We start from the raw sequence: 43,745 nt of genomic DNA, 5'->3' as shown, positions 1-43,745 counted from the left end.
CCCCAGCTGCCCCGCCTACGAGAGGCGTCAGCGGTGCTTCAACGAGAGGTTTGCGTATCTAGGATCTGGGAGTGGGGGAACATGATGGGGGAACCGGGTAGTCTCAGGGGCTCTTCCCGTTTCTTCCCTTCGCTTCCATTACTTATCCCTCTGCCCCACTATACTCAGGCACAACGTCAGCGGTCTCTCCAACTTGGGGAGGCCAGCTCTGCAGGGGGGCAAGTACATCACCCAGAGCCTCGTCAGCGCCACCCAGACGACCCAAAACACTGGGGCCGAAATCCGGGGCGATTGGGGCCGGTTCGGGCTTCGTAGCTCTTACGTCTATGGCTGGAAAGTACTGGCTGGGGTGGTAGGAAACCTAGCCTTTCGATTCCGATCATCGGCTTGGTCGACGGGTTGACGGTTCTGGGGCCGTTGCAGGGGCAGAACTGGGGCCGTTGGAGCGTCAGCGTAGGGCTGCTGGAGAGCTCTGGCGGGTGGTGGAGCGCGATGGAGGCTGGTGGTGGGGGCTTACTGAATTCCAAAGAAATCCGGGGCGATTGGGGCCGGTTCGGGCTTCGTAGCTCTTACGTCTATGGCTGGAAAGTACTGGCTGGGGTGGTAGGATTCGAACCTACGATCTTCAGTACCAAAAACTGTTGCCTTACCACTTGGCCACACCCCATCAGTGAGCGGCGTTCTAGTGCGAGTTTGGGGGGGGCGCAAGGGGATTTGAAGAAAAAAACAAAACTTTTTCTCCCCACCCTCATTCGCCCCCCGAAAACAGGCGTAAACGCCCTAGCTATCGTTGAGGCGGATCAGGACAGCGCCCTCGCGCGCGCCAGCCTCTACCGCCTGATGTGCAGCGCAAACCTCTGAAATATCGTAGACCTTTTGGATATCAAACTTCAGCGCCTCGGCCTCTAGCGCATCATTGAGACGTCGGATCGCCCTGTCGCGTTCAGCTGTGCTCAGCAGGTAAACCAAAATGATATCCACCGTCACAGCCTTGAAGAGCAGCGGCATGAAGGGCAGCTTGGGCGACATCTCGCGGGCCGATCCATAGGCGGCGATGCGACCGTTTTCTGCGATCACCTGGGCATCCGTGTCGATGTTGCAGCCGAGCTCGACTTCGACAATCAAATCGACGGGGTTGCCATCATTTGCAGTCAGAACCTGATCCCCGAGGTCCTCGGCGCGGTAGTCCAGCACCGTATCGGCGCCCGCGCGCCGCGCGCGGTCGCTGCCCTGGGCACCACAGGTCGCAATGACCCGTGCGCCGCCCCATTTGGCAAGCTGGACGGCCAGAATACCTACGGTCCCCGCCCCGCCCTGTACCAGCACTGTTTTACCCGTGACATCGCCCTGACCAAAAACTGCGTGACAGGCGGTCAGCCCCGGAATGCCAAGCACTGCGCCTGCTTCCAAGCTGACATTATCGGGCAGCGGCACGGCCTGCGCGGCTGGCAGGGTGATTTGTTGCGCCGCAGTGCCACAGGCGCGGCGGAACTGGCCGTTCCAGATCCAGACGCGCTCTCCGATACGACTGCTAGGCACACCGTCGCCCACAGCCGAGATCACCCCGGAACCGTCACTATGTGGAATGATATATTCCCAGGGAAAGCCAGTGAGACCGGGCTGACCACGCGTGCGGGTTTTCACATCCGAAGGGTTCACCCCGGTAAAGGAAACCTCGACCAGAACCTCGCCGTGATCAGGGCTCGGGGTGGGCAGTTCTTCCAACTGCAAAACCTCGGCGGCGGGCCCAAAGGCGCGGTAGGTGATAGCTTTCATAGTGGTAATTTCCTTGTGTTTTGTCTTGTCTGCCCCGTTCAAAAGCGGACCGCAGGTCGCAGCGACAGGCAATCCGCTATTTGCAGGATTGGGCGCAGAATACAGGGCGACAGCCGGAAAGACAGGGCCAAGATGGGGATTTCACCCGGTCCCCTGCCCCGCATCGAGACTGCGCCGCGGCGACGATCACAAGAGGTCGCGAAAGATCAGGCCGGAACGCCCGCTTGTTTGAGCGCATCTGCCCAGGCGCCCCCCCCCTGCGCAGCCGCACCGGGGTGTTCACTACTATACTGCGTCAGGTTAAAACTGGGAGAGGCCGCCAAGAGGTTTTGCACTGCGGCGCGCGCCTCGCCAGATCGACCGGCCAGTTGCAACGCAATCACCTTGGTACGCAGGCTGGCGGGATAGGCCGCATTGGCCTGCAACGAACGATCAGCCAAAGCCAGCGCGCGGTCGTAGTTATGCGCCGAAAGATTGGCAAATGCCGATACCGAGTCGAAATAATACTTCTGCGGCCCAAGTGGCGATAGGCGGCGCGCCGCATCGGTCAGTTCCACCGCCTCAATCGGGTGCCCCTGATAGGCCCAGGTGGCACCTTTCAGCAAAATCGCCAGTGCCTCGTTCGGGTTATCCTTCAGGGCCAGATCGTAGGATTCTTGTGCCTGCTCAAAATCAAACAGAAGATGGCTGGAAATCGCGCCTTTCAAGGTATGGGCGAGCGAAAAAGAAGGATCGGATTCCAGGGCAGCACCGGCGAATTGATTGGCAAGCCCCGCATCCATTTGACGGTCGCTGGAGAAGCCTTTTTGCACCCGCAACACATGCCAGAACCCAATCCAGGTCAGAACCAGCGGGTGTTTTGGGTCACGCTCCAGCAGAACCTTCAGCACCTCACGCGCGCGGCTGAAACGTTCCGGCGTCATTTCTTGCATCATCGAAATTGCCGCCATCAAAAGCATATGCCCTTCCAGACTGGGAAGCGGCTTGAACCCCGCAATGCGCACGGCCTCCCCGATCAGCGTCTGGCCAATCTGCCGCGTCGCCTCGCAGAGTGCCTCGCTGCGGCCCGTCATCAAATCCGGCAAGGGGCCCTCAAAATGGCGCGACCAGATCACCTGCTCACGCTCTGCGTCATGCAATTCGATCTCGGCGGCCACCACTTGGCCATTGGCCCGCACCGACCCCGATACCAAATATTTCACTCCGGCAACGGCAGAGACCTCAGAGGGGCGCACCCGGGTCGCATCAAACTGCCGCGAGGCCAGATAAGAGGTCACGGTAAAGGCCTGGCTGCGCGCCAGACTGCGCGACAATTCCTCTGCTATGAGAGAGCCCAGCGGCGAGGTGTCCTCTCCAGGTGCCAATTGCACAAAGGGCAAGACAGCGATCAGCGGCAACAGTGGTTCGGGCCGCAGGCGCCGTTCCTGCAGCGGCACCTGGCCCCGGCGCGCCTGGCTGCGCAGCGTATCATGCCGGATCTGCTGCAACCAGCGGGCAAAATTCGCCTCATGGGGCAGTTCAAATCCCTCCATGAATTCGGCATCGCCAGTGCCATCCTCAAAGGCAACACCATTCAAATCCAGGATGACCCTTTCGCGGTTCGCGCTAAGCAGGGCTGCGGCCTCTGCGCCGAGGTGGCGGCGCAGTGTCGACAAAGCGGTGCGCAGGCTGGCCTTGGCCTGCTCTGGCTGCGCCAGACTCCACAGGGCTTGCTCCAGAAAGGCCCGGGTGCGTACCCCGGTATCCGCAGTACAGAGCAAAGCCAGAAGTGCCTGATGTTTAGCACCCAAAGGGATTGGTGTTCCGTCGCCCAGAGCGACACTAAAGGCACCAAATTGACCGACACGCAGCAAAACACTCATGAAACACCCACCAGACAACACTAAAGTATAATTAAAGTACAGCAATTCTCCCTTAAATTGTAAATAGTAATCACCATCAAATGAATTGAGAGAGACGTTCTCAGACCAAAACGGGAACACGTAACAGTGCAATCGATGATGCTAAATTATGCATATTCAATGACCTACGTCAGTCCCTCCCACTATTGGAAAAAATTCACTTTGATGAGGTGTTTTCTGCGCCAAACAGCCCTTTCAATCAAAAAACGACACGTGCGTATTGCGACCAGGTGAGTCGAATGACACCGTTGCCGCCCTGTCCCCCATGCAAAGTGGCATGATTCCCTCATGAAATATGGCGCTATGGTTGACCTTTTTCTGCATGCAAGCAGGCGCAGTCTGCGAGACACAGTAGCGCAAGTTTCGACCAAAGGCCTGTGAACGCGGCTGTTCCCACGCCTGCCTTTGGTAAATCGACGGCCAGAAATACTGCCGCGGCCTGCTGCTACATCCCATTTTTCTGGAAAAAATGCCTCACCCCAATTCGCCAGAAAATTAAAGATAAAAGGCAAAAATCAGGATCAAAACACTAAATTAATTAATTCATTTAGATATACAGGTCAGAGACAACAGATCCCCCAGGAACATCCGGTGATAGCCCAATCAATTCACCGCATCGGGAATGAATTGAAAGCCGCTGCCCAGCAGTTCAACCCGGCCAATACCACCCTGCGGCAGATGGGCTCCAATCAAGCGCATTTGGTCATGTGCTAGCATATCCAACAGCCTTAAACGCGACTTTGCCGCCTGCTCTGTGTCTTGGTCGGTGCCGATGGGCCAGCCCGGTTCAGCAAAGCTGACGTGGTGGTTGCCGATGGCATCCCCTCCAATCAGCAGGCTCTCTCCTGATGAGCGCAGAGCGAAGCACATATGCCCAGGTGTGTGGCCATAGCTGGCCTGGGCTTCGATACCTGGCAAGATCTCTTGGCCATCTTCAAACCGGGTGGTGCGTTCTGCCACGATCTGCATCCGGCGGCGCGCCCCTACCGCCATTGAGGCCCGCTCCTCGGAAATGGTCGACGCAGTATTGGGGTCAAACCAATAATCCCATTCAACCCTGCCCATCAGATATTCGGCATTGGAAAACAATGGATCGTCAAAATCATCCAGCACCCCCCAAAGATGATCCGGGTGGCAATGGGTAAAGACAACATGGGTCACCTCTTCGGGGGACAGACCTGCGGTTTCCAGCGCCGCGAGCAGACGCCCGGCAGACGCCTGGAAACTGGGGCCAGCCCCGGTATCAAACAGCACCACCCGGTTGGCATCCCGCAGCAGGGTGACATTGATCGGCGGCTCAATGGGACCTGCCCCGATCCCCTTGGCCTGCAGGATCTGGTCCACTGCGGCGGGTTCCAGCCCGGCAAACAGCATCGCACGCGGCAGCACCAGATGGCCATCCGACAGGGTCTGCACCTGCATGTCCCCAATGGTAAGATCCGCTGCCCCTGCTGTTGCCCAACCCTGCGCGGGCAACAGGAGCCCCGTGGCCAAACCCGTCGCCAAACCAGTCATGACGTCGCGCCGGTTCACTGTCATATCTTTTCCCATTTGGTTTTCCGCGCCTTCCAACGTTAAAATACATTCTTACATGCGAATTTATATGAGATTGCATCTTATTTCAACGCAACATCAACACGCCCAAGCCGAACCTGCTGCGCAATAGCACATAAAAAAAGCCCGGCGTGCCTGTGGCAAACCGGGCCTTGTCTTATGTCAGCCCCGCAATCTAGCGCGGGGAACGGCTAGCTGGTACGCGCCTTACTCGCGGCTCAGCTCTTTCCACTTGCCGCCTTCGACAACCGAAATCACGATGTCATCAGCACCACGGTGATCATCGGCACTGTAGGAGATCGCAGTATCGGTCAGCTCGTCGAAATACTCGAGCGTTTCCATACCCTTGATAAAGGCTTCCTGCGTCAGATCGGGACCTGCCGCTTCCAGCGCGCGCACCACGGTATCCGCAGCCGAATAGCCAAGCATGGCAAAGCCGCTTGCTGGCTGGCCAAACATCGCATCATAATCCGCGATGAACTTGGCAGGGGCCTCGTCTTCCGCGCGCGCGATCAGGTCAACCCAGCCCGCCGCAGCATAGAGCCCCTCTGTCACGCCACCAGGAACGGCGGCGACAACATCCAGGAAACCTGCAGATGTGTTGAGGAATTTGACGTCGGTCCAGCCCAGCTTTTTGGCGGTGCCAACAACAGTGATACCCTGACGCACACCCAGCGCCATGGCAATGACGTCACAGCCCGCGGCCTTCAGCTTGGTCAGCGAGCCGACAAAATCCAGTTCATCCGGTTTATGGCTGGTTTCAGCAGCATAGTTCAGGCCCAGCTTTTCAGTCGTGGCCTTGGCGCTTTCCTGAATTTCCTTGCCAAAATCCGATGGAATATACATCGAACAGATTTCCTTGGCGTCGAATTCGCCAGCCAGATAGGTCACCCCGGCATCCACCTGATCATAGTAGCTGGAAAAGCCGATGAATTTGTTATCGACAGGGTCCTGCAGCATCTGACGCGCCGCAGACAGGGGCCCGATGTTGGGAATACCCTTTGGATCCAGCAATTTAAAACCGGCAGTATTCATTGGCGTGCCCAACGACAGCAACATGCCAAAGACCTTGTCGCGGTTCAAAAGCTTGTTGTAACCCTGCATCGCGCGCGGGATCTGATAGCCGTTGTCTTCAACCACAAAGCGGATCTGGCGCCCATGCACACCGCCTGCGGCATTGACCTCGGCAAAGCGCATATTGGCACCATTGGTGGCGGGAACCCCGACCGCCGCAAAGATGCCGCTGAGGTCATTGACCGAGCCGAACACCACCTCGCTGTCGCTGACGCCCTGGCTTTCGGCCTGAACAGCAGAGCCCGCGCCAAGCGCCAGAGCGCCCGCCATCAAGGTCCCCGCCATCACTTTGGATGTTAGTGTCTTCATTTCCATTTCCTCCCTGGATTGATTCGCGGCGCGTTTGCTTCGCACCGTCAATACATGTCGTCGATCAGTGCCTTATGCTTCTTCTCCACAAAACTGCGTTTCAATTTCATTGTCGCCGTCAACTCGTCATCCTCTGCGGTCAACAGAACATTGATCAGGCGGAAATCCTTGATCTGTTCCACTCGGGCAAAATCCCGATTGACCGCCTCCACCTCTTGGCCGATCTGCTGCACCACTTCAGGGGCGGCACAGAGCGACGCAAAGTCACTAAAGGGTATCTTCCGGTCTTGGGCAAATTTTTCAACGTTTTCCTGATCGATCATGATCAGACAGGTCAGGTATTTGCGCTTGTCCCCGATCACAACCGCATCCGAAATATAGTGGCTGAACTTCAACCGGCTCTCGATTTCGGCCGGGGTGATGTTCTTGCCGCCCGCCGTGATGATGATATCCTTGATCCGGCCGGTGATGGTCAGGTAACCCGCATCATCAATCCGGCCAACATCGCCCGTGCGTAACCAGCCGTCGGCAGTGAAGGTTTCGGCGGTCTTTTCGTTATTGCGCCAGTAGCCCTGAAAATTGTTCAACCCAAGGGTCTGAATTTCACCATCCTCGGCGATCCGCAGCTCAATCCCCGGCAGGGCGCAGCCAACGGTGCCGGGGAGGTTTTTCTCCAGCGTGTTGATGGTGGCAATCCCGGCGTTTTCGGTCATGCCGTAACCTTCGATCAGTGGCACCCCAATCGACCAGTACCAGTTCAGCAACTCGGGCGAGATTGGTGCCGCCCCTGTGCCGCCCCGCCGCATCCGGTCCATGCCCAGCATCCGGCGCAGGTTGCGCAGCACCATGAAATCCCAAAAGGCATAGCGCGCCGCCACCCCAGCCGGGGGTTGTTTGCCATACATCACATATTTGGCCCGCGCCTGCCCTGCCTTGATGGCGCGCTGGAACGCCCAGCGCCCCATCGGCGTTGCCTCTTGCGCCATAACCAGAACGCGGGAATAGATCTTTTCCCAGACCCGTGGCACCGCAAAAAACGTCGCGGGAGAGACCTCTTGCATATTGTCAAAAACCGTCTCTGGGCTTTCAGCAAAATTCACGGTGCTAGAGGCCGCAAGCGGAAAATAGACCGAGACATTGCGCTCCAGAATATGGCACAGCGGCAAAAAACACAGCTGTTCATCATCCGGGTTCACAGCCAGGCCGCGCGCGCCAGATTCCATCGAGGCCAGCACGTTTTCATGCCCCAGCATCGCGCCCTTGGGCATGCCCGTGGTGCCAGAGGTATAGATCAGCATGGCAGTGTCTTCGGGTTTGGATTCGGCAATTCCTGCCTCAAAGGCACCTGGATGCTGGGCTTCATAGGCCTGCCCCAATGCGCAGAGATCTTCGAGAAACAGGCATTTATCCCGGTCCAGACCATGCAGACCGTCGCGATCATAGATAATCACCTTGAGCAGGCTGGGCATCTCTGCGGCAACTTCGAGGTATTTATCCAACTGTTCGTCATTTTCGACAAACAGGAACCGGCTTTCGCTGTCATTGACCAGATAGGACAGCTGCGATGCGGAATCGGTGGTATAGACGCCCGAGGCAATGCCGCCGACCCCCTGCACCCCCATGTCGGTATACAGCCATTCACGGCGATCTTCGCTAAGGATCGACACCACTTCGCCGCGTTTCAGCCCCAGAGAGACCAGCCCAAGGCCAATCCATTTCGCCTGCTGCCAATAGGTGGACCAGGAATAGGATTTCCAGATCCCCATGTCTTTTTCACGGTGGGCCGTGCGCTCTTGCAGCGCCATGCAGCGGGCCTGGAACAGTTTTGGCACCGTATCGCAGCCATCCACCAGAACCGGGCGTTGCCCCGGTTCCGCGTTGTAAGAGACGCCATTGATTTCAATCTGGGCAGGTCCGGTCTGTTTGACGACTTGCATATTCATCTCTCCGCCTCCTAGCGCCATGTCTTCTTGCGTTTCCAGCGCTTTTCACCGCGCTGGCCCTCTTCTTGGTGGCCAAGGTAGAAGGATTTGATGTCCTCGCTTTCCATCAACCGGTCCGCCGATCCATCCATCACGATCCGGCCGATTTCCATCACATAGCCCACGTCCGCCAGATCCAGCGCGATACGCGCGTTTTGCTCCACCAGCATCATGGTCACATGTGCTTCGGCATTCAGACGGCGCAGGATGGCAAAGATTTCCTGCACCAACAGCGGCGACAGCCCCAGGCTCGGCTCATCCAGCAGCATGATCTGCGGCCGTAGCATCAGCCCGCGTCCGATGGCCAACATCTGCTGCTGACCGCCCGACAGCGTGCCTGCCTCCTGGTTGCGCCGTTCCGCGAGGATCGGGAAATACTCAAAGACCATCTCACGATCGCGCTCTATCTCGGCCTTGTCAGAACGGGTATAGGCGCCCAGGCTCAGGTTTTCATCCACGGTAAGCAGTGGAAAAACCTCACGCCCTTCTGGCACATGCACGATGCCATGTTCGACGATGCGATGCGGCTCTTGCCCCTGAATGGGCTTGCCGTTGAACAGCACCTGCCCCTTTTCGGGATCCATGATGCCCGAGATGGTTTTCAACAGCGTCGATTTTCCCGCGCCATTGGCCCCTAAAACAGTGACGATCTGGCCCTTGTCCACTTTCAGCGAAACGCCGCGAATGGCCATGATGGGGCCATAAAAACTCTCGAGGTTTTTGATTTCCAGCAAAGGTTCACTCATCACACAGCCCCCGCACCCAGATAGGCCTCGATGACCGCCGGGTCGGCCTGCACTTCTGCTGGGGTGCCCTCGGCCAGTTTGGCGCCATCCGCCAGGGCCAGCACCCGGTCAGACACGCCCGAAACCAGCCCCATGTCATGTTCCACCATCAAAACGGTGATCCCCATCTGTTTGCGAATATCATCAATCCACCAGCGCATATCCTGGGTTTCCTCGACTGACAGGCCCGAAGCGGGCTCATCCAGCAAAAGCAGGCGCGGTTTTGAGGCAAGCGCACGCCCCAGCTCAACCACCTTGCGGACCCCATATGGCAGCCCGGCAATCATTTTGTTGCGATAGGGTTGCAGATCAAGAAAATCGATCACCTCTTCCACCGCCTCGCGGTGGCGCTCTTCTTCACGCCGCACGCGGGGGGTAAAGAACATCTCTTCCAGCAGCGTGGTCTTGCGATGGCGGTGCCGCCCGACCAGCAGGTTTTGCAACACGGTGGCATGTTCAAACAGCTCGATATTCTGAAAGGTCCGGGCAATTCCCAGGTCAGCCACCTGATCGGCCTCGCGGTCGAGCAGGTTGTTGCCGTCAAAGGTGAATGTGCCGGCAAAAGGCTCATAGAAGCGCGAGATCAGGTTAAAGGCTGTGGATTTCCCCGCCCCGTTTGGCCCGACGATGGCGTAGACTTCCCCCTCTTCAACAGAGAAGCTGAGATCGTTGACCGCAACCACACCGCCAAACTTGAGCGTGGCATTTTTGATTTCCAATAGGCTCATCTCAGGCGCTCCGTCTTCAGGTAGGATTTCTGGCGGCGGAACATGTCCTTGCGCGCAAATGGGAACAGCTCAAACCAGGTGCGGATTTTCAGCCACCGCCCGTAGATCCCCATCGGTTCAAACAGGATGAACAGGATCAGGATCATACCAAATACACCGGTTTCCAGCCCAGGAATGGCGACACCACTGCCCACAACGTTGTCCTTCAGGATCGACAGCGCCTGCGGCAGAAAGGCGACAACCACGGCGCCAAAGAACGCCCCGTGGATAGAGCCAAGCCCGCCAATCACGATCATCATCAACAGGGTGATGGAAATCACCAGGCTGAAGGTCTCGTTGTTGAAGGTGCCCGCGTAATAGCCCATCAAGGCGCCGGCCCAGCCGGTGATCATGCAGGAGAGACCAAAGGCCTTGCCCTTGGTGCGGGCAATATGCACGCCCATGGCAGTGGCCGAAACCTCGCTGTCACGCACCGCCGCAAAGGCACGCCCCAGGGGGGAGCGCAGCAAGTTGCGGTAAAACAGGGTGCAGATGATGGTGACAACCAGAACAAGGTAGTAGAACCGTGATGGCATCGACCAGCGCTCGATCTCAAAGCCAAAGATGGTGATCATTTCCGGGAACTTGCCAGAAACACCGCCGCTCCAATGTTCGGTCAGCACGATGATGTCATCAGCCAGAACCGACAAGGCAATGGTGGCAATTGCCAGATAGATCCCGTGCAACCGCAGTACCGGAATAGCAATGATCACGCCGATCAGCCCGGTTAGGATCCCCGCCAGCGGAAAGGCAATAATGAAGGGCACGCCCTGCTCGATCAGGATGGTATTGGCGTAGCAGCCGATTGCCAGAAAGGCCGCGTGACCCAGGCTGGCCTGTCCGGTCTGCCCCGTAAGCAGCATCAGCCCCAGGCCTGCGATGGCCCATATCAACACATTGGTGACCTCGCCCAGAAAGAACTCGTCCAGCAGGTAGGGCAGCGCAAAGGCCAGCACCAGCAGTGAGCCATAAATCGATAGGGTCCAGCGATCAGGAAACAGTCGGATGTCATGCGCATAGGATGTTTTGAAATGAATCCGCATTGGCTTACACCTTCTTCACGCGGACCTGGCTGAACAGACCATGAGGCCTGAAGACCAGCACGGCCAGCAACAGCGCATAGGGCGCAATTTGTGAATATCCTGCAGCAAGATAGCGTGCAGCAAAGGGTTCAATGACCCCGACGATAAGGCCACCGGCTAGGGCACCGGGAAGCGAGCCAAAGCCGCCAATCACTGCCGCGGCAAAGGCCTTAATCCCCAAAAGCCCGGCATTGGGATCAATCGCCCCCTTGGAAGCAAACAGAATGCCCGCAACCGCAGCCGTGGCGCCGGACAGCCCCCAGACCAGCCCCTGCACCCGTTTCACCGGGATGCCCATGAAATAGGCCGCCATCTGATTCTGACTTGCAGCCTGCATCGCCAAGCCCAGCTTGGTACGCTGAAAGAACTGATACAGGAAAAAGGTCATCAGGAAGGTGACGATAATAATGGCCACATCCGCCATGCCCAGCACCACACCGCCAAGTTGCAAATCCCCCAGCGCCAGCGGACTTTCCAGCGTCTGCGGCTCATGCCCCCAGATCAACCCGGCAACAAAACGCAACACGAAGCCCATGGCAATTGTCAGGATAACCACCGCCGTCTGGCTCTGGCCAAAGAGATGGCGCAGGACAAACAGGTCCAGCAGGTAGCCAAAAACCGCCATGATCGAAATCGCCAGCGGCGCGGCAATCCAGAACGGCAGATCCATATATTCCGCATTGGTCAGACCAAGGCTGACAAAGGCCCCGATCATCATGAAATCACCCTGGGCGAAATTCACCGCTTCGGTGGCTTTGTAGATCAGCACGAATCCAAGCGCGATCAGGCCGTAGACACAGCCATTCGCAAGCCCACTGACCAAGAGCTGCAATACTTCCAAATTTTCCTCCCCCCGTTCCTAAAGAACGGTTCCTCGCCCGGTCATATCCGGGCCTTAGCGCCTTCTTTTGTGGGTTTGCGCGCTGCCTCCTCAAGCCGCGGAATCCCAAGCGTCTAAAAACAGACTACTGAGTATGTTTTTCACCTGTCAATCGGCGAGACCCTGCGTCAAATGCTGAAAAACCGCCTATTTTTGATGCCAGACACCCCTTAGGCTGATTCTCAAACTGGCCTGCCAAGCACCCTCTGGCCGCGCCTATAGGTGATCGTTTCTATCAGGTCTTTGGCACTGCTTCGCCAGGGCGCGGAGTGGCTTCTGGCTACGCATATCCGCCCCCTGGCCCGTCCGCCTGGGCTATGGTATTTTAGCACCACTGCCGGGATTGCCTCTCGCCAAGCGGGTCTGATAAAGCCCCGCCTAGGCAGAGCTGTATTCCAGCAGTGTCCCACCCCGAACGGCAGGCAGAGGCCATGTTAGAACAGATCAGCACCTCCAAGAGCGAGATTCTGGATGCAGCTGCCCAATGTTTCATGACGCTGGGCACCGACCGGGCCTCGGTGGATGATATTGCAGCCCAGCTGGGATCGACCAAGGGGCGGATCTATCACCACTTCCCGTCAAAAGGTGCCCTGCTTGCGGCGGTGCAGCTGCGGGCGGCGCGCTTCACCCATCGTGCAGTGGCACAGGTGATCGACCCAAGCCTGCCTGCCGCAACCCTGCTGGAACAGATGGCACGGTGTCACGTCTACGAGGTGTTGAACTCGCTGCCCTATCACAAGGTCATCCTGCAAACCTATGCCGGAACAAGCCCCAAAGCCGTAAGCGAGGTCGAGCGCGACCTGCAAGAAAAGCTGCGCTGCGGGCAACGCCAATATGAGATGCTGTTTCGCAACGAGCTGGCCCGTGGGATCCGCGAGGGCAGCTTTGAACCGCGCAACCTGACAGTGGCGGTGGCCGGGTTATTGCTGATCCTCAATTCTCCGGTGTTTTGGTTCCGCCCCGAACGCGGTGCCTCACAGCAATTCATTGACACCATTGCCCGCGATGTCAGCAGCATGGCCCTGGCCAGCCTGCGCGCCTAGGGTCAGGTCCCGGCTCAGATCTCGGCTCAGATCCCTGTCTGTGGCTGCGCCAACCCAGAACACAACCGCCGCAAACTGGCGCAAAACTGCGCCCCCAGACCCGACAGTTGATGCTCGCTGCGAATACACAGGCCCACCGGCCCCTGGGTGATGGCGGTATCAATCGGCAGCTCTTGCATCACCCCGGCGGCCAGATCACTGCGCACCACCCCCTGGCTGATGATCCAGATGGCCCCGTGTTCCAGTACAAAGCGGCGGCCAAAGCTGGGTGAGACCGTCTCGATAGGGGCCTGCGGCATCAGCAACCCCTGTTCCAGAAACATATGGTCCACCAGCGAGCGAATGATCGCCCCCGGCGGCGGCATCAAAACCGGATGCGTCTGCAAGGCCCCCAGCGGCAGCTGCGCCCGGCCAGCCAGCGGGTGACCTGCAGCCACCACCACCGCCACGGGTTCGTGAAACAAAGGTTCGAAATCAATACCCATCATACGGTCAGGTGCCGGCAAACGACCCACAACCAGATCCAGATCCCCCCGGCGTAGCTGATCCAGCAGCGTGTGATTGTCACCAGTTGCAACCGAAAACCGGCTTCGCCCGCTGCCCGCCCCCAGCTGTGCCAGGGCGTCCGGCACCAGGCTGGCACAGGCCGTGGGCAGCGCCCCGATGGACAGCCGCGCCCCCTCTGCCGCCTCTAATCCCTGCAACATGGCGACCCCATCGCGGGCCAGTGCCAGGCTGCGCCCAGCGTGATGGCGAAACATGTCGCCATAGGGCGACAAGCGAATGCCGCGCCCGTGCCGCTCCACCAGCGGCTTGCCGCAGACCGCCTCCAGTTCACGCAGGGCACGGGTCACAGCGGGCTGGGTCAGGCCCAGGGCCTCTGCCGCCTGGGTCACGCTGGCCTGGCGGGCCACTTCGACAAAGACTTCCAGGTGGCGCAGTTTAAGCTGAGAAGAAAGACGCATATCACCCTCGGAATGCAACCATGCTAAATTTCGCATTATACCGTTCATTTTTGATATGCGATACTGCCATAGCCCCGCAACAGCAGATGAGACCGTAAATGAGCAGCACACGATATGATCAGGGCATGGCCACCCGCCGCGCAGTTCTGGGCACGGCCCATGTGGATCGCGCCGAGGCCGCCAAAACGGAGATGGACACCGCCTTTCAGGCGCTCATCACCGAGAGCGCCTGGGGCACTGTCTGGGCCTCGCAAGGCATTGCCCAACGCGAACGTTCCATGCTGACACTGGCACTCTTGGCGGCGCTGGGGAATTTTGATGAAATCCCCATGCACATTCGTGCTACCGCCCGCACCGGGGCCAGCCGCACCGATGTGATCGAGGCCTTTCAGCATGTGGCGATCTATGCGGGTGTCCCCCGCGCCAACCATGCCCTGAAACTGGCGAAACAGACCTATGCGGAAATGGAGGCTGAAGCCGCCGCCCAAAGCCCTGAGGAGGAGACCCCAACATGACCAAAGCCCCCCAAAAACAGGGTGAGTTCTACCAACGCGACCGGCGCTGGCACCCGCCCGCCTATGCCACGGATTATAAAACCTCGGTGGCACGTTCCCCCAAGCTGGCGCTGATCAGTCTGGAAAACACCGCCAGCGAAATCACCGGGCCGCGCTTTGGCCATTCGGATATCACGCCGATCGACAATGATCTGCTGTCCAACTACGCCCAGCCCGACCAGAGCCCGATTGGCGAACGCATCATCGTGCATGGCCGTGTGCTGGATGAAAACGCCCGCCCCGTTCCCAATACCCTAGTCGAGATCTGGCAGGCCAATGCCAGTGGCCGCTATCGCCACAAAAAGGACGCCTATCTGGGCGCGATTGACCCCAATTTTGGCGGCTGTGGCCGGACCATGACGGATGAGAACGGCTACTATTATTTTCGCACCGTAAAACCCGGAGCCTATCCCTGGCGCAACTGGGTCAATGACTGGCGCCCCGCGCATATCCATGTCTCGATCTTTGGTTCTGGCTTTGCCCAGCGCCTGATTACCCAGCTCTATTTTGAAGGCGATCCGCTGATCAAGACCTGCCCGATTGTGGCTACCATCCCCGATCCGGCGGCCATTGATCAATTGATTGCGCGGCTGGATATGAATGCCACCATTCCGCTGGATACCATCGCCTATAAATTCGACATCGTGCTGCGCGGCCGCCGCTCGACCCTGTTTGAAAACCGCCTGGAGGGGAACTGATGCCACAGCAAAGCGATTACCTGAAAGAGACCCCATCGCAAACTGCCGGTCCATATGTGCATATCGGCCTGGCCCCGGGTGCCGCCGGATTTGAAATCTACGACCAGGAATTGGGCCAGGACATCGCCGGCCCCAATGCCAAGGGCGAACGTATCCGGGTGGAAGGTCTGGTCATTGATGGCATCGGCTCGCCCGTCAAGGATGTGCTGCTAGAGGTTTGGCAGGCCAATGCCGATGGCATTTACCCGCACCCAGAACATGCCGGGCACGAAACGGTCGAGACAGGCTTTCGCGGCTGGGGACGTGTCATCACCGATTTTGAAACCGGTGAATGGGCATTTGACACCGTGAAACCCGGCGCGCTGATGGGGCGCAATGGCCAGATGATGGCCCCGCATATCAACCTGTGGATCGTGGCGCGCGGCATCAATGTCGGGCTCAACACCCGACTATATTTCGACGACGAGGCCGAGGCAAACGCCGCCGACCCGGTGATCAATCTGGTTGAGTGGGAAAAACGCCGCAAAACCCTGGTCGCAAAACGCAGCGAGCGCAACGGCCAGACCGTATACCGTTTTGACATCTGCCTGCAGGGCGATGACGAAACCGTCTTTTTTGATATCTAACGGAGAGAGCAAGCATGACCACCTCCCCCCAGGGCAAGCCCTGTATCATCTGCGTTGCCATCACCGGGTCCGTTCCGCGCAAGGAACACAACCCGGCAGTGCCCGTGACCATTGCGGAACAGATCGAAAGCACCCAGGAAGCTTTTGAGGCCGGGGCCTCCATTGCCCATTGCCATGTGCGTAACGACGACCAAAGTCCAACCTCGGACCCCGAGAAATTTGGCCTGCTGCTGGAAGGGCTTAACAAGCACTGCCCCGGCATGATCGTGCAACTTTCAACCGGTGGGCGCTCGGGCGCGGGCCAGGAACGTGGTGGCATGCTGTCGCTGCGCCCCGATATGGCCTCGCTTTCGGTCGGATCCAACAACTTCCCCACCCGCGTCTATGAAAACCCGCCAGAGCTGGTGGACTGGCTGGCCAGTGAGATGCGCAACTATGACGTCAAACCCGAGATCGAAGCCTTTGATCTGTCCCACATTCACCAGGCCGTGAAGATGAACGCTGACGGGCGGATCAATGGCAATCTCTATGTTCAGTTTGTCATGGGCGTGAAAAATGCGATGCCGGTCGACAAAGAAACCTTTGATTTTTATATAAAAACAGTAGAACGCCTAGCACCCGATGCCCAGTGGTGCGGCGCTGGCATCGGCCCCGGCCAGATCCAGATCAATGAATGGGCCATCGCGGCGGGTGGTCATACCCGCACCGGGCTGGAAGATAACCTGCGCCTGAACCGCGAAACCCTGGCACCGTCGAATGCCGCGCTGGTGCAGCGCGCGGCAGAGCTTTGCGACAAGTACGAACGCCCCGTCGCCAGCTGGCAGCAAGCCCGTGACATTCTGGGGCTGCGCCCCGCCTAATTCCGAGCACTCGGAATAAAACAGGCAGGTCCCGAACGGGCCTGCCTGTTTCTTCATGTGCGACCACTGCACGCATATCTGCACCAATGGGAGCGCCTAGGCCTTTACCCCCTGTTCGGGTAGGTCTGTCTGGCCTGCCAGATCTTTCAGGATTGGACAATCCGGGCGGTTGTCGCCGGCGCAGCACTGGACCAGTTCGGTCAGGGTTTCCCGCATCGCCTGCAAATCGGCGATCTTGGTTTCGATCTTGCGCAGATGTTCCAACGCCAACTGCTTGACGTCACCGCTGGCACGGCTCTCATCTTCATAGAGCGCCATCAACAGGCGGCATTCTTCGATGGTGAAGCCCAGCGCCCGAGCCCGCCCCAGAAAGGCCAGCTTATGCAGGTCTGCCTCGACAAAGCATCGATAACCATTCTCACTGCGGTGCGGCTTGATCAGACCGATGTCTTCATAATAGCGAATGGTCTTGGCCGGCAGGCCCGAACGGGTTGAAACGTCACCGATATTCATGCTGACCTCCTGTTGTCGCAGCCTGTTGCGCCGGGCGAGACGTGGCATCACCCACGCCGGGCCGCCCTGCCTCTTCATCTAAGCTGGATTTCAGCCGATGCAAGCGCAGCGCATTGGTCAGCACAAAGACGCTGGACAGCGCCATGGCCCCCGCCGCAAGACCAGGTGACAGCAGCCAGCCGCCAAAGGGATAAAGCGCCCCGGCCGCTACCGGCACCAGCAGGATGTTGTATCCAAAGGCCCAGACCAGGTTCTGGCGGATATTGCGCAGGGTGGCACGGCTCACCGTCATCGCGTTCACCACACCGCGCAGATCCCCCGAGACCAGCACCACATCTGCGGCCTCGATCGCCACATCGGTGCCAGTGCCGATGGCAAGCCCCACATCTGCTGCAGCCAGCGCGGGGGCATCGTTCAACCCATCCCCGACAAAGGCCAGGGTACCATATTCTGCCTGCAGCGCCTCCAGGGCGGTGACCTTGTCGCCGGGCAGGCATTCGGCGCGCACCAAATCAATGTTCAGGCGGGCCGCAATAGCCTGGGCCGTGGCCTCGGCGTCGCCAGTGATCATCGCCACCTTCACCCCCTGCGCCTGCAAGGCCAGGATCGCCTCGGGGCTGCCGGGCTTGATCGGGTCGGCAACCGCCAGCGCGGCGGCGGCGGTGCCGTCGATGGCGACATAGAAAGGTGTCTCACCTGCCTTAGCCCAGGGGGCCGCCGCCGCCACAAGCGCCGCAGCCTCAATGCCTTCGCGCTGCATCAGACGGGCGGTGCCGACCAAAACCTGCCGCCCTTCGACCTTGGCGCGCAGACCATAGCCCGGAATGGCCTCGACCGCTTCGGCCTGGGGCAGGTCACTGCCGGCCGCGGCCACCAGGGCGCGGGCGATGGGATGTTCCGACTGCGCCTCGGCGGCACCGACAAGGCGCATCACCGCATCACGCCCAAAGCCGTCGCTGGCGGCAAACTGTGTCAGCGCGGGATGGCCTTTGGTCAGGGTGCCCGTCTTGTCCAGCGCCACCACCTGCACCGATTGCAGCCGTTGCAACGCATCACCTTTGCGAAACAGCACCCCAAGCTGCGCTGCACGGCCAATGCCAACCATGATGGAGGTGGGCGTTGCCAGCCCCATGGCACAGGGGCAGGCAATGATCAGCACCGAGACCCCGGCAACCAGCGCCAGCGGCAAGGCCGGGGCCGGCCCAAGCAACATCCAGGCCAGCACTGTCAGCGCAGCCACCAGTATCACGGCAGGCACAAACCACAGGGTGATGCGATCCACCAGCCCCTGCACCGGCAGCTTGGCCCCCTGTGCCTGCTCTACCATCTGGATGATCTGTGCCAGGGCGGTATCCCGGCCAATATGGGTGGCGCGGTAGTCTAGCGCCGCCGCGCCGTTCACCGTCCCGGCCGAGACAACAGCCCCTACAGTTTTTTCAACGGGTACAGGTTCACCACTGAGCATGCTTTCATCGACATAGGACTGGCCGGATATGACCTCCCCATCCACCGCGATCCGCCCGCCGGGCCGCACCCGGATCACGTCCCCCGCCACGATGTCGTCAACCGGGGTTTCCACCAGTTGATCGCCGCGCATGACCTCGGCGGTTTTGGGCTGCAGGCTGACAAGCTTGCGAATGGCCGCTCCGGTGCGCCCCTTGGCGCGTGCCTCTAGCAGGCGACCGGTAAGGATCAGCACCACGATCACACAGGCGGCCTCATAGTAGACATGCGCTGTCCCTGCGGGCAGCAAGCCGGGGGAAAAGGTGGAAATGACCGAAAACCCATAGGCCGCCGCCGTGCCCAGCGCCACCAGCGCATTCATATCCGGCGCACCGCGCAACAGGGCCGGAATGCCGAGGCTGTAAAACTGTCGCCCCGGCCCCGCCAATACCGCCGTGGCCAGCACGAACTGCAGCAAATAGCTGTTGAACTGGCCGATATTGGCCATCACCCAGTGATGCAGACCCGGCACCATATGGCCGCCCATCTCGATCACAAAGACCGGCAGAGTAAGGATGCCAGCAATCAGCAACTGACGTTGCAGACGCAGCTGTTCATCCGCCTTGCGCTGCTGCACCTGGGCCTCTTGGTCCTGGCTGTCTACATCAGCGCGCCGATGCGCCGGATAACCCGCATTGGCGCTTGCCTCGCTCAACTGCGCGGCGCTGACCATGCCTGACAGATAGTCTACCTCTGCCCGTTCGTTTGCCAGATTGACCTGCGCCAGGATCACCCCTGGCACCGCCTGCAAGGCGGCCTCGGCACGGCCAACACAAGAGGCACAGCTGAGCCCGGCGATGTCTAGGCTCAGATGCGAGACCTCTGCCGGGTAGCCGGCACGATTCAGCGCCGCAACAATATCCGCCATCGGTAGACCGGCGGCGGCCTCAACCTGCGCCTTACTCGTTGCCAGATTGACCGAGGCCGCCTTGATGCCCTCGACCCCGCGCAGGGCTGCCTCGGCTCGACCAACGCAGCCTCCACAGGTAAGCCCTGATATTTGCAGTGAAATTTTCTGATATGCCATTCTCGTCAATCCAGAGGTTTTGATCATCTGCCCCTCATATGGGGCTTCCAGTCAAGGGAAGGTCAAGGCCTTCTTGACCAAAATTCAGCATTATTGGTCGCATTTGGGATCTGCCTGCCTGCCGAAGAAAGTTAGGCTCGCCCCACCCTTGCCTGTTGAGTTTGGCGAATGTAACGCTAGACGCAGCGATCCTTGCGGGCGCGGCAGCGCGCTGCCACAAACCAGGGTGAACACGGCTCCAAATGATCCTGGCGCCCATGGGTGCAGGGTCAGACAATACAAACGAAGGATCAAACACATGATGCGCACGCGTGCCGCCGTTGCTGTCGCTCCGGGCAAACCGCTCGAAGTGATGGAAGTGAACCTGGAAGGCCCCAAGGCCGGTGAAGTGCTGGTGGAAATCAAGGCCACCGGCCTGTGTCACACCGATGAATTCACCCGCTCCGGCGATGACCCCGAGGGGATTTTCCCTGCCATTCTGGGCCATGAGGGGGCCGGCATTGTGATCGAAGTGGGCGAAGGCGTCACCAGCCTGGAAGTCGGTGATCACGTGATCCCGCTCTACACGCCAGAATGCCGCGAATGCGAGTACTGCCTGAACCCCAAGACCAACCTCTGCCAGTCGATCCGCACCACCCAGGGCGCGGGCCTGCTGCCAGATGGATCTACCCGGTTTTCGATGCTGGATGGCACGCCCATTCATCACTACATGGGCTGTTCGACATTCGCCAACCACACCGTGGTGCCCGAAATCGCGCTGGCCAAGGTGCGCAAGGACGCCCCCTTTGACAAGATCTGCTACATCGGCTGCGGTGTCACCACCGGTATCGGCGCGGTGATCAATACTGCCAAAGTAGAAATCGGTTCGACCGCGATTGTCTTTGGCCTGGGCGGCATTGGCCTGAATGTGATCCAGGGGCTGCGGCTGGCCGGTGCCGACCAGATCGTCGGTGTTGACCTCAACCCCGGCAAGGTCGAGATGGCAACGCATTTTGGCATGACCGATTTTGTCAACCCAGCAGAGGTGAGCGGCGATCTCGTGGCGCATCTGGTCGAGCTGACCGGCGGCGGCGCTGATTACACCTTTGACGCCACTGGCAATGTGAACGTGATGCGCACCGCACTGGAAGCGGCGCACAAGGGCTGGGGCGAAAGCATCATCATCGGGGTGGCCCCGGCCGGCGCCGAGATCTCTACCCGCCCTTTCCAGCTGGTCACAGGGCGCAGCTGGCGCGGCACCGCCTTTGGCGGCGCTTCGGGACGTACCGATGTGCCTAAGATTGTCGATTGGTACATGGATGGCAAGATCGAGATCGACCCGATGATCACCCACAAGCTGACGCTGGATCAGATCAACGAAGGCTTTGAGCTGATGCACGCGGGCAAATCCATTCGCGCGGTTGTCGAATTCTGATCGCAGCACAGACCTGAAGATAAACCAGAAAGGCGCAGCCCATATCGGGACTGCGCCTTTTTTGTTGGTTCAGCCTTGGTCCCGGGCGTTCAGCCGCCGACCACCAACAGTTCCTTGGGGAACTGGGTCAGGACTTGGCAGCCCTCTTGGGTAATCAAGACGTCGTCTTCGATGCGTACGCCAAGCTCTCCCGACAGGTATAGCCCCGGCTCGTTGGTATAGACGGTTCCGGCAGGCAGAACTTGGTGGTTGCCCCGCATGATATAGGGGGCCTCATGCACGTCACGGCCCAATCCGTGTCCGGTTTTGGTGCGGATATGCTCTGCAAAATCAGAGGCCTCCAACACCCCTGTCACCACATCGTCAATCTGATGCGCAGTGACCCCGGCACGGGTTGCCGCCAGCCCGGCCATATTGGCCGCCAGCACTGTATCATAGACCGCGCGGCCTTTCTCGCTGACCTCTGCAACAAAAACCGTGCGGGTGATATCGGCGCAGAATCCGTCCTTGCGGCCGCCAAAATCAAACAGAAGCGCATCACCGGGCTGGATTTTGTAATCCTCGCGGGCATGGCCGTGGGGACGCGCCGCATTATCGCCAGCCACCACAATCGGCGGAAAGGACAGCGCATCGGCGCCTTCAGCGAACAGGGCCTGGATCAGGCGGCTTTCGATCTGCTTTTCGCTCTGCCCGACCTGAACGGTTTCCAGCACCTGCGCCAGGGCGCGTTCTGAAAGATCAATTGCCCGTTGCAGCGCCGCGACATCCGTCTCTGTCTTGACCATCCGCAGCCCGGAAATTTCACGCTCGGCGTCGATGATTTCCAGCCCCGGAGTGGCCTGCATCAAAGCGTGGTGGACAAACACCCGCATCACCTGCCCCTCGACCGCAAGCCGCTTGATCGGCAGATGCGCCGCAAGATCGGCAAAGGCCGTCTGATAGCCGGTCTGGTCGCGCCAATCAAAAACCGCACCATCAAAACCCAGCTGCCCCCAAGAGCCCAGTTCCAGGTTGGGCAGCAGGGCCGCAGGCTTGCCTTCTGCGGGGATCACCAGCACGAATGGGCGTTCGTGGCTCATGAAATCTTGCCCAAGCGCGCGGGTGAAGTTCGGCCCCGGCACCAGGGCCAGTGCATCAACCGACATGGATTTGGCCAACTGGCGGTACTCGGCAAGAGAAGCGGTCATCAAGGGTCTCCGGATGTTGAATAAGATAGGCAGGACACAGGATCGGGTGCCCCGAACTGGCAAAACCGCCAGTGGGGTGGCCACGCAAAGACCAGTTAGAATATTTTATCCAATTTGAAAACACCCTTGTCCATCAAGCGCCCCAGCATGATGCTAGGCACGCGGCCCCCATCGGCATCCGGACCTGGCGCCGGATCATCCGCATCTGACAGTGACCGCCCTGCGCACCGATAGCGCATCGGGACCGCAGCCGCATCAGCCCCCTTATGTGATTGATGAGCTGCACAAAACCTACCCGCCGGGATGATGTGCTGCTTTAACTCTCAATCAGGGTTTCGACCGCGTCCAGCGTAACCTCATAGCCCCAGAGACGGCGCAGGTGTTTCAACACTTCATCTTTATTGGCCTCATCCAGGTGAATGCCATCGCGTACCGTATGGGTCAAAATCAAGCGTCGGTCGCCGCTCAGATCCGCATCGGTGACCTGAATATCGGGTTCCAAATAGGCCAGATTATATTGCTGCGCCAGGGCCTGGCGCATCGCCTTGTAACCGGCACGATTGTGAATATGGCTGACCACCAGATCTTTTTGCGAGGCGTCATCCACAAGGGTGAACAGCTTGAATTTACGCATCAAATGCGGCGATAGAAACTGCTGGATAAAGCTTTCGTCGCGGTAGTTGGCCCAGGCGTGGCGCAACACATGGCGCCAGTCGTCATGACCGGCGATATCTGGAAACCAGTCGCGGTCTTCTTCTGTTGGCTCTTCGCAGATGCGCCGGATATCCATCATCATGGCAAAGCCCAGTGCATAGGGGTTGATGCCGCTATAGCGCGGATCGTCAAAGTCAGGCTGCAACACCACATTGGTATGGCTGTGCATCATCTCCAGATAAGCACCTTCCGACAGGCGCCCCTGACTGAAAAGCTCATTAATGATGTAATAGTGTACAAAGGTGGCGCAGCCCTCATTCATCACCTTGGTTTGCTTTTGCGGATAGAAATACTGCGCCAGCATTCGCACGATCCGCAGCAATTCACGCTGCCAGGGTTCCAGGACGGGGCTGTGCTTTTCCAAGAAATACAGGATGTTCTCCTGCGGCAAGTTCATGTTCTTGCGGCGCGCCGCCTGGGGCGCATCCTTAGGTGTCTCTGCACTGTCGTGCCCCAGGGTGGCATCGGTCCAGATATCGAGCAGACTGCGACTGCCGGCATAGCCATCGCGCACGCGTTGCATCGCCGCCAGCTCTTGCGAGGTCGGCTTGGGCGGACGGCCATAGCGAAACACCCCCTGGGTTTGCAAGGCATGCCCGGCATCAAGAATTTCCTCAACGGCATCAATCCCATAGCGTTCTTCGCAGGCAGCGATATAGTTCTTGGCAAAGGCCAGGTAATCCTGAATGCCATCGGCATCTGTCCATTGCAGAAACAGATAGTTGTTCTTGAAAAAATGGTTATGGCCAAAGGCCGCATGCGCCATGACGAGCACCTGCATCGCCATGGTGTTTTCTTCCATATTATAGCTGATGCAGGGGTTGGAGTTGATCACGATCTCATAGGCAAGCCCCTGACGACCGGTGCGATACAGCGCCTCATCGCGGGCAAAATGCTTACCGAAAGACCAATGCTGATACATCAGCGGCAGCCCGACGCAGGAATAGGCATCCAGCATCTGTTCCGACGAGATGATTTCGATCTGGTTTTGATAGAGGTTCAGCCCCAGATCATTCAGCGCGATTTCCTCAATGGCATCGCGGGCCTTTTCCAGCAGCGCAAAGCTCCATTCTGGCCCCTCAAACAGCAGTTTGGAGCCTGACTTTGCTTCAGGCATTCTGGCCTCCTTTCAGCCGTGGTAAAAAGAACTCTCTGAAAATTGGGTAGATATGTGCCGCATGGGCGACCCGCTGCATTGCAAAATGCTCGGTCTGGTCTTTGACTGCCCGGTAATTTTGCCACAGGTCATCCCCGGCGGACAGATCTTGCAACAGATCCTCGGCGTCTTCTTCAACCACCTCCATATAGGCGTAATACTGGCAGACGGGCAGCAGGTCCTCGAGCAGCAGTTTTTTGCAGCGCACGGAATCATTGCCAAAATTCTCTCCGTCCGAGACCTGGGCGCCATAGATATTCCACTCTTGCGGCGGATAGCGGTCGGAGATGATTTCGCGCATCTTGTCCAGCGCGGTAGACACAATGGTGCCGCCGGTCTCACGGGCATAAAAGAAGGTCTCTTCGTCCACCTCCTGGGCGTGGTGGGTATGGCGGATAAACACCAGCTCTGTCTGTTCATAGCAGCGCGCCAGAAACAGGTGCAAAAGCAGGAAAAACCGCTTGCCCAATTCTTTTTCACGGTCCTGCATAGAGCCCGAGACATCCATCAGGCAAAAGACAACCGCCCGGGACTTGCGGATCTTTTCAGGTACATGGGTGTCAAACCGCAGATCAATCGGGTCGATATAGCCCACCATCTTGCGCTTGCGCTGCAGGCTCTCCAGCCGGGCGCGCATCTCTGCCAGTAGCTCTTCCTGCGCGTCAGAGCGATTGGGCAGTGCCTCGAGCATTTCAATCTCGCTCTGCAGCTCTTCCTCAGCGCGGCTTGACGGGCGATGCAGCGCGATGCGGCGGCCCAGCGCATTGCGCATGGTGCGCACCAAGTTGAGGTTGTTGGGCGTCCCGACCGTGGTCAGCCCGGCCCGGCGCGTGCCGATTGTCTCTGTCTCGACCAGTGATTTTTCAACCAGGTCGGGCAGTTCCAGCCCATCAAACAGGATTTCCAGATATTCATCCTGGGTCAGGGTAAAGGAGAACTCATCCTCACCCTCGCCATCCTCGGAGGCCTGGCGCCCATTTTGCCCCGCGCCGCCATTTGGTTTGGGCAGGGTATCGCCAACAACAAATTCTTTGTTGCCCGGCAGCACATGGCGCCGGTTCCCCCCCTTGGAACCATGGAAGAAACGTGGCTCTTGCAGCCCCCGCGCGGGGATTGTCACCTGTTCGCCATCCACCGGCACGGCCTTGCCATCCTGGACGGATTTATCGCGCACTGATCTGTCCACCCGGTCTTTGATGTTCTCACGGGCCCGACGCAAGAACCGCTGCCGGTTGCCATGGCTTTTGCCCTTTGGGTTGGCACGTCTGTCGATAAAGTGATGCACTGTCCTGGCGCCCCCTGTTACCCGGCCTTATTGACCCGCATGTACCATTCCACCAAGCGGCGCACCTGACGGTCAGTGTAACCGTGACTGCGCATGCGCTCGACAAATTCCTGGTGTTTGCTTTCCGTCTTGCTATCCTTCTTACTGCCAAAGCTGATCACCGGCAGCAGTTCCTCGACCTGACTGAACATGTGCTTTTCAATCACATCACGCAGTTTCTCATAAGAATTCCAGGCAGGGTTCGACCCGGTATTGGCCCGGTGGCGCAGAGCAAATTTGACCACCTCGTTGCGAAAATCCTTGGGATTGGCGATCCCGACCGGCTTTTCGATTTTGCTCAGCTCAGCATCCAGGATGTCGCGATCATAGAGCTGGCCAGTGTCGGGATCCTTGTAATCCTGCTCTTCGATCCAAGCGTCGGCATAGGCAATGTAGCGGTCAAAGACATTCTGGCCATATTCAGTGTAGCTCTCAAGATAGGCCTTTTGAATTTCATTGCCGATGAATTCCTCATAGCGCGGCGCCAGATCGGATTTGATGAACTCCAGATATTTTGCCTCTACCTCGCGCGGAAACTGTTCCCGCTTGATCGTCTGTTCCAACACATACATCAGATGCACCGGATCGGCGGCGATTTCATTGGTGTCGAAATTGAAGGTCGACGACAGCACCTTGAAGGCAAAGCGGGTGGAGATCCCGGTCATGCCCTCATCCACCCCGGCCCGATCCTGGTATTCCTGCACGGTCTTGGCCTTGGGGTCCGTGTCTTTCAGGCTCTCGCCGTCATAGACCCGCATCTTGGAATAAAGGTTCGAATTCTCGTGCGGCTTCAACCGGGTCAGCACTGAAAACCGGCTGAGGATCTTGAGCGTTTCTGGCGCACAGGGCGCAGCGGCCAGCTCACTGTGCTGGATCAGCTTGTCATAGATAAGCGCCTCATCACTGACCCGCAGGCAATACGGCACCTTGACGATCGACACCCGGTCGATAAAGGCCTCGTTGTTCTTGTTGTTCTTAAAGGCCTGCCATTCGCTCTCATTGGAATGGGCCAGCACCAGGCCGGTAAAGGGAATGGCCCCAAAGCTTTCAGTGCCCATATAGTTGCCTTCCTGGGTGGCTGTCAGCAGGGGGTGCAACATCTTGATCGGCGCCTTGAACATCTCGACAAATTCCAAGATGCCCTGATTAGCGCGGTTCAGACCACCAGAGAAACTATAGGCATCCGGGTTGTCTTGGCTGAAATGCTCTAGCTGGCGAATGTCGACCTTACCCACCAGGGTTGAAATATCCTGGTTGTTTTCATCACCGGGTTCGACCTTGGCTACCCCCACGCGCCGCAGCCCCGAAGGATAGATCCGCGCCACGGTGAATTTGTTGATATCACCGCCATACTCATCCAGCCGCTGCACCGCCCAGGGTGAGAGAAGACCAGGCAGCCGATGGCGGGCAATGCCGTAGCTCTCTTCCAGCACCTCACCCATGCGCACCGGGTCAAACAGGCCCAGCGGGCTTTCATAGATTGGCGACAGCTGATCGCCCGCTTTCAGCACATAGATCGGTTGATCTTCGACCAGCCGTTTGAGTTGCTCTGCCAAAGAGGACTTACCACCGCCCACTGGCCCCAAGAGATAGAGGATCTGCTTGCGCTCTTCCAAGCCCTGGGCAGCATGGCGGAAATAGCCGACGATCCGTTCAATGGTGTCTTCCATCCCATAGAAATCTTCAAAGGCGCGATAGCGTTTGATGGTGCGGTTCTGAAAGATCGGCCCAAGACGCGCATCGCGTGAGGTATCAATGATCTCCTCCTCGCCAATCGCCTTGAGCATCCGTTCAGCCACATTGGCATAGAGGCTCGGATCCGTTCGGCACCCCTCAAGATAGGAGTTGAGGGACATTTCCTCTTCACGGGTCTGGCCGTATTGCTCTGCAAAAATCTCGGCAATGTTATTCATCGGGATCTAGCCTCCTGGGGTTACGCTGCGCCTGTCCTCCTGGCGGTGGGAAACCCACGGACACGAGACAGGCCAAGCCTGGCCGAGGGATGTCCGCGAGTGTCTTTGGTTGTGTGATCTCTGCTCTCATCCGGCGGTGCCCAACGCACCGGCGACCCGCTTCGGTCAGAGGGCTTGCTCGGGTGTGGACGGGGCTCGGGCGCCGTTTCGTCATCCGCGTGAACTTGCGCGCGGGGACATTAGGTTCATGGTTCATACTAATAAGATCTGGTGTACTTTCAGTTAATATCCAGAGGAAAATTAACAAATTCCTTCACAACTTTGCCATTGCAAGCGCAGCCCCCGACGCAACCCACCGCCGGACCAGTCCCTGCTTGGATTTTTCCATCGCTGTGTCAGCCCTGCCAAGGCCCGCCTCTATGCGAGCAAAACCGATGGCATTGGCCTGCCGTAGCGCCGCCATATTCGGCAGGGCCTGTCGCCAGAAACAGCGCTCAACGCTCCCCTGCCGTATCATCCACCAGCTCACCACACCAATAGCGTTAACCAGTTGTTAACAAAGCCCGCTTGACGGGTTTCCCAAGGCCAAACATGCGGCAAACAAGTCACGCTTACCCAGGGGTCGTGGCCTCTCCCGGCACGCATCGACTAGACAGTTGATTAAAATTAGACGCAATATATCCACAATATGGCCGCAAAGAACGGCCCGAGGCAGAACTTTACAGGCACAAGACCGTCACGCGTCCCTCGCTTTGGGCGTCGCACGGTCTATGAACGAGCGGCGAAAATATGAAAACTGTTGGATTTATCACTCGGGATCTCTCGGGAACCACCCGTCAAAGCACTTTTTCAGAGGGGTCTCCCTCTCTGCTGAATGTTACCCACTCCAAGGATATTTCGCTGAACCTCAGTGCGTCGGACATTGACAGCTATATGCGTCGGGGATCGGATCTCCACCTGGTGCTGGCCGATGGGCAAATCCTTGTTTTGCAGAACTATTACAGCCAGAACACCCCAGGCGGTAAGAACCTGTTCCTCAGCGAGGAAGGCAATTTCGTCGAGGTGGTTCTCGAAGACAAAGCCGAAGGTGCGCTCTTTGCGAGCTACGAACCGCTGGATCTTTCGGGGAAGTGGTCCGCCTATGACGAAATGGTCTTTCTGAACGTTGATCGTATCGAACCCGTGATTGCCCCCCTGGCCGCGCCGCTCTTCGGCGGGTTTGGCGCTGCGGGCGCGGCCGCCGGTGCGGCTGGCGTTGCTGTCCTCGCCGGCGGTGGCGGTGGCGGTGGCAACAATGGCGGTGGTGGTGGCGGTGGCGGCGGTGGTCCGATCCTGCCCACGGTCGACAATCCTGACGCGACATATCCGGTGGCCGGATCCACCACTGCCCCTATTGTGATCACCGGCACCGGCACCCCCGGCGCCGAGGTCGAGGTCGATCTTGGCGGCGTCACCCAAACCGGCACCATCCAAGACGACGGCACCTGGGAAGTCACCTTCCCGGTTGGGGATCTGCCAGTTGATGGCTCCTATGACACCACTGTTCAGGTCTCTGACCCGGATGGGACAGAACATGATCTGGACGGGCCCGCTGTGGTGATCGACACCACGCCGCCTGATCTGGAGGTCACCAGCGGCACGGATTCCACCGGCGATCTGGTCAATGCCGCGACCCACGCCAGCGGCACCGTTATTGCCGGAACCGGCGAAGCAGGCGCTAGCGTTAGCGTGCTGGTAAATGGCGCCACCCAGACCACAACAGTTGGCAGCGATGGCACCTGGTCTGTCACTTTTGCACCCGGTGAAATCTCCACCGGTGAATATGACACCCCGGTTTCCATCACCACCACCGACAGCTTTGGCAATAGCGCCACCTTCAGCGACACCCTGATTGTCGACACCATTGCCCCGCCCATCGCCGTCAACACGGTCGAAACAGACGATGTGATCAACCAGGCCGAAGCCTCGGATGGGGTGATCCTGTCCGGCAATGGCGAAGCCGGGGCCGCGATCGAAGTGCTGTTCCAGGGCGTGATCCAAACAACCACCGTAGCCGCCGATGGCACCTGGTCGGTGAGCTATGACGCGTCACAGATTGCTGGTGGCACCTATGACAGCACCGCCACCGTGACCTCTACCGATCTGGCGGGCAACAGCGCGACCAGCGATCACAGCCTGCATGTCGATACCGAAACCTCGGTCATCCTGAACAGCAGCCATGCTGGCGGCGACGACGCAGTTTCCGGTGCCGAGGCACAGGCGGGTGTCACCCTGACTGGACTCGCCGAAGCAGGTGCCAGCGTTGTCGTGGAGATTGCTGGCGTTTCGCGCATTGTGACGGCCGATTCCGCTGGCAACTGGGAAGCAACCTTTGCGCCCGGCGCTCTTCTGGGGGGGGAATATAACACTGTTGTCAATGTTACCTCGACCGATCTGGCAGGCAATAGCGCGACGACCTCTTCGCCGCTGCGGATTGACACCGTGGCGGGCACCGTCGCCCTGTCGCCGGATCCGATCGAAATCGACGATGTGATCAATGCGGTCGAACGCGCCGATGGCGTCGAAATCAGCGGCACCGCCACACCGGGCATGACCGTCACGGTCGGTCTTGGCTCTGCCACTACCCAGGTGATGTCGGATGTCGACGGCAACTGGAGCACAATCTTCCCGGTCGGCAGCATCCCTCAGGGAACCGAGACCTTGGATATTACCGCGTCGATCACCGATGACCTAGGCAATACAGCCAGCGCTTCGGACACCGTTGCGCTCGATACACTGGTTACCCCGCTGACCCTGAACACCAATGGCATTGCAGGCGACAACACCATCAACGCGACCGAACGCGCCGATGGCGTCACCCTGACCGGCACCGTTGAACCCGGTTCTTCGGTGCAGGTTGCAATCGGCACTGGCGCGGCCCAGAACGCCATCGTGGATACGGCCGGCAACTGGAGCGTTACCGTCCCCACCAACGCCATCCCCACCGGCACTACGGATGTGGACGTAGTGGTGCAGGCAACTGATACGGCGGGCAATACTGGCAGCGTTGTTCATAGCGTGGCCATTGACACCGAGGTCACGCCCTTTACCTCTGATGCCAACCAGACAGCCAATGATGTGGTCAATCAGGACGAACTTAACGCCGGCTTCGCCCTGCAGGGCGCCGTCGAGCCAGGCTCTAGCGTTGTGGTGACCATCCAGGGCAAAGCCAAGAGCGCCACCGTGGATGCGGCCGGCAACTGGAGCGCTGAATTTTCGGGCGCCGATCTTCCGCCCGGGGAATATAGCGCCGACGCAACGATCGTGGCGACAGATGCGGCTGGCAACACCAGCACTCTGACCGAAAGCTTTGAGGTGGATACCATCTTCGAAGCGCCACTGCTGGATTCCATCACCTATGAGATCGGTAGCAGCGATATCAGTGCCTTCAGCGTCGAAGGCACTGCAGCAACAGGCGAAACCATTGCCGTCAACGCACTCGAAGGCGATGGCAGTGTCTCCTCGCCTGGGGTGGTGATCACTGAAAGCGGCGGCAACACCTCCTTCGACTTCAACAACGCCATCCCCGACGGCACCGATCTGGTGGTCACCAATGTTGATACGCTTGGCAATGGCTCTTCCACCCTGCTGGTGCTGGAAGACAATGCCACGACCGCCAGCACCCTGACCCATGCGGGTCTTGGCCAGTTCAACATCGACGAACTGGACCTCGGCGCGGCTGCAAATGTGTCTCTTGTCCTGACCGAAGCGGATATCAAGGCCCTGTCCGAGAACTCGGACACCCTGACCATCCACAGTGGCTCTACCCCCGGTGAGGACAGTGTCACCATGACCGGAGCAACCCTTGCAGGCACCCGCAATGTCGATGGTGAGATGTACAACGTCTATACCATTGGCGACGACGGCACGACGCTGGTCATCGATCAAGACGTCTCTGTCATCATCTGATCACGCGGACCGGCCCGAACCATCGCGGCCGGTCCTACCTAGACCACCACAGGGCCTATCAACGGGCGGGGGCACTATGCAATTGGCACAACCCATTGGCGTATTGGCACTGTTGTGCAGCCTGTCAGGCTGCGCAGATGGCATGCCGTCCCTGCTGGGTAGCTCTGGCAACCAGACCGACCTGCCCCAGCACGGCAGCAATTTTGCCCAACCCGAGGGCGAGACCCGCTCTGAGGTCATTTCGACCCTGCTTGAACGGCGTTCCTTGCTGGCCGAAGGCACCATCTACAACAGCGTCGCCGAAGCGGCGGTGGCAGCCTCGGCCCGCGCCTCTGAGGCAGAGCTGATCAGCGCCAAACTGCGCGCCGAGGCCGAGGCCAAGAACTGGCTGCCCACCATTGGTCCCTCGGTCAGCCTGACAGACCTGGGAGAACTGGTCGCCGGAATGCTGATCCAGCAGGTACTGTTTGACAATGGCCGCCGCAAGGCGGAACGCGACTTTGCCGCCGCCGATGTCGAAGTCGCAGCGGTCAATCTGTCGGTCGATATGAACGAACGGGTGGAAGAGGCTGTTGGGCTCTATGTTGCGGGGCTGCGCGGCGACGAAAAATCCGCCTATAGCAGCCGCGCCCTGACCCAGATGCAAGAGTTTCGCCGCATTGTCGCAGGTCGCGTCGAAGGCGGGCTTTCCAACCGCGCCGACCTCAATGTGGTCGACAGCAAAATCAGCGGCATGCGCAACGCCCGCACCACGGCACAGGATAGTGCCAAAACGGCCCGCGCCGAGCTGACCGCCATGACCGGTGAAACCTTTTCTGAAAAGCCTGGCAAACTGGATCTGGGCACGCCGCCGACAGACGCGCAATATCTGGCGGTGCTGAAATCGCAGGCACAGGCCAATCGCAACGTGGCCCAGGCCGTGGTGAACCGCGCTGGCCTGCTGCCGCAGATTGCGGCGGCCGGCAATGTCACCTCGGATGGCTCTGGCGCGGGGCTGACGCTGGATCTGGCCGAACCTCTGGGGCTTGGCACCCCTGCGGCGCTACAGGCCATAGAAGCCTCGAAAGAGGCCGCCCGGCGCCAGATTGGCGAGGCCGAAGAAGATGCACGCCGCAGCTACGCCCGCCAGGTCCAACGGCTTGGCTCTTATCAGCGCCAAACCACCGAGGCCGCGACCCTTGCCCGCGCAAGCCGCGAAACCTACAGGCTGTTCAAGGCCCAGTTCGAGGCTGGCCAGCGACCGGTGATGGATGTCGTCAACATCTACGAAGAGTTGGTAAAACGCGAACAAGATCATATCGAAGCAAAATACGAAGTTGTGCTGATCCAGTTGGCACTGGCGCGTGACATGGGCCTTTTGGCGGATGGGGACAAGATTTGACCGACACGACCTCACGCACCCCGCCGGATGCCCCCCCCAAGGCCAGCAATCAGCCGCGCAAACCCGGCAAGACAAAGCTGCGGGCGGTTCCGCTCAGCCCGGCGGCTAATCGCCCGGCCACACCGGTTGCGGCTGCCCCTGCCGCACCAAAGGCCACGCCAGCCGACGCTGGCTCTGCCGCTGCGCCCCAGGGGCGGCGAGAAGTCGGCAGCCTGATCGAAGGTGCCTCTGCCCGCATCCGACACCGCGCCACCCTGATTGCCACCCTCGCTTCTTTGAAAGGGACCGAGGCCCAGGCTGGCGATATCGCCAATTTCATGTGGGGCAACCACTCTGGCGATACCTCGGCCGAGAGCCTGGCACAGGCGCTGGGATCAACCGGGTTGCAGGTGAAACTGCAACAGCAGCAGGAGCTGAACCAGGCTGAGTGGCCAGCCCTCGCCATGATGAAAGGCGGTCAATGTGTGCTGGTGCTGAGCCAGGACATGGATCAGCTGATCATTTTTGACACCACCTGCCCCGACAATCGCACCAAAGTCCCGCTAAGCGAATTCTCCCCGTTTTTCACCGGCACCCTGTTGATCGCCCGCCCCTCTTTGAAACAGATGGCAGCGCGGCACACGCCGCAACTGGACAGCGATCACTGGTTCTGGGGCGAATTCCCCAAATACCGCCGTCAGGTGGGCGAAATCATGCTGGGGTCTCTGGTTGCAAATATCCTTGCGGTTTCGGTGGCGCTGTTCTCGCTGCAGGTCTATGACCGGGTGGTACCGCACCAGTCCCACGCCACGCTTTGGGTTCTGGCCCTCGGGGCTTTTCTGGCCATCATGCTAGAGGCGCTGTTGAAGGTCGCCCGTGCCCGGCTGACCGATGCCGCCGGGCGTCAGATCGAACTCTCGGTGCAGCACAACCTGATGCGCCGCCTCATCGGCATGCGCTCGGACAAGAAACCGCTGCCGCCATCGGGGCTGTTTGCGGCGATGCGCGACTTTGGCGCCGTACGCGAATTCTTCACCTCATCGACCATCTCGACCCTGGCCGATATTCCCTTTATCGCCGTCTTCCTGTTGCTGGTGGCCTCTATCGCCGGCCCTATCGTTTGGGTGATCATGGCGGGCGGCGTGATGATGCTGCTGCCGGCCTATTTCATGCAGCGCAAGATGATTGCCCTTACGCGGCAGACCCAGGGCGCCAATGCCAAGGCCGGCCGGTTGCTGCACGAGGTGATCACCGAGCTGGACACCGTGAAAACCCAGCGTGGCGAAGACCGGGTGATGCGGATGTGGGATGAGCTGAACATGCTGTCGTCGCATTCCTCGACCGAGCAACGCCGCCTGGCCAGCGCGCTGACTTTCTGGTCGCAGGGAATCCAGCAGGCCACCTATATCACCGCCGTTGTAATGGGCACGCTTCTGGTTTTTGCCGGGGACTTCACCGTCGGCACCATCATTGCCACCGGGATCCTGACCAGTCGTACCCTGGCCCCGCTGACCCAGTTTGCAGCCACCATGGCCCGCTGGAGCAACGTCAAGGGTGCCCTGGAAGGTCTGGAGGCCATCGCCAAAGCGCCGCAAGAAATGGACGCCGAACGCAGCTACCTGCGCCGTGAACAGCTTGAGGGCCGCTTTGAACTGCGCGAAGTGGTGTTTCGCTACGATGAAGACGCCGCCCCCACCCTGGATGTGCCGGGTGTTGCCATTACACCCGGCCAGCGGGTGGCGGTTCTGGGCGTCAATGGATCTGGCAAATCCACCCTGATCAAGCTGTTGTCCGGGCTTTATTCGCCCGATGCCGGCCGGATCATGATCGATGGCACCGATATGGGCCAGATCGATCCACGCGACCTGCGCCGCAATATTGGCTATCTCAGCCAGGATGTCCGGCTTTTTTCGGGCTCGCTGCGCGATAACCTGAACCTGAACCAGCTGGAACGCGACGATACCCGCCTGATGGAGGCCTTGGATTTTTCCGGTTTGGGCACCTATGTGCGCGGCCATCACAAGGGGCTGGATCTGGATATCGGCGATGGTGGTGGCGGCCTGTCCATCGGTCAACGCCAATCCATCGGCTGGGCACGGCTCTGGCTGCAGAACCCATCAATCGTGCTGCTGGATGAACCCACTGCGGCGCTGGACCAGACGCTGGAACGTACCCTGGTCAGCCGCCTGGAAACCTGGTTGCAGGGCCGTACTGCCGTGATCGCCACGCACCGAATGCCGATCCTCACCCTGACAAACCGCACCCTGATCTTGCAGGATGGGCGCATGGTTGTGGATGGGCCGCGCGACAAGGTTCTGGCACATCTCGCCGCCGGAGAGGGCAAATGACCCCCCCCACCCCCTATGATCTGGACCAGAGCGCCCGCGGCGCCAGCCGCATCGTATATCTGGTCGGGGCCGCCCTGGTGCTGTTTCTGGCTTGGGCCGCCTTTGCCTCGGTGGATGAAATCGTGCGCGGTGAGGGCGAAGTCGTCTCTTCCTCACGGGCGCAGATCGTGCAGAACCTCGAAGGTGGGATCCTGGCCGAACTGCATGTGCGACAAGGCGATGAAGTAAAGGCCGGACAGGTGCTGGCCAAACTGCAAGACACCAAATTTCGCACCATCGCGGATGAACTGCAGGATCAGATCGATACGCTGGAAATCAAACAGTTCCGGCTAGAGGCGGAAATGGACGGTGCATATGAATTTTTCGTCCCGGATGAGCTTGCCGACCGATCTGGCGAAATTCTGGCCTCGGAACGCGCCCTGCTCAAGGCACGGCAGGGGGATTTTGACAGCCGCCGCACCAGCGCACGCAAGATCCTCGATCAACTGAATGACGAGCTGGCCAATATGCATCGGCTCTATGAACAAAATATCGTGGCCCTGATCGAAGTGAACCGCGCCCAAAAGGCAGCGACCGATGCGCAGGCCAAATTCAACGAGATCGGCACCCAGAATGAGCTGAAGCGGGCGGAGGAATATTCCGAAGTCCTGCGCGAGTTGACCTCTTTGCGGCAGGACCAGCGGCTGGCCCAGGATCAACTGGACCGCACCGTCATCACATCGCCGATGTCAGGGATCGTAAACAGCCTGGGCGTGACCACTATTGGCGGCGTCGTGCGCCCCGGAGAAGAGATCTTTGAGATCATCCCGATGGGGGAAGAGCTGTTTGTCGAAGCGCAGGTCAAACCAAAAGACATCGCCAGCGTGCAAACCGGTCAGACGGCCACTATAAAACTGTCAGCCTATGATTACACCATCTATGGTGCCCTGAACGGCGAAGTGGATTTTGTCTCGGCTGATACCTTTGAAGATGAACGCAACCCCCGTGCAGAGCCCTTTTACCGGGTAACGGTGCGGGTTGACCGTTCAAAGCTGACCGAGCGGCAGAAAACCATTGAAATCCGCCCAGGCATGCGGGCCACTGCTGAATTGCAGACCGGGTCCAAGACTGTTCTGAACTATCTGTTGAAACCGCTGTATAAATCCCAGGAAGCATTTCGAGAACCTTAGAGCGACGCTGATCTAAGAACTGGAATGCAGCGATCCACTATCTGGTTCCGATGTTTCCCACTGCCATTCTAGCAAGTGGGTCACCTGGGAACATCGCAAAGAAACGACGTCGAAGTTAGCCGGCCTGTTGCATCAATCGCCACAGGGAGGAATCCAGGGCAGTGCCAATCGACACTGGCTGGCTTCCCATCGCAGCCTTGGCAGAAATCACCGACACCAACCTTGGCAGACGTCCAGGCACCACCTGCAAGACAGGGGCCCCCGAGGCACCGAATTCAACACGGCACGACATCACCAGGGTGGTACGCTGCTTTGCCAACACTTCACAGCTGCGTTCCAAGCTCGGTCTTGTCGCATGGGTGAAATTGTAAGACAAGACCCCAACAGCGTCTCCGCGGGCGGCTTCCCATGACATCACCAGCGGGCGTATCTCAGCCGAGCTGATCGGATGAGACAGGCGCAATACCGCGATATCATTCCCCATCAAAGACGTGTTGCTGCGGAAATGATCATAGCCAGGATGCATCACCGCCTTGGTAATATTGCGGGCGGCTTTTGCACGACGACCGACCAGGCCGGCCTCAAACTTAATCGTCGTTGGATCAATCGCCCGACCAGAAACCGGATCATAGAGGCAATGCGCTGCGGTCAGCACCAGATTTGGCGCAATCAAAGATCCGGTGCACATGTTGCGCCCAGAAATATTAAGGCGACCAACGGCTTCCCAGCCAGGGAAGGAGTCCGCACCAACCTGCGAACCCTCTGCTTTGGCAAGGCCCGGCAAGCTGGCCATTAGGCATGCTACAATAACTGTAAATAATCGCTTCATGTTCCACTCCAAATTCCCACATCAACATCGTCGTTCAGTCATGCGGCTGGAATGGGGCCTGTTTGGGCGTGGAATGGACGAAATAATGGGCAGAATGTGACGCAGTAAACAAAACCTTAACCCCCCGGTTATTGGTGCCTCAGTTGACGCGAAAACCGTTAAAAAGACCACCCGGCGTTAAGACCTTCGTTAATCTTTTACATAAAACTTTGTAAAAGCTTGGACTTTTCATCCCCAAAAAGAACAGAATCCGCCCCCCAGAGCGCAAGACTTCGGTAAGAAATACGTGTGTTTGTGCCCCTCAAACGCGAAATGAGGCAAGAATCAGCGTTCCCCCCGCAGTGAGAGAATGGCGACCTTCGCCGTTTCCGGCCCTTAACCCACACGCCCCGTTAAGAGTTGGTGTCACGATGAGATCTACAAAGGCTGCCCACCTGCCGCCCTATGCCAGGGGCCACAATGGACCATCAACAGCCCACCGGCGCCCCCAGCGCAAGGCGGGACTTTTACATTTTCAAAAGACACCATGACGTGCGACCATCCAAAACCACACCTTTCGACAGACCAGGCACCAGCCATGAGAGCCTGAGGGCCAGGCTGGTCGGCACGCGGGTCAGCTAGGCACGGTCAGCCAAAGATTTGGTAATCGCGGTAAGCAGCGTGTTGCGCCCCACCGGCTTCATCAAGCGAATGTCCTCCGGCAATAGCCCGTTGCCGTGAACCGTTGCCTCGTTTGCATATCCCGACATGAAAATGAACGGCACGCTTGGATCCTTTGCCCGGATCGCTTTGGCCAGGTGGGTCCCCTGCAGTTTACCCGGCATGACGATATCAGTTGCAACAATGTCAAAATCCCTGTTCTGCAACCAGGTCGCCATCGCCTCATCACCTGATGTCGCGATCGTCACGTCGAAACCAACCCCCGTCAGCATATCTTCCTGGGCGGTCAAAAGCTTGGCATTGTCTTCGACCAACAAAATTCGCTTGCCGTGAATATGCGAAAGATCCTGTCCAGGCCGGTCAGGGCTGGGGCGCGCAGCCCGACCCGTCTCTGCCTTGAAATACAGCTTTACAGAAGTGCCAACCCCGACTTCGGAATAGATGCGCACAGTGCCGCCGGACTGCTTCATGAAACCCAGCACCATAGAGAGGCCGAGTCCCGTCCCCTGCCCCATTGGCTTGGTCGAGAAGAAGGGCTCGAACACCTGCGCCAACTTGTCTTTTTCGATCCCCGTTCCGGTATCGCTGACCGCTATCATGACATAGCGCCCCGGCAGCAGCTCTTCGCTGCGCTCGGCAATGTATTCATCATCAATGCGGATATTCGCAGTTTCAATCGTCAGTTGCCCCCCGTCTGGCATCGCATCACGGGCATTCAGGATCAGGTTGAGCAGCGCGTTTTTGGCCAGCCCCTCATCTGCGGTAAAGGCCCAGAGGTTCGCCAAGAGCGATGTCTCTATGTTGATGGTCGCAGGCAACAGGCGCGAGGACCAGGTCATCACATCGCGCACCACATCATTCCCTTTGAGCTGGTTTGGTGCCAGCTGTGAGCGCCGTGCAAAGCCCAAGATGTTGCGGGTCAGGTCACCGCCGCGTTGGGTCGCGTCGATAGCATTGGCAATATAGTCGGCTTGCTCGGGGCTCACGCCCGTCTCCTCCAGCAGATCAAGATTGCCCAGAACGACCGCCAGAATATTGTTGAAGTCATGCGCCATTCCCCCTGCGAGATTGCCGATTGCCTCCATCTTTTGCGATTGGCGCAGCTCGTTTTCCATATCAACCAGGCGCGACACATCTTGCAGCGTACCAACAAAACCTATGACCCGGCCATCGGCATCCAGCACCGCTTCACCGCTATCAACGACATTCACCATGCTGCCATCCGGGCGCTGAATCCGATGCAAGCAGGAAAACTGCCCCCGCGATTGCACCGCCTGTTCCGAAGCAAGCCGCAGTTTGGGCTGGTCTTCCACAGGGACAAAGGACCAGACGCCTTCTAGCCTGGTCGGAAATTCTTCTGGTGGGATGCCACATATCTTGCCCATGGCTTCGGACCAGATTATCCCGCCATGCCGATCCGTCTTCCAGCGACCAAGCCCGGCAATGCGTTCCGCCTGCAGAAGATATCTCTCCTGTTCTTCCAGTTTTTGCTTGTCCTCTTCGGCCTGGCGCAGCCGTCTTGATTGCACATAGGTGACAAGAAGGGTGCCCGCGATCACCGCAACCAGGCCGAGGGTGACGACAGTGTATAGAATGATCCGTCGGCGTACCATGACGGCCATGATTTGCTTTTCAAAATCACGGATCTGCGCCGCCGCCTCCTCGTCAGAGATACGTACCCGGCTATCAACCTGCGATATCGTCAGCTGTTGTTTCTGTGATCCTTTGACGATTTGCAGCATATCTCTATAGGCCCGCAGCGTGTTCTGAATAGGTTCCAGATCGGCCTTGACCCCAAAAGCTCTGACCCTGACTGAGATTTCTTTCAGCGTGCTTTCGGCCACGGCATAGTCTTGCAGCGCAGCGTCTAGATAGCCGTCTTCCTGCGGACGCAAAACCAAATTTTTGAAATTATGGATAAAGCCGTCATAGCCAATGGATCGCTCTAGCTGAATGAACAATCGTGGCAAGGTATAGGACGCCCGTTCAAACTGCACAAACCTCATACCAACGGCGCCCAAGAGCACGAGAGCAATAATCCCCCCAAGAGGCAGGAATAGCCGAGACCACTTCAATCCATTCATTTGTGCCATGCCTTGTTGCAAGGATCCTGTTGTTCTCCGCTGCGTATCGCGGATCAGGCCACCTCAACCTTGGGTGGTTTCACCCAAACAATCAACACCTGGAACCTGCAAGTGACTTTCCCCTGTAGTTGCAGCCATTCACTGCACTCAAAACCAGTTGCGAAACAGCACCCGAATTTGCTTAGTGCAGGGATTGCCACATGTGCTTTGGTTCCCGCTGTATCAAAATGTCCAGGGTTTCGTTTCCAAGTTCATAGTCTTATATAATCGTAGCAGAGCAAAAGTGAGCCCAAACCCATGCCCTTGAAAGATTGCCGTGTCGTTGACCTGCCCAAAATCGCGGATGCGAGGGGCAACCTGACCTTCGTTGAAGGGCAAAACCATATCCCGTTTGATATCAAGCGTGTCTACTATCTCTATGACGTTCCCGGCGGTGCAGATCGCGGCGCACATGCCCATAAGGATCTGCACCAGTTCATCATCTGCATGTCAGGCAGTTTTGATATCGTTTTGGATGACGGCTTTGACAAGAAACGCTTTCATCTGAACCGGTCTTATTATGGTATCTATGTCTGTCCGATGATGTGGCGGTATCTCGATAACTTTTCGTCCGGGTCGGTCTGCATGGTGATGGCCTCGGCCCCCTATGACGAGGCGGATTATATACGCGATCAACAAGAATTCTTGCAGGCGGTGGGCGCACAATGAAGGTTCCTTTTCTCGATCTTCAGGCGGCAGCGTCTGATATCTCTCCTGAGATAGAGGCCGCCCTGGTGCAGTCCGCACGGTCAGGACAATACATCATGGGCCCCATTCTGGAGCAGTTCGAGGCCGAGTTTGCCAGCTATACCGGTGCCGCGCATTGCCTCGGGGTGGCCAATGGGTTGGACGCGCTGCGTCTTGGCCTTCAGGCCATGGGCATCGGTGCCGGGGACGAAGTCATCGTGCCTGCCAACACCTTCATCGCGACCTGGCTTGCGGTCAGCCAATGCGGCGCTGTTCCGGTGCCGGTTGAACCCATTGAAGCCACGCATAACATTGATCCTGATGCCGTCGCAGACGCGATCACACCAAAAACAAAGGCTATTTTGGCGGTGCATCTCTATGGTCAGCCCGCCGATCTCGATGCGCTTCAGGCCGTGGCCGACCGCCACGATCTCCCCCTGCTACAGGATGCGGCGCAGGCCCATGGCGCCCGGTACAAATCGAAACCGCTGGGCAGCATGGGCACCGCCACATTCAGCTTCTACCCGTCAAAGAACCTTGGGGCTTTGGGCGATGGCGGCGCCCTGGTCACCAATGATGCCAGCGTTTCCCATCATTTGAAACTGCTGCGAAATTACGGTTCCGAAGAAAAATATGTCCACGAACTGAAGGGGCAGAACAGTCGCCTGGATCCGCTGCAGGCTGCGGTGCTGTCGCTCAAACTAAGGGTGCTGGACGACTGGAACGGCAAAAGGCAGGCCATCGCCCGGCGCTATAGTGACGCCTTCGCCAAGGCTGGGGCAATCATTCCGTTTGTCCCGGACTGGGCCGATCCGGTGTGGCACCTCTATGTGCTGCGCCACGCCGACAGAGACCAGTTTCAAACCCGGCTGAATGCCGCAGGCGTCGCCACGGCCATCCACTACCCGATCCCGCCGCACCTACAAAAAGCCTATTCTGATATGGGCTATGAACCAGGGCGTTTCCCGTTATCAGAAACACTGGCCAAAGAAGTCATCAGCCTGCCTATGTGCCCAGGCCAGAGCGACGCGCAGACAGAGTATGTAATAGACGCAGTCTTGAACCTTCTTTAGGGGCCGGACCGGTTGATTTTGGTGCTCCCTCATGCACCAGAATAACAGTACAATTGCGGCAGGCGAAGTGATTATCGCCGCCCCCGCCTGGCCTTGCCCAACGAGGCCACCATGAGCGGCCCCAATCGGGGCGGCAACTACGAGGCGATGCATACGTCAAAGGAGTGCGGTGTGAGCATTTTTGAAAGGTATTTGTCGCTTTGGATTGCATTGGCGATGGGGGGCGGCATCCTTTTGGGAAATACGGCCCCCCAATTGGTGACTGGCGTCGCCGCGGCCGAAGTCGCCAGCGTCAATCTGGTTGTTGCCGTGCTGATTTGGGCGATGGTGTACCCGATGATGGTGGGCGTTGATCCAAAATCGCTGCGCGATGTGGCAAAACAACCGCGCGGATTGCTTATCACCCTTGTTGTGAACTGGCTGGTCAAACCTTTCACGATGGCGGCACTGGCGGTATTGTTTTTCCGCTATGTTTTTGCGCCCTGGATCCCGCAGGAAGACGCGATGCAATACATCGCCGGGCTGATCCTGCTTGGCGCTGCGCCCTGCACGGCCATGGTGTTTGTCTGGTCGCAGCTAACACGCGGAGACCCGACCTATACGCTTTTGCAGGTATCGGTAAATGACCTCATCATGGTCATCGCTTTTGCGCCGATCGTGGCCTTCCTGCTGGGGGTCACGGATATAATCGTGCCCTGGTCGACCTTGGTTTTGTCTGTCCTGCTCTTCATCGCACTGCCACTTGTCGCAGGGTTGGCGACACGCCGCCGCCTTGGGTCTGACGCGGCCATAGAACAGTTTCAGGCGCGGGTGAAGCCCTACTCGGTCATCGGATTGATCGTCACTGTCGTGATCCTCTTTGGTCTGCAGGGCCAAGTAATCGTCTCCAAACCCTTCATCATCATATTGATCGCAGTGCCAATTATCCTACAAAGTTATGGTATCTTTGCGATTGCCTATGCCGCCGCATTTGCCCTGAAAGTCCCCCACAGGATCGCCGCGCCCTGCGCCCTGATCGGGACGTCAAATTTCTTTGAACTGGCTGTTGCTGTCGCCATCAGCTTGTTTGGGTTGCATTCCGGGGCTGCGCTGGCAACTGTTGTTGGGGTTCTTGTGGAAGTTCCGGTTATGCTGACCCTGGTCGCATTTGCCAATCGCACGCGACAACGGTTTTCTCTCTGACGAGGCGGAGAACCAGGATCTGACACGGCCAACAAGATCTGCTGAAGCATATTTCAGGGCGTCGGTATTGGCTGCAAACAATGTCTGAAGGCAGTCCATGCTGTTGAATACCAATGTGTTGCTGGCACAGAAAATGGCGATTTGCAGCATGGGCAGGCGTGTTTCTGATCAGGCGTTTCGCGTTTACTGCTCTGCCCGTTCAGACCTGAAACGCTCCCCTGGACCTCTTGCTGGACGGCCCTCCCCCCCTTTGCAGCCTCGGAGCAGCCTTGGCAATCCTATCGGCGTGATGAGTTCCGGATCGTTGTAGATTGGTTTCATCTTCTCCCGGTGTGCTTCCACGGGTTTGGAATGCAGTACGCCTCTGCTGCTGCCATATCCCCCTCCCGCCTCTTGCGCATCTGATAGTTTGGACGTGGTGAGCGCGCTCCTAGGCATTACGCCAGTGTTGCGTGCTTGCTACAGCTCCAAACGCGTCCCTATTGCTTCCACAGTGCTTCCAGTACGGCTTAATACAAACGCGTAAAGCCACCCGTAGGTGGCTGCAAGTATCCGCTATTTATATGTATTTATTGGTTGCGGGAGTAGGATTTGAACCTACGACCTTCAGGTTATGAGCCTGACGAGCTACCGGGCTGCTCCATCCCGCGACAGTTTTGTTTGTCGTATCGCTTTGCTACTTGAGGACTGTGTTTTTGTCTGGGTAGCCAGCGTATTTTATCGTTTAGAGTTTTTGGATTTTACTAGGTTTGGCAGTGA

At 58.5% G+C, this 43,745-nt stretch carries 31 protein-coding genes and 2 tRNA genes; 13 read left to right on the top strand and 20 right to left on the bottom strand.

Going from position 1 to position 43,745, the window contains the following annotated elements; all coding sequences use genetic code 11:
- Nucleotides 1–592: 592 nt before the first annotated feature.
- The 10 genes from ACN0VH_RS19825 to ACN0VH_RS19780 form a co-directional block, all read right to left on the bottom strand.
- A tRNA-Gln gene (locus ACN0VH_RS19825) sits at nucleotides 593–667 on the bottom strand.
- A 113-nt stretch (nucleotides 668–780) separates the two neighbouring features.
- On the bottom strand, nucleotides 781–1,776 hold the full coding sequence (locus ACN0VH_RS19820) for an NADPH:quinone reductase (protein WP_417702203.1): 996 nt from the start codon (nucleotides 1,774–1,776) through the stop codon (nucleotides 781–783).
- Between the two features lie 206 nt (nucleotides 1,777–1,982).
- Complete coding sequence (locus tag ACN0VH_RS19815) at nucleotides 1,983–3,638, bottom strand: transcriptional regulator (RefSeq protein WP_417702202.1); 1,656 nt, start codon at nucleotides 3,636–3,638, stop codon at nucleotides 1,983–1,985.
- Between the two features lie 642 nt (nucleotides 3,639–4,280).
- Nucleotides 4,281–5,228: an MBL fold metallo-hydrolase gene (locus ACN0VH_RS19810; protein ID WP_417702200.1), complete on the bottom strand. Its 948-nt coding sequence runs from the start codon at nucleotides 5,226–5,228 to the stop codon at nucleotides 4,281–4,283.
- A gap of 210 nt (nucleotides 5,229–5,438) precedes the next feature.
- The gene (locus ACN0VH_RS19805; RefSeq protein WP_417702198.1) at nucleotides 5,439–6,614 is read right to left on the bottom strand and encodes an ABC transporter substrate-binding protein; all 1,176 of its coding nucleotides are present in this window, start codon (nucleotides 6,612–6,614) and stop codon (nucleotides 5,439–5,441) included.
- Nucleotides 6,615–6,661: 47 nt separating this feature from the next.
- Complete coding sequence (locus ACN0VH_RS19800) at nucleotides 6,662–8,557, bottom strand: AMP-dependent synthetase/ligase (protein WP_278924416.1); 1,896 nt, start codon at nucleotides 8,555–8,557, stop codon at nucleotides 6,662–6,664.
- A gap of 11 nt (nucleotides 8,558–8,568) precedes the next feature.
- Nucleotides 8,569–9,342 (bottom strand): ABC transporter ATP-binding protein, encoded by a 774-nt coding sequence (locus ACN0VH_RS19795; RefSeq protein ID WP_278924415.1) that lies wholly within the window; start codon nucleotides 9,340–9,342, stop codon nucleotides 8,569–8,571.
- Nucleotides 9,342–10,109, bottom strand: coding sequence for an ABC transporter ATP-binding protein (locus ACN0VH_RS19790; protein WP_417702195.1), 768 nt, complete (start codon nucleotides 10,107–10,109; stop codon nucleotides 9,342–9,344). Before ACN0VH_RS19790 ends, ACN0VH_RS19795 begins: the two co-directional genes overlap by 1 nt.
- Nucleotides 10,106–11,191, bottom strand: a complete 1,086-nt coding sequence (locus tag ACN0VH_RS19785) for a branched-chain amino acid ABC transporter permease (protein ID WP_278924413.1) — start codon at nucleotides 11,189–11,191, stop codon at nucleotides 10,106–10,108. Before ACN0VH_RS19785 ends, ACN0VH_RS19790 begins: the two co-directional genes overlap by 4 nt.
- Nucleotides 11,192–11,195: 4 nt before the next feature.
- Nucleotides 11,196–12,071, bottom strand: coding sequence for a branched-chain amino acid ABC transporter permease (locus tag ACN0VH_RS19780; RefSeq protein ID WP_278924412.1), 876 nt, complete (start codon nucleotides 12,069–12,071; stop codon nucleotides 11,196–11,198).
- 470 nt (nucleotides 12,072–12,541) lie between these two features.
- Between ACN0VH_RS19780 and ACN0VH_RS19775 the strand changes: the two genes are divergently transcribed.
- Nucleotides 12,542–13,153, top strand: a complete 612-nt coding sequence (locus ACN0VH_RS19775) for a TetR/AcrR family transcriptional regulator (RefSeq protein ID WP_417702193.1) — start codon at nucleotides 12,542–12,544, stop codon at nucleotides 13,151–13,153.
- 26 nt (nucleotides 13,154–13,179) lie between these two features.
- Here ACN0VH_RS19775 and pcaQ read toward each other — a convergent pair whose 3' ends face one another.
- Nucleotides 13,180–14,154, bottom strand: a complete 975-nt coding sequence (gene pcaQ, locus ACN0VH_RS19770) for a pca operon transcription factor PcaQ (protein ID WP_417702191.1) — start codon at nucleotides 14,152–14,154, stop codon at nucleotides 13,180–13,182.
- Nucleotides 14,155–14,216: 62 nt separating this feature from the next.
- On the opposite strand from pcaQ, the gene pcaC reads away from it, so the two are divergent.
- Genes pcaC through ACN0VH_RS19750 form a run of 4 tightly spaced genes read left to right on the top strand, consistent with a single transcriptional unit; the run spans nucleotide 14,217 to nucleotide 16,856 of the window.
- The gene (gene pcaC / locus ACN0VH_RS19765; protein WP_278924410.1) at nucleotides 14,217–14,633 is read left to right on the top strand and encodes a 4-carboxymuconolactone decarboxylase; all 417 of its coding nucleotides are present in this window, start codon (nucleotides 14,217–14,219) and stop codon (nucleotides 14,631–14,633) included.
- Nucleotides 14,630–15,370 carry a protocatechuate 3,4-dioxygenase subunit beta gene (pcaH, locus tag ACN0VH_RS19760; protein ID WP_278924409.1) on the top strand — a complete coding sequence of 247 codons (741 nt, stop codon included), beginning with the start codon at nucleotides 14,630–14,632 and terminating at the stop codon, nucleotides 15,368–15,370. The genes pcaC and pcaH overlap by 4 nt, the downstream gene beginning before the upstream one ends.
- Nucleotides 15,370–15,996: a protocatechuate 3,4-dioxygenase subunit alpha gene (pcaG, locus tag ACN0VH_RS19755; protein ID WP_417702189.1), complete on the top strand. Its 627-nt coding sequence runs from the start codon at nucleotides 15,370–15,372 to the stop codon at nucleotides 15,994–15,996. Before pcaH ends, pcaG begins: the two co-directional genes overlap by 1 nt.
- 14 nt (nucleotides 15,997–16,010) lie before the next feature.
- Nucleotides 16,011–16,856 (top strand): 3-oxoadipate:acetyl-CoA acetyltransferase, encoded by an 846-nt coding sequence (locus ACN0VH_RS19750; RefSeq protein ID WP_278924407.1) that lies wholly within the window; start codon nucleotides 16,011–16,013, stop codon nucleotides 16,854–16,856.
- Between the two features lie 96 nt (nucleotides 16,857–16,952).
- Here the strand turns inward: ACN0VH_RS19750 and cueR are convergent, their stop codons facing one another.
- Together cueR and ACN0VH_RS19740 are read right to left on the bottom strand one after the other, a co-directional pair.
- Nucleotides 16,953–17,369 carry a Cu(I)-responsive transcriptional regulator gene (gene cueR, locus ACN0VH_RS19745; RefSeq protein ID WP_278924406.1) on the bottom strand — a complete coding sequence of 139 codons (417 nt, stop codon included), beginning with the start codon at nucleotides 17,367–17,369 and terminating at the stop codon, nucleotides 16,953–16,955.
- Nucleotides 17,356–19,899: a heavy metal translocating P-type ATPase gene (locus ACN0VH_RS19740; RefSeq protein WP_417702186.1), complete on the bottom strand. Its 2,544-nt coding sequence runs from the start codon at nucleotides 19,897–19,899 to the stop codon at nucleotides 17,356–17,358. The genes cueR and ACN0VH_RS19740 overlap by 14 nt, the downstream gene beginning before the upstream one ends.
- 301 nt (nucleotides 19,900–20,200) lie before the next feature.
- On the opposite strand from ACN0VH_RS19740, the gene ACN0VH_RS19735 reads away from it, so the two are divergent.
- On the top strand, nucleotides 20,201–21,313 hold the full coding sequence (locus tag ACN0VH_RS19735; protein ID WP_232405706.1) for an S-(hydroxymethyl)glutathione dehydrogenase/class III alcohol dehydrogenase: 1,113 nt from the start codon (nucleotides 20,201–20,203) through the stop codon (nucleotides 21,311–21,313).
- Nucleotides 21,314–21,402: 89 nt separating this feature from the next.
- On the opposite strand, the gene ACN0VH_RS19730 is transcribed toward ACN0VH_RS19735, so the two are convergent.
- The 4 genes from ACN0VH_RS19730 to ACN0VH_RS19715 all read right to left on the bottom strand — a co-directional run bounded on the left by ACN0VH_RS19730 (nucleotide 21,403) and on the right by ACN0VH_RS19715 (nucleotide 27,607).
- On the bottom strand, nucleotides 21,403–22,500 hold the full coding sequence (locus ACN0VH_RS19730) for a M24 family metallopeptidase (RefSeq protein WP_417702184.1): 1,098 nt from the start codon (nucleotides 22,498–22,500) through the stop codon (nucleotides 21,403–21,405).
- A gap of 316 nt (nucleotides 22,501–22,816) precedes the next feature.
- Nucleotides 22,817–24,331, bottom strand: a complete 1,515-nt coding sequence (locus ACN0VH_RS19725) for a SpoVR family protein (RefSeq protein ID WP_278924403.1) — start codon at nucleotides 24,329–24,331, stop codon at nucleotides 22,817–22,819.
- A complete protein-coding gene (locus tag ACN0VH_RS19720) occupies nucleotides 24,324–25,655 on the bottom strand; it encodes a YeaH/YhbH family protein (protein WP_278924402.1) in 1,332 nt (443 codons plus the stop codon). Before ACN0VH_RS19720 ends, ACN0VH_RS19725 begins: the two co-directional genes overlap by 8 nt.
- Before the next feature lie 17 nt (nucleotides 25,656–25,672).
- On the bottom strand, nucleotides 25,673–27,607 hold the full coding sequence (locus ACN0VH_RS19715; protein WP_278924401.1) for a PrkA family serine protein kinase: 1,935 nt from the start codon (nucleotides 27,605–27,607) through the stop codon (nucleotides 25,673–25,675).
- 789 nt (nucleotides 27,608–28,396) lie between these two features.
- Between ACN0VH_RS19715 and ACN0VH_RS19710 the strand changes: the two genes are divergently transcribed.
- From ACN0VH_RS19710 to ACN0VH_RS19695, 4 genes are all read left to right on the top strand, one after another.
- On the top strand, nucleotides 28,397–31,555 hold the full coding sequence (locus tag ACN0VH_RS19710) for a beta strand repeat-containing protein (RefSeq protein WP_417702181.1): 3,159 nt from the start codon (nucleotides 28,397–28,399) through the stop codon (nucleotides 31,553–31,555).
- Between the two features lie 76 nt (nucleotides 31,556–31,631).
- Entirely contained in the window at nucleotides 31,632–32,936 is a 1,305-nt protein-coding gene (locus ACN0VH_RS19705; RefSeq protein ID WP_278924399.1) for a TolC family protein, read from the top strand.
- Entirely contained in the window at nucleotides 32,933–35,263 is a 2,331-nt protein-coding gene (locus tag ACN0VH_RS19700) for an ATP-binding cassette domain-containing protein (RefSeq protein ID WP_278924398.1), read from the top strand. Before ACN0VH_RS19705 ends, ACN0VH_RS19700 begins: the two co-directional genes overlap by 4 nt.
- Nucleotides 35,260–36,432: an HlyD family type I secretion periplasmic adaptor subunit gene (locus ACN0VH_RS19695; protein ID WP_417702178.1), complete on the top strand. Its 1,173-nt coding sequence runs from the start codon at nucleotides 35,260–35,262 to the stop codon at nucleotides 36,430–36,432. Before ACN0VH_RS19700 ends, ACN0VH_RS19695 begins: the two co-directional genes overlap by 4 nt.
- Nucleotides 36,433–36,547: 115 nt before the next feature.
- Here ACN0VH_RS19695 and ACN0VH_RS19690 read toward each other — a convergent pair whose 3' ends face one another.
- Both ACN0VH_RS19690 and ACN0VH_RS19685 read right to left on the bottom strand, forming a co-directional pair.
- Nucleotides 36,548–37,261: a trypsin-like serine peptidase gene (locus tag ACN0VH_RS19690; protein ID WP_278924396.1), complete on the bottom strand. Its 714-nt coding sequence runs from the start codon at nucleotides 37,259–37,261 to the stop codon at nucleotides 36,548–36,550.
- Between the two features lie 617 nt (nucleotides 37,262–37,878).
- Nucleotides 37,879–39,927: a PAS domain-containing hybrid sensor histidine kinase/response regulator gene (locus tag ACN0VH_RS19685; protein ID WP_417702175.1), complete on the bottom strand. Its 2,049-nt coding sequence runs from the start codon at nucleotides 39,925–39,927 to the stop codon at nucleotides 37,879–37,881.
- Between the two features lie 375 nt (nucleotides 39,928–40,302).
- Here ACN0VH_RS19685 and ACN0VH_RS19680 point away from each other — a divergent pair, with 375 nt between their 5' ends.
- The 3 genes from ACN0VH_RS19680 to arsB all read left to right on the top strand — a co-directional run bounded on the left by ACN0VH_RS19680 (nucleotide 40,303) and on the right by arsB (nucleotide 42,986).
- Entirely contained in the window at nucleotides 40,303–40,713 is a 411-nt protein-coding gene (locus ACN0VH_RS19680; RefSeq protein WP_278924394.1) for a sugar 3,4-ketoisomerase, read from the top strand.
- Nucleotides 40,710–41,804 carry a DegT/DnrJ/EryC1/StrS family aminotransferase gene (locus tag ACN0VH_RS19675; RefSeq protein WP_417702173.1) on the top strand — a complete coding sequence of 365 codons (1,095 nt, stop codon included), beginning with the start codon at nucleotides 40,710–40,712 and terminating at the stop codon, nucleotides 41,802–41,804. The genes ACN0VH_RS19680 and ACN0VH_RS19675 overlap by 4 nt, the downstream gene beginning before the upstream one ends.
- Before the next feature lie 171 nt (nucleotides 41,805–41,975).
- Nucleotides 41,976–42,986, top strand: coding sequence for an ACR3 family arsenite efflux transporter (gene arsB, locus ACN0VH_RS19670; RefSeq protein ID WP_417702171.1), 1,011 nt, complete (start codon nucleotides 41,976–41,978; stop codon nucleotides 42,984–42,986).
- A 573-nt stretch (nucleotides 42,987–43,559) separates the two neighbouring features.
- Here the strand turns inward: arsB and ACN0VH_RS19665 are convergent.
- Nucleotides 43,560–43,636, bottom strand: a tRNA-Met gene (locus tag ACN0VH_RS19665).
- Between the last annotated feature and the right edge of the window lie 109 nt (nucleotides 43,637–43,745).

Origin of the sequence: Pseudophaeobacter sp., from assembly GCF_048267565.1 — a bacterium.
In the GTDB taxonomy this organism is placed as follows: Bacteria; Pseudomonadota; Alphaproteobacteria; order Rhodobacterales; family Rhodobacteraceae; genus Pseudophaeobacter; species Pseudophaeobacter profundi.
Note: the sequence above shows the minus strand (reverse complement) of the source record. Positions and strands in the feature narration are given on the sequence as shown.

Coding starts and splice junctions, on each gene's coding strand:
- ACN0VH_RS19820 (WP_417702203.1), bottom strand. CDS start 1,776: ATGAAAGCTATCACCTACCGCGCCTTTGGGCCCGCCGCCGAGGTTTTG.
- ACN0VH_RS19815 (WP_417702202.1), bottom strand. CDS start 3,638: ATGAGTGTTTTGCTGCGTGTCGGTCAATTTGGTGCCTTTAGTGTCGCT.
- ACN0VH_RS19810 (WP_417702200.1), bottom strand. CDS start 5,228: ATGGGAAAAGATATGACAGTGAACCGGCGCGACGTCATGACTGGTTTG.
- ACN0VH_RS19805 (WP_417702198.1), bottom strand. CDS start 6,614: ATGAAGACACTAACATCCAAAGTGATGGCGGGGACCTTGATGGCGGGC.
- ACN0VH_RS19800 (WP_278924416.1), bottom strand. CDS start 8,557: ATGAATATGCAAGTCGTCAAACAGACCGGACCTGCCCAGATTGAAATC.
- ACN0VH_RS19795 (WP_278924415.1), bottom strand. CDS start 9,342: ATGAGTGAACCTTTGCTGGAAATCAAAAACCTCGAGAGTTTTTATGGC.
- ACN0VH_RS19790 (WP_417702195.1), bottom strand. CDS start 10,109: ATGAGCCTATTGGAAATCAAAAATGCCACGCTCAAGTTTGGCGGTGTG.
- ACN0VH_RS19785 (WP_278924413.1), bottom strand. CDS start 11,191: ATGCGGATTCATTTCAAAACATCCTATGCGCATGACATCCGACTGTTT.
- ACN0VH_RS19775 (WP_417702193.1), top strand. CDS start 12,542: ATGTTAGAACAGATCAGCACCTCCAAGAGCGAGATTCTGGATGCAGCT.
- pcaQ (WP_417702191.1), bottom strand. CDS start 14,154: ATGCGAAATTTAGCATGGTTGCATTCCGAGGGTGATATGCGTCTTTCT.
- pcaC (WP_278924410.1), top strand. CDS start 14,217: ATGAGCAGCACACGATATGATCAGGGCATGGCCACCCGCCGCGCAGTT.
- pcaH (WP_278924409.1), top strand. CDS start 14,630: ATGACCAAAGCCCCCCAAAAACAGGGTGAGTTCTACCAACGCGACCGG.
- pcaG (WP_417702189.1), top strand. CDS start 15,370: ATGCCACAGCAAAGCGATTACCTGAAAGAGACCCCATCGCAAACTGCC.
- ACN0VH_RS19750 (WP_278924407.1), top strand. CDS start 16,011: ATGACCACCTCCCCCCAGGGCAAGCCCTGTATCATCTGCGTTGCCATC.
- cueR (WP_278924406.1), bottom strand. CDS start 17,369: ATGAATATCGGTGACGTTTCAACCCGTTCGGGCCTGCCGGCCAAGACC.
- ACN0VH_RS19740 (WP_417702186.1), bottom strand. CDS start 19,899: ATGGCATATCAGAAAATTTCACTGCAAATATCAGGGCTTACCTGTGGA.
- ACN0VH_RS19735 (WP_232405706.1), top strand. CDS start 20,201: ATGCGCACGCGTGCCGCCGTTGCTGTCGCTCCGGGCAAACCGCTCGAA.
- ACN0VH_RS19730 (WP_417702184.1), bottom strand. CDS start 22,500: ATGACCGCTTCTCTTGCCGAGTACCGCCAGTTGGCCAAATCCATGTCG.
- ACN0VH_RS19725 (WP_278924403.1), bottom strand. CDS start 24,331: ATGCCTGAAGCAAAGTCAGGCTCCAAACTGCTGTTTGAGGGGCCAGAA.
- ACN0VH_RS19715 (WP_278924401.1), bottom strand. CDS start 27,607: ATGAATAACATTGCCGAGATTTTTGCAGAGCAATACGGCCAGACCCGT.
- ACN0VH_RS19710 (WP_417702181.1), top strand. CDS start 28,397: ATGAAAACTGTTGGATTTATCACTCGGGATCTCTCGGGAACCACCCGT.
- ACN0VH_RS19705 (WP_278924399.1), top strand. CDS start 31,632: ATGCAATTGGCACAACCCATTGGCGTATTGGCACTGTTGTGCAGCCTG.
- ACN0VH_RS19695 (WP_417702178.1), top strand. CDS start 35,260: ATGACCCCCCCCACCCCCTATGATCTGGACCAGAGCGCCCGCGGCGCC.
- ACN0VH_RS19690 (WP_278924396.1), bottom strand. CDS start 37,261: ATGAAGCGATTATTTACAGTTATTGTAGCATGCCTAATGGCCAGCTTG.
- ACN0VH_RS19685 (WP_417702175.1), bottom strand. CDS start 39,927: ATGAGGTTTGTGCAGTTTGAACGGGCGTCCTATACCTTGCCACGATTG.
- ACN0VH_RS19680 (WP_278924394.1), top strand. CDS start 40,303: ATGCCCTTGAAAGATTGCCGTGTCGTTGACCTGCCCAAAATCGCGGAT.
- ACN0VH_RS19675 (WP_417702173.1), top strand. CDS start 40,710: ATGAAGGTTCCTTTTCTCGATCTTCAGGCGGCAGCGTCTGATATCTCT.